The organism is Telluribacter humicola, from assembly GCF_017355935.1.
GTDB lineage: Bacteria > Bacteroidota > Bacteroidia > Cytophagales > Spirosomataceae > Telluribacter > Telluribacter humicola.
The window spans coordinates 288,358-346,028 of record NZ_JAFIQT010000005.1 but is presented as its reverse complement, the minus strand read 5'-3'; the positions used below and the strand labels follow the sequence as shown (position 1 = coordinate 346,028).

Here is a 57,671-nt window from a genome sequence, read left to right as displayed (position 1 = left end):
TCTCCCTGTCGTAGATCCACTTGGGTAAGGGGCTGTACCGAAAGATAGTCCGGTATTTGATCTCGGACACTTTGAGCGCGTTCTCAGTATTTTTCTGTTCAGTGATATCCTGTATGGTTCCTTCAAGCCGGTAGGCTTTCCCATTCTGATCATAATAGGCCATTCCACTTTCCTGCACTATACGGATCGAGCCATTTTTCAGCGTAATCCGGTGTTCGATATGAATAGGAACTTTATTATCGACGGCGTATATAATTTCCTGCTGGAATCTCTCCTTATCCTCCTGGTGGATCAAGGTATTAAACAGATCAGCTTTGTTTTCTGTTGAATCTTTATCTACACCCAGTATAGTGTGCACCTGATCAGACCAGTACAGATTTTGGGTAGCTATATCATAATCCCAATACCCTAGCTGCGCTATTTGCTGAGCATTTTCGAGACGCTGGTTGGCTTCTTTCAGTTTTTGCTCTGACCGCTTTTGTTCGGTATTGTCCCGTCCGATTGTATACATCCGTTTATCGTGCTCATCCCATATCGCCGACCACACCATGGGTACAATGGTTCCATCCTTTCGTAGTACCCGGTTTTCGATGTTAGCCATAGGTATGCCAGCCCGTATATCCAATCTGGCCTTTTCCGTCAGACCAAAGTCTTCTTCATATACGAATGAGATTGCCTGTCGACCTATCATTTCTTCAGGTTCGTAGCCCAGTATGGTTCTGGCCGCATTACTTACTTCCTGAAAAGCACCGGACTCATCAATGGTACAGATCAAATCCAGCGAAGAGTCCATGACCTTGCTAAGGTCGTTTAGGGCTTTTTCCAGCTGTTGCTTGCTTACCTCTCCTTCAAGCAGGAGCTGGCGGAGCTGTTCTTCCTGGGTTTTGATTTGCGAAATATCCAGTAGCATGGTACTATTGCGTTCCTGACCAAACTGATCCCTGAACATCACCGAGGAGAAAAGACAGGGAACTAGCGAGCCATCTTTGGCTCTTACCGTTAATTCACCGGAGACTTGACCATTTTCGGACCGTTCTTTGATCAAAGGTCGAAGTTGCTCATCATCCTCTACTACTATTCCCTGTCTTCCTAACTTTTTAATCTCCTCATTAGAGAATCCGAATAGTTCGCTGGCCCGCTTGTTGGCTTCCAGAATGGTACCATCCGGCTGGCCCAGAAAGAAAGCAAAAAGGGAGTTTTCGACGATGGACCGGTACTTGGCCTCGCTGGTTTTTGTAATCAGCTCTGCCGTTTTTTGCCAGGTTACATCCTGGAAGGTACCAAACAGCTTAATGGTCTTGTTATGAATACGGACAGGTTTGCAGGTAACCCGTATCCATTTGGAAGTACCCTTGACGGTAACACATTCGAGTTCAAGACTGAAAGCATCTCCTTTTTCGATGGAGTCCTGGATAGCCTGCTGAAGTAGGTTGGAGGCAGCCGGATTGAAATAGGTATGCAGACTCTCCTCCGTAATGAGAGTGTTGACAGGTACCTCGAAAATAGAGTACACCTCTTCGGTCCATATCACTTCGCGCGAGGTAACGGGCATTTCCCAACCACCTACTTTAGCGGCTTCCTGGGTTTCTACCAGCAGTTCTTTGTACCGGTTGTTTTCGGTTACATCCCTTACCGATGTCACCTTAAAGCGATTCCCGTTCGGCTGTACGAGTAGTTCAGCTGTTACGTACACATCTATGATACTTCCATCCTTTCGCTGCACTTTCCACTCGCCCGGGAGTTCGTATCCTTCCCGGATAAAACCATCGTGAGCCACCTGAGCCATTACCCTGTTTTCGGCAGGTACGACCAGGGTAAAACTCTGTCCTACCAGCTCCTCTCTGGTGTATCCGTACAGGCGGGCATACTGATTATTTACTGATACAAAGCGTCCGTCTCTATCTGTAATGCAGATTCCGATAGAAGTGGCATTAAATACAGAATTGAGCATTTGCTCCGACAAGTACAGATCCTGCTGGATCCTTTTCTGTTCGGTTATTTCCATCATACCTATAGAAATAACTTTTACTTCGCCTTCCTCATCTATGACCGGAGAGAGATTGAGAATGTACCAGCATTCATTCCCTTTGGCATCCATCAACTTTCGTTCGACGGCTACTACTTCACCCTTGCTGACAGTACCCAGGTCTTGGATGAATGATTCAAGCAACTGCGGGTCCAGCAGGTCAATGACCGATTCGCCGGCTCTGATCCTGCGGTTACGTAGTCGTCGGAATGTTTCTTCGGACGTGGGGTTAAAAGCGACAATTTTATAGGTAGTATCAATGAGGATAAAGGACTGCAGCGTATTCTTGAGCAGGGCGTCCAGATTAGCCTGGTTAATTTTCAGCTGCTGTTCCTTTCGTTCCAGTTCTTCGTTGGCTGCCTTCAGCTCGGCATAAGCTACCTGTATCTCTTCGTTGGTTGACTGGAGCTCTTCGTTCGTTGTCTCGAGCTCTTCATTGGACGACTGCAGTTCCTCATTGGTCGACTGGAGTTCTTCGTTGAGCGATTGCAGCTCTTCGTTGGTGGTTTCAATTTCCTCAATATAGGTCTGAAGGTGCTCTTTGGTAGCCAATAGCTCCTGTTCCAGCTCAACCAGACGGTTATTTTCTACATTCTGATCGTGAACCGTCACCCCCTGCACCATGAGTTCCTGTAGGTCCAGCCGTTCAAAAATGACTACGAACAGCTCCTGGGTAGCCTCGGTATAGATAAGCGGTTTTACCAGTACCCGTACGAAGTGCGTCTGACCAAAAAGCTCAAACTTGCGGATGTTGCTCCGCATGGGCTGGCGGTCACGGATGGCCTGGGTAATAACAGAACGGAGCTCAATCTGGAGCTCTTTATTGACCAGTTTCAGGATGTTGGCGTTCATGGTACCAGCCGACAGAGACAGGTACAGGCGCACGTCCCCGTTTACCTCCTGAATATCAAATGAATCGTTGATCACTACATAAGGATGCTCGAAGGAGTTGAAAAGCGTCTCCTTGACCAGATCCGAAATAGAACGCTCGTTGGAAGGCTTCTTGACCGTCGACTGGGGTACCTGGTGCAATTGGGCCTTGAGCACCGAAAACTTAACGGCGTTAAGGCTACCACCCCGCTTGCGCTGGAACAGTTTATACTTACCATCCAGCGTTGTGAACAGGTCGGAAAAGTGGCCGACGGTCTCGGACTTACCCAGAAACAGGTACCCATCCTGATTGAGTGAGTAATGAAACAGCGGTATAACCTGCTTCTGTAGATTAGGGCCGAAATAGATGAGCAAGTTACGGCAACTGATCAGATCCAGCTTCAGGAAAGGCGGGTTGTTGGTTACATCGTGCTTGGAAAAAAGGACCATCGAGCGTATGGACTTCAGTAGCTCGTAGGTATCGCCGTTTTTGATGAAGTAGTTGTTGAGCAGATCCTCCGGCACGTTCAAAACGGCACTTGCCGGATATACACCCTTACGGGCATAAGAGATAGCGCGTTCGTCGATATCAGTGGCAAATATCTGTACCGACAGCTTCTTTTTGGTTTCCTTGATTAGCGTACACAGCAGGAGGGCGATGGAGTAGGGTTCCTCGCCCGTGGCGCAACCCGGACACCAGATACGGATAATTTCGTTCTCTGGCTTGTCAGCAATGACTTTCCGGAGGTACTGGCTCAGTGCCTCATAGGCCTCCTTATCCCGAAAGAAAGTAGTTACCCCAATCAGGATAGAATTGAAAAGGTCATCCAGTTCTTTGGGATGCTGTTCAATATAATTCAGATAGTAATCAACCGTGGGTATGGATAGTATCGCCAACCTCTTCTCGAGTCGGCGACAGATTGTAGAAGGCTTGTAGTTGGAAAAATCAGTACCTGTACGCTTCGATAATAGTTTGAATATCTTGTCCAAACCTGGACTCTGGGATATCTCCTCATTCAGAGAAGACTTGGACACCTCTGGATTCAGGACATGCTCTTTGATTTCTTCCCCCATCTTATCGGGTGAAAGTACCACATCTACGACCCCGGTTTCGATGGCAGCCAAAGGCATCCCATTGTACTTAGCAGTTTGTGGCTCCTGAGCTATGATAAATCCTCCGTTTGCCCGGATAGCTTTTACCCCCGAAGCGCCGTCGGTACCGGTACCCGATAGGATCACTCCAATAGTCTTATCCTTATAGTGTTCCGCCATAGACCTGAACAGGATGTCTACAGAAGGCTTGGGACCGGTTGGTGAATGGGGTTTTGTAAGATTGAAGCGCCCCTTTACGATAGTGATTTCAGAATCGGGTGGAGTAATATAAATACAGCCTTTCTGAAGTGAAGCATTATGCTTTGCTTCGGTAACATCCCACTTAGTTTCCTTACTAAGTAGCTGTACCAGCATACTTTTGTGCGTAGGGCTCAGGTGCTGGGCTATGAGGATAGCTACATCAGACAGATCCGCCGGAAAGTGTGAAAGAAAGTCCTGGAGTGCTTCCAAACCTCCTGCGGAGGCTCCCACACCAATCAGATATAGTGGCGTATCTGTTTTGCGGGGTTTAGGATCGGCTTGTTTCTTTCTGGATTCTTTACTGGAAGAGGGCTGCTGGGCATTCATGATACTCACCAAGTTGTAAAAGGTATATAAGACTTAAAGGTAAGGAACATTTTGGATACATAAGAGAGACCTGCAACAGGAAAAGATTCAGAAACAGGAGTCAGAAGTGGTGTTGTCTAAAGCAAAACGCGGCCCTGAATTATCAGAGCCGCGCCTTCATGAATCACTAACTAAACTAAAAATCTCTATAAGCTTTATATACCTGTTCGAATTAACTCCGCAGTACTTACCAGGTGAGTAGATCTATATAACTGATCTATACTTAATGAGTTACTGCTTGCTGGTGCAGGAAGTCAACCAGCTGCCCTACCGTACGAATATCGTTCATCTGGGTGTCTGAGATAGTCATGTTGAACTCTCTTTCGAGGCTCATCATCAGATCTACGACTTCTAAGGAGTCGAGTCCTAAATCACGCATGAAATGAGCTTCCAGAGTGACAGCCGTGCGTTCTACACCCATTTCAAATAGGATGTCATTGATCTTGCTCAGAAGTGGATCTTGTATTGTATCCATGATTGTAATTGTTGCCCTTAATGGGCTTTTTGATAGAGGATAGATTGACTTATGGAATAGCAAAAAATGCGTTTTACTTTTTTCTGCGGCTCTGATGATTCAGAGCCGCAGTTATATTAGTGAGAGGTTGCCTTTAAGCGGGCAGCAATTCCTCTTCTCTTCTTCCTTTTGACTTCTTCTTTTTCTTGGAGAAACGCTCCTTGATCCGGTCAACTACCAAGTACATTGATGGTACGATGAATAGTGTTAGTACCAGCGAGCTGGTCAGTCCTCCGATGATTACCCACGCCATACCGTTCTTGGACTCGGCACCGGCACCACTGGCCAGGGCTATGGGAAGCATACCAAATATCATCGCCAGTGTCGTCATCAGGATCGGACGCAGACGCTCCTTACCCGCTTCGATCAGCGCGTGTACTACATCCAGTCCTTCGGCTTTGAGGTGGTTGGTAAAGTCAACGATCAGGATCGCGTTCTTAGCCACCAGACCCATCAGCATGATCATACCTACTATTGAGAATACGGTCAGACTCTCCATAGTCAGGGCCAGGGCCAGCAGGGCGCCGATCAGGGCTACGGGTATCGAGAAGAGTACCACGAAAGGATATACCACGCTCTCGTACAACGCCACCATGATGAAGTACACCAGCAGGATGGCCATCAGAAGCGCCAGTCCCAGGCTACCAAAGGCATCTGACTGCTGTTCCAGCTGTCCCAGGTAGGAGATACTGATCCCTTCCGGTAGCTGTACTTTCTCCATCTGGGCTTTGATATCAGCACCTACCGTACCTACCGGACGACCAACTACCTGTGCATTGATCGTAATCGATGACAGACGGTTGTTACGTTCCAGTACACTTTCGCCGACGCGCTCTTCAACTACAGCAAACTGCGACAGCTCGATGGTACGTCCCTGGCTGTTCACAAAGGTCAGACGCTTGATGTCGTCAGAATTGGTACGGTCAAACTGATCCAGGCTGATCTTAATATCATACTCCTTACCATTCTGCTTGAACTTGGAGCGGTCATTCCCCCGGAAGGAATTCTGCAGGGCCAGACCTACCTCAGAAGCATTTACTCCCAGTTGAGCCATTTTCTCCCGGTCCAGATTCACGGTGATCTCCGGCTTGGGATCTTTTACCGATAGCTTTACGTCCTGGGTACCTGCTACTGATTTGGTAGCCTGTAGTACCTGCTCGGCGGCTTTACGAATGGTTGGCATATCGGTACCTTTCACGGCGATCATAATGGGAGCCTGTGAATTACCTACAATACCTACCGGGCTTACCGTTACCTTCACCCCTGGTATCTGACCTACTTCCTTCTTGATCATCTGACCAAACTCCTCGGTCGATATAGAACGCTCTTTCTTATCAATAAGCTTGACGTTCAGGTCAGCGATGTTGCTGTTGGACGCCGTAGAGATACCTGAACTGGTATAACCCACGTTGGTAAATACATTGACTACCTCTGAGTGCTTCATGATGATCTGCTCAGCCCGCTGCGCGGTCGCGTTGGTCTGGTAGATGGAAGCCGTAGGGGCCAGTTCTATCTGCACGCTCATTTCGCCCTGATCACTTTGTGACATAAAGGCGGCACCGATAAATCCGGCGGGTACCAGCGCGATTGCACCAGCCATCAGCAGGAATATAGTGATAAACACCCAACGCTTGTGGCCCAAAGCCCAGGTAAGTGTCTGTCCGTAGAAGTTGCTCAGGCCAGTAAGCAGGTTCTCAAAACCTATGTTAAGTTTACCCCACAGTGATTTTGGGTTCAGTACTTCCATCTTACCGAAGTGCGAAGCCAGTAGCGGAGTAAGGGTAAATGATACCAGGAGACTCATCATGGTAGAGAATACCACCACCAGGGCAAACTCCCGGAGGATGTTACCGATCAGACCACCCGTCAGGGCCAGCGGTACGAATACCACGATATCTACTAGGGTAATGGCAAGGGCGGTAAAGCCAATCTCATTACGTCCTTCCAGAGCGGCATCCCGCTTTTTCTTACCCATCTCCAGGTGCCGGTTGATGTTTTCCAGTACCACAATGGAGTCATCCACCAGGATACCTACCACCAGCGACAGGGCCATTAGGGTCATCAGGTTCAGCGAGAATCCCATTACATTCATCAGGATGAACGTAGGAATAATAGACGATGGCAACGCTACCAGTACGAACAGGGACGAACGGAAGCTATGCAGGAACAGCAGCATCACGATTGAAACAATCCCTACTGCCAGGAACAGGTCAAATACTACGGCATCGGCTGAGGCCAGTGTGTACACCGACTGGTCGGCTGCAATGGTAAATTTAAGACCTTCGGAAGCATACTGCTTTTCCAATGTTGTGATACGCTCCTGTACCAGCTTGCTTACATCCACCGCATTGGCATCTGACTGCTTCTGGATCTGGATACCAATGGATGGCTTGGCATTGATATGGTTAATGGCGGTAGGCTTAGCCTGGGTATCTACTATTTCGGCTACATCTTTCAGCAGTACCTGGGTACCACCCGCACGCTGCGCTACGATCAGCTCGCTCAGGCGCTGGGTCGTCTCTACATTAGCATCAAACCGGATCGAGTACTGTGACTCCCGTGTTTCGATCTGACCAGCCGGGTAGCTGGTATTGGCTGCATTGATGGCCTGGGATACCTGAGCGATGGACATTCCGTAAGCGCGCAGTTTATTCTGGTCCACATTTACCTGGATTTCCCGCTCGGTGCCACCGATGACGTTTACCTGACCTACACCGGCTACGTTAGATAGCTGTGGCTTCAGTTTATCATCGATCAGGTCGTACAACTGAGTAGGCGATAGCTCGGCCGTAACCCCCATACGTAGTACGGGTATTTCATCCGTTGAAAATTTGTTGATGATGGGGCGGTCTGCCTCGTCAGGTAATACGTTCAGGATCTGCTCAATTTTGCGCTGAGCGTCCTGCTGGGTTTTGGTAACATCAATTCCGTTTTTCAGCTGAATGGTAACAATGGAGGCACCCTCCTGCGAGATAGCATTAAGCTTATCCAGACCTTCCAGCGACGACAGAGCGTCTTCGATCCGTTTGGTCACGTTGGTTTCTACCTCGTCGGCCGACGCACCCGGATAGGGCGTCACCACGCTGATCACATTTGCTTCAAACTTGGGAAGCAGGTTATAGGACAGCTGCTTATAACTGATCACCCCAAACAGCACCAGTACGGTGAAGATGGTGGTAATCAGCAAGGGCCGTTTAATTGATAATTCGGTTATCGACATTTTAGTAGTCTTTTATCTTGAATGATAGGTACGAATGGAGTACCCTATTCTGTTTGTTTATGAATGCCTTAGCGGGCAACCTGTACGGTAGCGCCGTCGCTGAGGTTGATCTGACCGGTAGTTACAACTTTGTCGCCTGCCGAAAGACCACCGGTTACCTCTACGTTTTCACCGAAAGTGCGTCCCACGGTTATCTTACGCTGACGTACTACATTTCCTTCCACTACGTATACATACGGATTCTTCACACTCTCCACCAGAGCCGTACGTGGAATCTGGAGCGCCATCTGCTTGGAGGGCTGTGAAAAGTCTACATTCACAAAAGTTCCGGCCTTCAATACGTTGCCATTGCTGATCGTGACCTCTACGGGATAGTTATGATCCTGATTTCCTTGGGGAGCTATGTAGGTAATGTGTCCTGAGAATACTTTATCCGAAAAGACATCGGCTGTTACCTTTACGGATTGTCCCTGGCGCAGCGAGTACACATCTTTCTCATTAACCAGTACTTCGGCTTTCAGACGTGACACATCCAGAATAGTACCCAGTACAGTACCCGTATTCACAAATTCACCGGGCTCCACATTTTTCTTAACTACCTGTCCGCTGATGGGAGCTTTCACCGCCGCATCCTGGATCTGCTTTTTTATCTGCTCAGCCTGGTTCAGCGCGTTTTCGTACTGGTACTTCGTATCACTTACCTGTACTTCGGTAGCGGCACTACCTTCCAACAGAGTGGTGTAGCGGTCTACATCTTTCTTAAGCTTGCTAATCTGAAGCTGAGTCGCTTCCAGAGCAAGTTCTTTCAGTTTGTTATCTACCTGCACCAGTGTAGCACCCTGTCTAACATTTGAACCCAGATTAAAGCCTACGCTTGTTACTTTTCCCGGAGTGGTGGCCATGATTTCGGCTTCCTTGTAAGGGATCAGGCTACCAGTCTTGACAAGTTGCTGGCTTACGGTACCTTCAGATACCTCAGCTACTGTAACCGGAATAGCTACATTGGTAGCAACAGGGGGGGTATTTTTCTCGTCTAACTTCTCTTTGTTGGCGGCCAGCTTGAAGCCAACCAGGGCTACAATGGCGACAATAGCAGTGATGACAAATAAGGATGTCTTTTTCATTTTATGGATGCTTTTCGTATGATCAGAGTTGGTTATAGAAAGTAAGTAGTGTGCCTTGTGATCTTTCCAGATCCAGTCGCGCCTGGTATGCATTTACTAACGAGCTGATGTAGTTGGTCTGTGCCTGACGGAACGAGGTTTCAGCGTTGATCAGATCCGTTATCGGACGAGTACCCTGCTTATACTGCAGCAGTGTTACATCGTACACCTTGCGGGCCAGCTCTACGTTCTGGTTGTCGTTGTCCAGGTTCAACTGGGCTCTTTGCAGCTGTATAGCCGCATTGTTAAACTGCAGCTGGTAGGCTTTTGAGCTTAGCTTCTGCTGTTCTTCCAGGACCTGGATGTTCAGTTTAGACTGCTGTACCTGAGCCGAGCGACGGAAGCCGTCAAATATGGGAACGGTCAGTTTAAGCCCGATGCTTCCAAAACCGGTAAAATTCTGAAACGACGGTAGTAGCTCGTTACCCAGCGCCAGTGAACCGTAGCGGGCGTTGGCACTCAGCTTAGGCAGGTAGCCTGCCTGGATGCGCTGCTGATCCAGTCGTTGAAGTTCAAGAGCCGTCTCTTGTAACTGGTACTCGGTCAGGTTTTTGGCTTCAAATCCTACGCTTGTGGCAGTAGGGCGTTTGGTCAGGATCAGGCTGTCCTGCAGGGCCAGGGGTGTTTCCATGGGCATGCCCATCTGAAACTTGAGCTGGTTCTGAGCCATGACCAGTGAGTTTTCTGCCTGGATCAGTTGCGACTGGATAGAGTTATAGCTTACCAGTGTACGATCATATTCAATGGGTTGAATGACGCCATTGTCCCTTTGCAGTTTGAGTACATTAAGTACCTGCTGGGTCCGCTCGAGGTTGTCTTTCAACAGGGCTATCTGCTCCTGAGCTACAAATACCTGATAGTAGCTATTCGAGATTTCATAGATGACATCTTCCCGGGTCTGCTTGGTATTTAACTCAGCCCGTACCTGATTAGGTTTGCTGGCCTTGATGCCGATCAGCAGTGATTTATCATAGATCACCTGCTCAGCCGCGGCCACACCAGTAGTCTGGTATTTAGAACCAAACGCTACACGGGTAGGCTCAGGTCCGAATACACCCGCTGGTAACAGGGTGGATTGCAGCTTGATGTTATTATCTACCGTAGCCGATCCATTCACCTGGGGCAAATACCCCGCAATGGCTTCCTTGGCTTGCTGATTGGCAATCTGAGACTGGTACTGAGCGATACGGATGTTATTATGATTCTTGAGGCCGTATTCGATACTCTCTTTCAGGGATAATGGATTCTGAGCCATTACCCCAACTGGTATCAGAAGTGAGAGGCTGAGCAACCATTTTGATTTACTATTCATATATATAATATAAAAATTATAAGGTAATGTAGACATATCAACTAATTAACCAAAAATTGGAATTTAGGATTCCAGTATAGAAGCTAATTTCTTCAGTACATTCAGCAATCCTTTTACTTCATCAGGATTGAGGTGGCTGGTCAGCTGCTTATCAAGCTCGAGGGTTTTTCCCATTACTTCCTGAGCGACCAGTTTTCCGGCAGGAGTCAGAGTGATCAGATTACGACGGCGGTCATTTAAGTCAGAGTTAATCCGCAGGTAACCATCCCGCTCCAGCGTTTTGACAGACCTCTGAATACCAGCCTTATCCTTTTGAAGGAGATTAGCGATATCCTGTTGTGACAGGGGAGTAGTGCAATGCAAATACGCAAGAACCAGAATCTGAACCTGCTCCAGCTGCAAAGAAAATCCCATTCGTGCCAGTTCACGGTTAGTAGCCCGCCCCACTAAGTGTGATACCCTGAAGATATTCAGAATAAGTGTCTCTGCCATGAGAGACATCTCGTTTGAGGCTATATGCTGTTCTTTTTGTTCGATCATGAGGCAAAGTTAAATAAAGTAGATATATCAACCAAATAACAAATCTAAAAATATTATAATTCATTTCAGTGACTATAATTTATAGGATAGCTCGCCGAAATTTTAATACAAAATTGTGGAGTATAAGTAGTTTTACGTATATTGCTGCCACCAAAGCTATATGCACCTACGTTTTAATACGCTAATGACTTGACTTACAGTCATCAGTAAAGCAGACACTGATAGTAGTATTAGACTATCAACTATATCTGATCTTCGTTATCAAGCTGTACTATCAGCAGATTCTCTTTAACACACTATACATTCTGGCCTGTTTATGTAAAATGTAATTTTTACTTACTTCCACTAATAGTAAGCTATTATGAGTGTTAAGCACTTCGTTCGAATGATCTTTATTACACTACTACCAGGGGTAGTTCTTGCTATGTTACTAATGACGTGCGCAACGTAGGGTGGTTAGAGTTAGAAGAGTAGTTTGGATACACGCAAGTTCAGAGTGCTTTTGCTTCGTAGTAGAAAGCTCAACTCCTGGCTATAAGTTATTTTGGCTTGGCGTATAACTGGAGATTAGATACTATTAAGCAACTGGGACTTCAACTTAAAATAAATGCCCCGGCATAAGAAAATGCCGGGGCATTTATACTTCTATTAATTGTAGTATGATCACTACATATTTTCCATTGGGTGCTCCTTGAGTAGCTGATCCGGCGAGTAAAAATCCTTTTTGCTATCAATGGAAGCTCTTATTTGCTTCACTTTTTCGGGATAAACAGGGGGGGCCTGGTTGCCAAATGAGTTCCTCACGTAGGTCAGCACAGCAGCAACGTCTTTATCATTCAGCATACCTCCGTAAGGGGTCATCGGTACCTGTCCCGGATATTTGATTCCGTTTACCTCCAGAGGCCCCAACAGGCCTTTCAGTACCACTTTGATCAGACGGTCCTCATTACCGGTTACCCATTTGGTACCTGCCAGCGGCGGGAAGCCCGAGGCGGTTAGCCCTTTTCCATCAGGTTGGTGACAGGTAATACAGAAACCTTCTCTGGCAAAGATCTCTCTACCATGCGTATACAGGTCGAGGTCAGCTCCCTTAAGGTGCGATGTGACAGCTATTTCCTTCTGCTTTTTAACCGGTCTGTCGTTCAGGTGCGCCACGGCTGTTTCGTGAGCGTGTACCATCCAGTCGTCCATGGGCTTCTTATCAGCTTCCGCCAGTATGGGCAGGCCTTTTTCTTTTCCAAGCCAGGAGGCCGCTACAATAGCTTCCAAGCGTACCCGGCTGTTATCATCACGGGCAGCCTGAGTTAGTAGTTGGGCCTGATCGGCTACCTGATGTCCGGTATAGCGAAGTACCCGCACCGCTGCTGCCCGGGCCCGGGGATCTTTGGCCTGAAGCGTCTGGCGAAGTAGTTTCTGATCTACCTTGTTGAGTCCCCAGGTTACCCAAAGGGCTTCCAGTACATTGTGCTCGTATTGGGGACTATTCTTATCCAGGCTGGCTACCCACTTAGTCACTTTAGGCAGTACCTCTGCGGCATTCCGGCCTCTCAGTTCACGGCGGGTCCGGTAGCGGGTACGGAATTCGGGTAGTTTCAGGTTATCCAGTAGTTGCTCTACACTGGCTCCGGCTACTTTGGCGGGTGTGACCAGCGGGCGTGATGGGTAGGTAATACGATACACCCGGCCATGTACATGGTCACGCAGGGGATCGCGGGCGTTATGCTGCATGTGACCCACCAGGATGTTGTGCCAGTCGATAAAGTACAGGGAACCATCCGGAGCAAACTCCATATCTACCGGGCGGAAGTTACGGTCCTCGCTGCTAACCAGATCCACGCGATGCTTGGTTTTGAATCCGGTACCATCCTCTTCTACATCATGTTGCTTCATGCCGAGGAAGCCAATGGTGTTATTGATCAGCATGTCGCCCTGTACCTCATCCGGGAAGTGACGGCTGGAAATAAATTCCAGTCCCGAAGTAGGGCGTACCATGTGGTCTTTTTCAATCAGCTGCTTCGACTTATGGGTCGACTCACCATAGCGGGGCAGTACCGAACCCGGCATCATCCAGCGCACGTCCGGGCTTGAAGTCTCGGCGAAAAAGTTTTGCCCCCACTCGTCAAAGGCAATACCCCATGGGTTCGGAATGGCCAGCTGCGCGGTGCGCTCCAGGTGGCGACGCTTTGGATTATACCGATAAAAACCACCATTCGTAGCTCTCACGGTTCCGTAAGGAGTCTCTACGTTGGTATGCAGAAAAACTCCTTCACCCATATAGATAGCTCCCGATGGATCGGCCGCAAAGGCACTGATGGTATGGTGGGTATCGTGGTCGTCAAAGCCACTTAGCAGTATCTCAATCTTATCGGCTTTATCGTCGCCGTTAGTATCGGTATAAAGCTTGAGGTTGGTTCCCTGTGATATGTATACACCCTCGGGAGCTATCTCAAAACCTACCGGTACGTGCAGGCCATCCGCAAATATGGTCTGTTTGTCTGCTTTACCGTCATTGTTGGTATCTTCCAGGATCAGGATCTTATCATTGGGCTTGGCATCGCCCGGCTTGTAGTGGGGGTAGGTAGGCATGGTAGCTACCCAAAGCCGGCCTTTGTTGTCAAAGCTCATCTGTACTGGATTGGCCAGATCAGGAAATTCAGCTTCGGAGGCAAACAGTTCCAGTTTATAACCGGGAGCTACTTTGATCTTATCCAGAGCCTCCTGACCGTAGAGGTATTTAAGGCTACCGTTTTTGTCAGGGTTAAAGTTAGTCTTTACAGGTGGTAGTTCAAGGGTCTTCTTATCTGCCGCCGCCAGATCCATCTTTTGACCTTTGGAAGCTGCCTGCCAGATAGCTGTATCCCTGATGGTGGTCATCTGCCGGATTTTCTCGATCTCGAAGGGGTAGTTGTCGGGGCCGAAGGGATTATAACGGCGGCCATACGCATGTACTCCGTTAGGGATCTTATAGTCGTTGTGCCACATCCAGTTTTTCTCCATCACGGCATCGTACACCAGCTTGCGGTTAGATTGAGACTTGGGGGCTACTTTGCCGAATACCTGATCCGCTAACAGCAACGATAGCTTTTTATAGCCTTCATCGTTGAGCTGGAAGCCATCAATGGTCAGGGGCTCTTTGCTGGCTTCGTACCATTTCTGCGAAGGAGCAAAAACATCCACAAACAGAACACCATTCTGATCAGCCACTTCTTTCATGGCTTTGGTGTAGATTAGCAGGTTTTCATTTTCCTTTTTTCCGTTTGGCAGGTCGTACTTGCCTGATAGGTCTTCAAAAGCGATGGGCGATACCACGGCTAACTGAGGAACGGCCTGTCCATTGTACTTCTGATTAAGGGTATGCTTGATGAAAGCATCTAGTTCTGCTTTGTAATTATCCAGTCCAGCTTTGCCCTGAAAGGACTCGCTGTATCCGAAGAAAGCGATAATGATATCCGCTTTGAGTCGGGTCAGCCACTGGTCAGGGGTTTCAAAGTGGCCTTCGCTGCCGGAGTTGTTGGCGTATTCACTTTGAAAACGATCGGCTCCGGGAAAAGCCCAGGGTGAGAAGCGGGCCGAATGGGGGCGGAAACCGGGAGTGTCGCCACCGTCAGCCATGTTGCGTACTACCAACTGGTTGTCGGGGTAACGTACCTGCAGTTCGGTCTCGAAATGATCGTAGTTGATCATCCTTGATGCCAGATTGTTGCCAATCAGGACAATACGGGAGCCTTCGCTGATTTTGAGTGGATTGGTTTGGATGAACTGGAACGCACTGAAGGCGATCAGTGCCAGTCCAACAGCCAGGAACAATCCTTTTAGTTTTGTAGTCATGGATTTAGGTATATTAATTTTCTATGCGAATCTGAAGCCGAATCAGGCATACTAGCTGGTTGTTCTACTTAACAATCCCCCGATAAGGTACATCTATGTCTATCTTGCCTTTCCACTTTTTAGGGACAGGCTTGTCGAGCAGCCAGTGGATAGCGTTCACCGTCAGGCGCTGCATGCTTTCTTCCTTAAAATCTTCGGGATGTCCCAATGTTGTGAAGAATACCTTGGCACCATGCTGGTTTTTCCAGGTCCAGGCTACCGGGTTTTCAATGGCCGCTTTGTCCGGGTTTACTGACGTACCCATCAGGAGCAGGGTAGCATCTTTGGGAGGATAGTCGGGTTTTACCCGGTACAGCCACGAGGGTACATGAAACGCAGGGGCTACCCCGGTAAGGATAGGGTGCTTAAGTGCCGATGGAATAACTGTAACATCGGTAGTACTCTCGTGTCCGTAGTGCGTATGTCCGGCCCGACCCCAACCCGGAGGCGATCCAAAGGCCCGCTCACCAAAGGCATTCCATACTTCGGACTCATGTCCCTTGGGGAAGTTGAAAGCGTGTGTAGAGGTACGGAAGCCCATCACCGGCTTACCCGAATTCAGATAGGCATCAATATATTTGAGTTGATCGGGAGGAAGCTGTCGCCACCGCAGAAAAAATACTGCCATATCAGCCTGGGCCAGAGCCTCCAACCCGGGTATATTCTGTTCGGCATTCTGATTGGGAGAGGCCTTAAGTACTTTAGTCCTCATCCCATAGTTTTTTTCTAGTTCGGCCGCTATTAGTGGTAGGGTTTGCTCACCGCTGTATTCATGATCACCGGTGACAAAAACGACCAGGGGCTGTTGTTTTTGGGATGGCTGCTCCTTAGCCATGAAGGCTGTAATACAGCCGGCAAGGGCCAGTATAAATAAACCAGTCAGCCATCTTGATTCAAAAAGCATTCTATTTACTTTCTTAAGCATACGAAGTAGTAGGGGTTAGGATGTAACGTTGGTTAGTAGGATGACGAAATTTACAGCACCAACCATGAGTTATAAAAGCAACAATCTATACCAGAAAGCAGAAATGGGGCTACCTATACCGTAAGTACCTACAATAGAATACGTACGATATAGGTTGCAGAGAGTGGGGAGGACTGATTAGTACCCTGGATTTTGTTTCAATTTGCTGTTATTACGAATCTCAGCCGTAGGAATCGGAAAGAGCAGTTCCCTTTCTTTCAGGACAGGTCCGTAGGAGAATTTATGACCTACAAAGTCTTCGAACTTACCGGTAGTTACGTTTAAAGCCTTGCGGAGACGGGTCATGTCGTACCAGGTGATGTTTTCAAAGCTCAATTCGTGCCAGCGCTCCTTCCAAATCGCCTCTCTTAACTGCTCTTTGGTTAAGCCGCTTAGTGCTGGCAGGTTAGCCCGCTTTCTTACCAGGTTGACAGCGTCATAAACTGCCGGTGAGGGGCCTCCCGCTTCATTAGCCGCTTCGGCATAGGTAAGCAGTACCTCGGCGTAGCGCATTACGGGCCAGTTGAGGCCACTGCTGGTAGTTGAAAGTTGCGCCTCCAGGTCAAAGTGCTTATACAGATAGTACCCGCCCAACGACCGCGTTTTGCTTCGGTCGCTTCTCAGCGAGAAGCTAGAGTAATAGAATTGCTTTTCCTCGGCCCGCTTATCACCTGCCTCATACGACTCTACAAACTCCTTGTTGGCGAATATAGCTCCCGTCTCGTCGGTATAGGCCGATATACCCTGGTTGTAAGGGATGATGGAAGTCTGCCAGTTGGAAGGGAGCACAAAAGCCGCGTACTGTACCATAAAGATGTTTTCGCCAGTATTCTTACGGGCCGGTATATGCAGGTCATCGTAAGAAGGAAAAAGGGTGTACTTGTTCGACTGGATCACTTCATTAGCCTTTTCGGCCGCTTTCTGGTAGTACTCAGCTCCTTTCTGCAGGGGATAGCCTGCCATGGTCAGGTACACGCTGGACAGCAGCGACTTGATGGCTCCCGTGGTCACTCTACCGGTAGCATCTGTATAGGGTAGTCCTGAATTTTCGGCTTCTACCAGATCCGATACGATCAGCTTGTATACCTCTTCGGGATTAGACTGGGTTGGGTATAGTGTCTCTGACTTTAAGTCAACCGGTTCGGTAATCAGGGGAATATTTCCAAAAATGCGGACCAGGTTGTAGTAGTACAGCGCCCGCAGGAACCGGGCCTCACCCATGTACCGCTTCTTAGCGGCCTCATCCATCGTGATTCCGGGTATCTTGGCAATGGCCAGATTAGCATTGGCGATGCCCCGGTAGCTACTGGTCCAGTAGGCCGCTCCGTATTCATTATCTGAGTTGTTGACCAGGTTACGGACAAAGATGCTGTTCTGGGCTTGACCGAGTTCAGTGTTAGCCAGACCCGTTGCAAATTCAAGCATCATCCAGGGGGCCCCGTTAAACCCGCCACCCAATACCGCTCTCAGGCTTTCGTAGATGGAGTTTACTGCACTCTGAGCGTGCTCAGGTTTAGTAAAGTAGTTCTCCATGGTGAAGTTGGAGCGATCGGGCTCTTCGAGGAAATCGGAGCAGCTGGTGCCGGTGAAAAAGATAGAGCCGGTAAGGGCAATCTGGATATATGATTTTATAGTACGTTTCATGAGTATCTGGTGTTAGAAGGTTAGCTACTAAAGACCTACGTTCAATCCTACTGTATATACCCGGGGCTTGGGATACGCGTACAGATCCACGCCCTGATCAAAGGCTGCTCCCGAAGTGGATACTTCCGGATCATAGCCGGGGTACTGGGTAGACAGGAAGAAGTTCTGTACCGAGGCAAACACCCGCAGGCGGTTCATGTGGAGCTTCTGGGTAATGTTGTTACCGAACCGGTACGACAGGAGCAAGTTACGGCCACGCAGGAACGAACCATTCTGTACCCGATCAGAGTCGTTGTTGGTATTATAGCCGGCTGATACGGGTCGGAGTTGAGCTATGTTGGTATTCTGGTTCTCTGGTGTCCAGGCATTGAGTACTGTTTTGAAGCTGTTGGCGATACCCTGACGGTCTTCGGCGGAATGTTTACTGCGGAATAGTACATCGTTGCCGTACATAAACTGCATATCCACTATCAGCTCAAAGTTCTTATAGCCGAAGGTGTTGATAAAGCTTCCAAAGCCATCGGGTATACCTTTGCCTATGATCACCCGGTCGTTGTCATTGATGCGACCGTCGTTGTTCACATCCTGGTACTTGATATCACCGGGCTTCTTCAGGTACTTCGCGGCCTCTGACTCCTCGGCAGTACTCCAGGTACCCTGATGCACAAAACCAAAGAAGGAACCTACTGGCTCACCTTCGCGGATAATGGTAGATCCGGTAAAGATGTCAGATCCTCCGGTAAGGGCGAGTACTTTGTTTTTATTGATAGAGATGTTGAAGGTCGTATTCCAGGTCAGGTCACGGCCGGATAGGTTGACGGTATTGATGCCTAGCTCTACGCCCCGGTTCATCATACTTCCTATATTCTGGCTAACGGTTGTAAAGCCACTGCTCGAAGGGACCGGAGCACTTAACAGCATATCAGTAGTAAGCTTGCGATACACATCGGCTTCCAGCATGATGCGGTTGCTGAATAGTCCCAGTTCCACGCCCGCGTCAAACTGCTGGGTTTTCTCCCAGCGCAGGTCCGGGTTAGCTAAACGGTTCACGCCAATACCTACCTCGCGGGAATTATTGAAAATGACGGAGTAGTTACCCAGTCCGGCCAGTGCCTGATAAGCCGTGATTTCGGAGTTACCGGTTACGCCGTAGCTGGTGCGGAGTTTCAGGTTTGAGATAGCGGTTATGCCCTGCATGAAGTCCTCTTCTGTCACGCGCCAGGCCAGTGCAGCCGAAGGGAATACTGCGTACCGGTTAGCTGAACCAAATTTTGATGAACCATCTATACGACCGGTGAAGGTAACCAGGTACTTGTTTTTGTAGCCGTAGTTGAAGCGACCGAAGTAGGAGTTCAGACCATAGGCGCTGGTTCCGGAAGTCGGTGCGAGCGCAACGGCTCCGGCTCCCAGGTTGTTGAACTGGAAGTAGTCATCCTGAAAACGTTGGGCTCTGGCGACATTGTTAAAGCGATCCACGTGCTGCCACGCAAGACCCAATAAGCCATTTAAAGAGTGGATATTAGAGAAGGTCTTATTATAGGTCAGGTAGTTTTCAAACTGCCACGAGTTGAGGCGGTCGTTCGTAATGGAAGCGTCCCCTCCCTGATTTCTGGAAATATAGTTTAGGGTACGTCCCCCGTAGTAGTCTATGCGCTGATTGATGATGTTGGTACCCAATGTGGTTCTGAGCTCCAGACCATGTCCAAAGTTGATATTGGAGTAGATGTTACCCAGCATAGTTTGGGTCTTGAGGTAGTAAAGGCGCTCAGTCGCTACGTGTAAGGGGTTACCTCCTCCCTCCATGCCCGGATAGTCCTCATTACCACCCCAACGGCCATCAGGGTACCGGACCGGTATAATGGGCAGAGCTTCCAGTACCTGACGCATCGCGATGATACCTCCGGCCCCCAGTGGATCTACCTGGCTTTCGTTCTGGTCATTGTAGCTGAGTGAACCTCCTACTTTCAGCCACTGTTTGATCTGGCTGTCAAATACAAACCGACCCGCGTACCGCTTCAGCCATGATTCGTGCATCAGACCTTCTTCATTTCTATACCCCAGGTAGGCACCATAGCTGTCTTTGCCGTTACCCCCCGCAAATGAAAGCTGGTGGTTCTGGATCAGAGCCTGCCGAAATGCTTCGTCCTGCCAGTCGGTATTGTACAGGGGCTTGCCGTTGGCATCGAATAAGAGTGGATTGGTACGCTTGGTTTTGGGATCGGTGTACTTTCCACCGGCCCAGCCTACAGGATCATACTTCTGTGCGTTTTGATAAGCGATCTCCTCCACCCGCAGAAATTCCTCTGAATTCAACAACGGTATTTTGCGAGGCAGTACGCCTATGCCATAGTCGGTGTCGTAGTTAACCCGACCGCCATCCTGGCTGCCCCGCTTGGTAGTCACGAGTATAACCCCATTGGCACCCCGGGCTCCGTAGATCGCGGTGGCGGAGGCATCTTTTAGTACTTCAATAGATGCGATATCATTGGGGTTGATGTAGTCGATGGGGGTGCTACCATTGGCCAGGTCCGTGGCATTCAGTATTACCCCGTCTATGACATACAGCGGGTTATTAGCTACACTTACAGAGGTATTACCCCGAATACGGATATTAGCGCGACCACCCGGTCTGCCGGAGTTGATAGATACGTTTACTCCTGTGATCCGTCCCGATAGGGCCTGATTCAGTGAGGCCACCGGGCGCTCCTGCAGGGTTTCGCCTTTCACGGTGCCGACGGCTCCGGTCAGGTCCGATTTGCGTTGGGTACCGTATCCTACTACTACCACTTCTTCCAGTGATTTCAGCTCGGGGCTCATCTGTATATTCAATACTGATTCACCGCCGATGGCTACTTCCTTGCTCTGATAGCCCACAAAACTAAAAACAAGAATAGCGGTATTGTCAGGTATATCCAGTTGAAATTTCCCCTCGGCGTTGGTCGTGGTACCCCGTTGAGTACCTTTTTGTACAACACTTACACCGGGCAGACCAGTGCCGCCTTCATCCGTTACAGTACCTGATACGGAGCGTGCTGCTACTTTGACGGCATCAATTTTTTCGTTGTTTAGTAGTGAGCTACTCTTCGACGATGAAGGGGGAATAGCCGAGAGTACTACTTTTCGCCCTACTACCTCGTACTTGACCTGGATCTGGTTGAATAGCTTGCGGAGTACTTCGTCCAGTGTTGAGTTGGTGGCGTTCAGGGTGACTTTCTGTGTCGGTGCTATCACCTGTGAACTATACACAAAACGTACGTCCGTAGCCTTCTCGATTTCAACGAGTACCTTCTTGACTTCTTTTTCATCCGCTTTGATCGACAGCCGGCGGTTGAGGTACTCCTGAGCGCTGGTTTCGTGAGCGTACGAAACCCCTATGAAGAGTACCATGACTAAACTTTGGGTTAGGGAAAACTTCATGAGTTTAATCCAGATTTGGCTTGTAAGATGTTTTTTCATAGGTTTGATTAAGGTTAAAGGTTCTATTATCAGGAACTTATGCGACGGGTGGTTACTTTGGCGAGTGGAACCCGTGGTTTACCTTTAGGCAGGGGTTGGCGCTCCTGCCTTTATTTTTTACTATTCGCACCCTTTACCGTTGATCAGGATTTGCCCGTCAACGATTTCATAGCTGGCTGATACTGTTTTGCACAGCATGTCCAGCTTTTCGTAGAGTGTTTCATTAGTTAGGGTGGCGGTGATTCGGCAGTTGTAAAAGCTTTGTTTGTCGTACTGGATCGGGATTCCATAGTGTACTTCGAGTTCATTGAGTATGGTCGGTAAGGCTACCTCATCATAGATAAAGTCAACCGGGGTGGGTGAAACCTTCACCTGAGTGGGATTGGCTACCAGCGTTTTGGTAAGTTGGCGGGCTTCTTTTTCGTAGATAGCAGCCTGATTGGCAGTCAGGATCAACCCTTTAACTTCACGGTCCTGGGGTGAATGAGCAGGCTTGGTAGTATATACCGACACTTTACCGGACAACACCTGCACCGAAAACTTCTTTTCCTTATTGAACGCCCGGACAACAAAGCGGGTACCTAGTACCTTTGTGACCATTTCACCCGTATAGACCATAAAAGGCTCCGGCAGTCGTTTTACACTGAATACGGCTTCGCCGGTCAGGTGTACGGTACGGTGATTGTTCGAATACCGGGGGGGATACTGCAACCGGCTTTGCGGACTAAGCAGGACTTCGGTACCGTCACTTAACTGGATATTGAGAGGCTTGGCGGAGTTATTGACTGTTTCCAGGAGCTCTTCACCGGCTTTTTTAGTTTCGGCCATTATCAGGGGGCTGGAGTTCGGAGTTGTATATACGTACCACCCCATACCCAGCGCCAGCAACACCATGGCCGCTGCTGCCCAGGCCCGCCAGCCAAAGGTCCCTCCGTATGAAACCATCGAACTGGTATCCTCAGCTGTCGCTGTTGTCATAGTGGCCTTTTCAATAAAGTCCTCAACTTCTTCGCGGATTTCTTTTTCACCTAATCGTTCGGCCGCTACGGTGGCAACCCGTACCAGTTGCTCGGCCATGTGGAGGTCCTGTTTTTTTTCGGGGTGCATTTTGGCAAAGGTCAGCCAGAAGGTTTCCTGCTGGCTCACGCCCTGTACCCAGTCCCTGAAATCATCGTCCAGGACAAAATCTTCCACAGTAAATTTTTCGTAGTTCTTCATGCTATTGTCAATGGTAGTAGTGGGATGATAAGCGGCCTTTTAGATAGGTTCCAGCCTGTTACAGACTGAGCAGAACCGGTAAAAGCAGGGACCCGAGGGCCCAGTTCTTGCGGAGGCTGTTCAGGGACTTCTGTAACAGGTTGTAAACCGACTGCCGCCCGAGCTGCATGACTTCTGAAATTTGCTCAAAGCTCAGGCTCTGGTAGAAACGGAGGTAAATCAGCTCTTTCTGTCGGGCGGGCAGGCCGTTGATCATTTGCTCCAGTTTACGAAGCTGGTATACTTCGTGTTCCTCTTCGATCAGCCGGAGGTCCGCCGAGAACTCAACCGAAAAGGCATACTCATCAGAAAGTGTTGTTTGGTGTGTGACATATTTGCCGGAAAGCTCCCGCAGGATTCGCGTCTTTAGCATCACCAAGAGGTACGAGCGAACATTCTCTACTTCATTAATAGTAGCATGAATCTTCCACAGATTAAGGAACGTCTCCTGGATGCAGTCCTTGACAAATTCTTTATCAGGACGGAGCCGCATACCCCAGTGGTACAGATCGGGGTAGTAGGCCTGCATGATTTTGGCCAAGGCATAAATATCGCCCGAGCGGTATTCCTGCCATAGCTCATGGGCATCCTGCGGAGTTAGACGTTTGCTCATAGTTCTGGTGTAGCGCTTTTTCTACTATGAGACGGTCGGATAAGAAACTTAACCTATCTTTTATTAATAAATTTCATGGCAAAGTTCAAAAAGAGGCTAGAAAGGCTTCAAACGAAGAAATACAAGTAGCCGATATTGAATAATTGGTTATTTAATGGTGCTGTAATTACTTTACCAATGATAAATTGTAGGCACTTCCCTGGTATTTATAAGAATAAGAGGTACCTGCAGTGATTAACTCTACATCAGACGCTGGTCATACATAAAGTCCTCCACCCGAAGGGTCTTTACTTCGTGGATGAGTGGGTGAAGGGGATCGAGCAGCAGGTTGCGTGACCACGGCATGATGACTGAGGGGACAGAATAGGCAAGGGAAGCCCGACTATTGAGACGGGGTACCAGGAAGTGCTGTACCGTGGGGGGAACCGGTTGCGACTGCCAGTCGTCCGGGAGTTCGTGTAGTTCTATGTCATCCAGGGAGTCTGGTATTTCCAGCTCCACCAGTACCAGCGGAGGCAAGTCTTCCCAGGGCGTACCTTCCAGATGTACCAATGATTCAAGGAGTGCCAACTCAGGAGTAGAGGAAGTATAGACAAGCGGCACCCCAACCGGATTCCAGCGCCCTCCGTACAGTTGAGCGCCAAAGCCGGTGAGTATACCTTCCAGATGCTGTCGTTTCTGAATACGGTAAACAGCAGGCATACTAGCTATGAATACCGTATTCGAGGCGGCCTAATAGGGTATCCACCATACCCATACCCGTAGAGGTATCCAGCAGGTCCAGCGGGGAGTTGCCACCCAGTATCTGCAGGGGACGCCGGAGCCAGCGATTAAATTTTCCTTCGTCTTCAAATACCTCCTTACCGTGCTCAGCCAGCCGATGGAGCAGCAGAATGCGTTCAGATGCTACCAGGCCCAGCTTTTCATCACTTTTACGGCGGTGGTAGGTACGGAGTGATATAGCCAGAATCTTCGCCATTTCCTGATCGGTGAGCCCCAAACGGGCTGCCAGGTCATCCGCATCCTTGCCCCAAACTCCCTCACGTGCCCGCTCTATCAGTTTATATGGACCCGACTTGCCCGTTTGGGGGGCGGTTGCTGTTCCGGGTATACGGGTTATTTTCGATCTCACTTCCATAGTCTATGCATTTGGCACTAATGTACATGCCATTTGCCAAAAATACAAATTTTTGTAGAATTACTTCGTTGACCTATGCATCCTACCAGGTAGTAGTACTAAAAATAGTACATATATTCGTAAACGTTCACTACCTCATACTCATCGTGTTTTATAGGAGTACGCATATAATTTGTAGTGAAGAGGTGTGATTATTATTTATTAGGAGCAATTTAGCGACTTAGGATTTATTTGGGAATGTAGGGCTAAGAGTCAGATTTAGGTACTCTACTGGCTCTATTTTTGCATGTAAATCATAGAAAAAGGGACTTTTCCCAGTGTGAGTTAATCTGTCAAAAATTCACTTATACCCACTACTTATCATGATAAATAATCTGGTACTCATAGACGATGATCCAATTACGCTGCGGATCATAGAGCTAACTATCAAAAGAAACCAGTTTGCTGACAATGTAATCAAACTGAAGAATGGGGAAGAGGGGATCAACTTTTTTGAGAGGCTTACGACCATTGAAACCAACATTGTACCCGAACTGGTATTTCTGGACCTGAATATGCCGGTTATGAATGGGTGGGATTTTCTGGATGAATATGCTGCCCGGTATCAGCTATTTTTTCCCAATACGCAGATCTGTATCCTTTCATCATCTGTAGATCCTGAAGACCAGCTCAGAGCGCAGAAGTATTCAAGTGTGATCCGGTTTATCAGTAAGCCTATATTTATCAGTGAGCTAACGGAGTTGAAGCACCACGAGTCACTTTATGATTATTTTGAATAGCTGGTAAGAAGTATCAATCTTTTATCGCTAACTATAAACAGTTTCTAAGTGAGCTCACTGTACCTGTGCCTATGCCGGTACTTAGTAGTATTAGTAGTAGTACTTGACTACTACTATTAAATGCCCTCACGACTACCAGTAGTCACACGTTCATTTCCATACTTTTACCTCACCCTTCCCTGAATTTTCTACTCTGAAATAGAGCTATACCCATACTCCTGAACTGGATAGACGTACAGAATGGAGTAGGACGCAGGGGACCCTATACTTTACCTGATAAATACCAGAAGCCAATAAACAAGTTGGAGCAGTATGTACTTGTATAAAAGCAGTACAGACGGCATGGCAACAATCAGACGCTTGTGCTTCCTTTTGGTATTGGGTTTAGAAGACAAAGCTTATAATCATGAAAAAAATTGCTCTGGGACTTCTCGTCCTTGCATCCGGCTTTATAGCCACCCATGAAGCACTCGGACAAAAAGGCGGTAAGTCTAAGCCTGCCGGCCAAATTACTTTTAAAAAGGCGGTACTTCACGATGAGTTTATTGCGGAAGGAGTGGCGGTGGGAGATGTTAATAAAGATGGCAAGATAGATGTACTGGCCGGAGCTTACTGGTTTGAAGCACCCGACTGGAAGAAACATGAGCTGACGCAGCCCCAGAAATTTGAGTATGATAAGGGGTATAGTGATGCCTTTGTCAGCCAGGGTATGGATGTAAACCTGGATGGCTGGGTGGATTTTGTTCGGGTTGGATTTCCGGGCAAAGAAGCGCAGTGGTTTGAGAACCCGAAGAATAAAGAAGGACACTGGAAAGTACATCAGATCCACGCCACAGTCGGGAATGAATCGGCCGGTTTTTTTGATGTGGATGGTGATGGGCGACTGGACTTATTGGGAGGCAACCCTACCAAAAAGCAGATGAATTGGTTTCGTGCTCCGGTTTCTAAAAATGAAACAGGATGGAAGCAGTATACCGTCAGTACAGAGAATAGCCCGGGGACCGATCCGTTTTCACATGGATTGGGACTGGGTGACATGAATAAGGACGGACGTCCGGACGTGCTCGTGAAAGAGGGCTGGTGGGAAGCCCCCCAAAATCGTTTACAATCTGACTGGACATTCCATCCGGCTAAGCTGGGTGAAGCCAGTGCTCAGATGTACCCCTATGATGTTGATGGCGATGGCGATCAGGATGTAATGTCCTCGTCGGCTCATGCCCTGGGTATATGGTGGCACGAGCAGGTACAGAACGAAACCGGAACGGCTCAGTGGAAAACACACCTGATTTCGGACCAGTTTACCCAGACTCACGGCCTGGCCCTGGTTGATATCAACTCCGACGGACACCCTGACCTGGTTACGGGCAAGCGCTACTTCGCGCACATGGGGAAAGACCCGGGCGAATACGAGCCGCCGGTACTCTACTGGTTTGAATTTAAACCGGGCAAAAATCCCACCTGGATTCCCCACCAGATTGATGATTCTTCAGGAGTAGGAGTACACGTAGTAGCGGAAGATATCACCAAAGACGGTTTGATAGATATTGTTATCGCCAATAAGAAAGGGGTATTTGTATTTAAGCAGGAGCGGAAGTAGGAGGCTCTGCGAGTATTGAGTAGCTACTTATTCGCCTTTTTTTCCTCCCGTTGATAGATAGTAATACCAATCCGGTGGATATGATCCAGCAGCTCTTTGTTTTTGATGGTGTTATAATTGACTACATCAATGTTATAGAGTAATTCTAATTCGTCCAGCGCTACTAAAAGACTCAAATAATGATCAAAGGTCAGACCTGCCCCTATGGCCGCTAAATCAATATCCGAACCAGGATGAAAGTTCCCTTTAGCTCTGGATCCAAAGAGAATTACTTCCTCAACTTCCGGAGCATTCCTGAATACATTTTTTATAGCTTCAAGTTCTTCGAATGGTAGACCGTAGTTCATTCGTTAAAAAGTGAAGATTGGTTTCCGTATCGTTCCTCTTCCAATCGTAGAGAAAGAGAGTTAAGTAGTTTGTAATAAATAGTTATAACCCCTTCGGCTATTTCATCAGCTGTTTCTGAGTCATAGGTATGTGAAGAAAGCTCTCTGGATTTTTTTATTTTTTTCCACCCTTCACCATCTGTAATATGTCCATCTTTGAAAGCCTGATCAAGCACAGGGTTAGGGCCGGCAATATTCGTATACCCTTTGTATCTAAGAAGATCCTGTAATGTTTTCCAGGCTAGTTCAAAAGTATATTCAAAACGCTGTATCAGGCCTTCTGTTTCAAGTTCTGAAAGGGCAGTTTATTCTCCTTCAACAACCTCCCTGAGCCGTGCCAGCGCTTTTTTAAAATTGGAGAAACGCTGTTCCCATCGTATATCTTTTTCTTCCATAGTAGCTGTTGCTAACAATCCTGTTTTATAATATACTCAGTACACAAAGGTTTTTAAAGGAATAAGTATTGAGTTGTAAATGTAAACACATTCAGATGTAATAGCGTTAAAATAAAGAATGATGTGAATGATTACGGGCTAGTTTATGATAGATGAAAAGCCGCCAATCAAACCTATAGTAAGGCTGGTGCCAGCATCAATCAAGTAGATTTTTAGATTGATGCTGGCACCAGCCTTATGTGGACTTTTACTTAGCAATCTTTTACGACACCAGCGACTGCTCCCCAGCCAGCCACTCTTGTACAAAGGCATCGTCCACCAGGTGGGGGTAAGCTTTGATGACCCGATCAATCTCTTCAAGTTGACCTTCCGAAAGCTTTTCCTCCGAATTAAGCGTCCAAAGGCCTTTTAGAATTCCCTGCCGCCGGAGTACTTCGTGAATACCGGGGATACAGCCATGAAACTTGTGGGAAGGATCGAAAGTAGCGGCATTCATGTCTGTTACCTCTATGTTTCGTTGCAGTAGCGAATCAATACCTTCGTAGTTATTTTCCACACAGGCTTTTATCTCTCCGAATAGCTCGACTGCTTTTTGAGTCCAGGTTGCCCAGTGTCCCAACAAGCCTCCCACAAATCGTTTCTCCACCGTTTGGCCGTTCACTTCAAATCGGTAGGGCGTAAGCAGATCAGCCACAATGTTATCATCATTGCCGGTATATAAGGCTACATCATGCGCCCTGCTAGAGAAGCAAAGGGCGCGTACCACATCCAGGGTCTGGTAGCGGTTAAAGGCAGCCACCTTTACGGCCTGTACATTGGGTATCTCCATAAACTCTTTCCAGAAGTCATAGCTGAATGCCCGGCCTCCGATGGTGGTCTGAAGGTAGAAGCCAAACACAGGGATGATGTTCGCAATGGTTCTGATGTGTTCGATCACTTCCTTTTCCGAAAGATCAGTTAACCCTGCCATGCTGACCAGACCCAGATCATACCCATACTTTACGGCCAGTTCAGCCTCACGCACAGCCTGTGAAGTAGGACCGACTACACCCGCTACCTTGATAAAAGGACGGTCGATTTGTGCCTTGCTGACTTCATCGGCGGCCAGTTCCAGTACCCTTTCCAGCATGTTGAACTCCGGCTTCCGAATCTCAAATTGGGTGGTATGTACGCCCACCGCCACGCCACCCACACCGCTGGCTATGTAGTAGCGGGTAAGCAGGCGCTGGCGGTTTTCATCAATAGTAAGTCCTTCTGTCAGTGCCAGGGGATGAGCTGGTATGACGGTTCCCGTCTGTAAGAGATCTTGGATATCAGGGTGTAGTTTATTTGTTTTCATAGGTTAAAACTGTCCTTTGCGTTCCTGGAAATGGGTGGGTTTGTTAATGGTTTCGCCACCGCTCAGCAGCCACTCAGCAGTTAGCTGGATCATATGCTTAAGGGTAACGCTCGGGTACCCGAAAAGCCGGAATGACTCAGCCGCATTACTTAACAGGGCCGTAGGTTGCTCTTCGTTGATAAATTCGGGAGTGGTACCAAACAACTTACCAAACTCATGAGCCAGCCACCGGATCGAGACTGTTTCCGGACCGGTAATATTCAGGATTTTGGCGGGAGCCTCGCAGTGCAGCAGCGAGCGGAGCGCCATTTCGTTGGCGTCACCCTGCCAGATCACATTGACATGACCCATGGTAATATCGATAGGACGCTGGGCCTGTACTGACTTGGCTACTTCCAGCAGGACACCGTAACGAAAATCAATCGCGTAGTTGAGGCGGTAGATGAGGAGGGGAGTGTTGTACAAAGACGAAAAATACTGAAACATACGCTCCCGGCCCAGACACGATTGTCCGTATTCGCCTACCGGTTCTGGTCGGGTTTCTTCGGTAGCTCCCCCCGACAGTACCGGCGTAAAAGGATAAACATTACCGGTGGAGTAGACGACAATGCGGGAGTCTCTGTACTTTTCGGCTACCCGACCGGGCAGGTATGTGTTCATCGCCCAGGTATAGGATTCACGGTTGGAAGTGCCGAATTTGGTACCGGCCAGGTATAGTACATTCTTTACCAGCGGGAGAGCCTGCAGCTCCTCATCGTTCAGGATATCCGCCGAGATGGTTTCTATGCCTTCCTCATTTAGTTGAGCTTTCAGGCCTTCTTCACTAAAACGGGATACGCCGATCACTCGTTTGGAAACACCGGCCTGATCAAAAGCTGCCCGGGCCAACCGGCATATGCTGGGGCCAATCTTTCCTCCGGCGCCCAGGATCAGCAGATCCCCCTGCAGGGTAGCCAGCTCGGCCACCAGCGTTTCAGATGGTTTGAGCAGACTATCAACATCAATATGCATACTAGTTAAGATATAAGGGTTAGAAAAATAAGGTTCGGGCGTTGGTGATCGCCAGACCCAGCAGTATGAGCAGGCCGACTGCACCAAGTATATTCTGTAAGGTTGTATTCTTAAGGGTGCCCATTTGTAAACCATCATTGGCCACCGCCAGTATAGCTATCCCTATAAAGGGTACTATAAGAATGGTGATACCCTGAGCAAATACGATAAGTTCAAGCGGTAGCTTACCAAACACAATGGCAACAGTAGCTCCCAGAATCATAATAAGGGCAATCAGCAGACGTACCCGCGTGGAGTGGAGCTGGCTCTTAAAACCCAACGCATCACCCAGTAGCGAACCACCAATGGTCGCATTTCCGATCAGGGAAGAGAAGGACGCGCCGAACATACCGTACATGAAGAGGGATTTGGCTTGTGAACCCAGGAGCGGCTCAAGAGCCTTGGCCATGTCGGTGGCACTTTTAACATCAATGGATTGGACATGAAGTACGGCGGCGGCACTGATTACTACCATGGTTCCGATCAGGCCCAGCAGTACTATGCCCACGGTACTATCGCGCGAAGCTTTTTGTAAATGATCCGATTTCCAGCCCCGTTCCTGAACGAGGTAGGACTGGTAAAAGGCACCGACTATTGAAAAGCTCGAGGCAACAAACGCAATAATAAGTATCTCTGACCCGTCGGGTACGGTTGGTACCAACCCAGATAGGATGCCCCCTAAGTCAGGTTTGACCATAATGAGGGTACCTACAAAGGCTACAAGCATGAGCCCCACCAGGATCATCATTACCTTTTCGAGTATTTTGTAGAAGGAGGTAAAGAACAGCAATCCGATACCAAGGGCTGTAATACCAATGATCCAGGGCGCAGGACTGGTATTATATAATTCAGCAAAGGCGATACCTACCCCAATGGAATTGCCGGCCTGGAATGAGGCCACTACCAGAAACACACCTATACCTATAAAGGCTGATATTAGCTTACCCCATTTGTCGCGGATTACGGTTAGTAGAGTTGCCTCGCCTGATAATCCTATTCTGGCTGCCATGCGAGTAAAGACAATCATGAAGAAGGCTGCTACAATTCCCACCCATAACAGTTGATAGGCGTACAGGGAGCCAATTTTGGAAGCCAGAGTAAGGCTACCCGGACCGAATACCAAAGCTGCCGTGATAATACCGGGCCCCAAGGATTGGACCCATTCAAGTAAAGTATTTTTTAGATTAGACAAGGTAAAGCAAGGTTATGAGTGGTTAGGGATAGGTATACTGCAAGCTACTTGTAGAATAAAGGCAACCAGGTGGAGTTATTCATCATTAAGAACCTGAAAATTTAGATTTGGCTTCACATCTCAATTGCATCTTGCATGTATTACCTCTTCCCTGGTAGGCTTCTACTACCTGAGATGGAGCAAAAGCTTTATTCATTCTCAAGCCTCTCTATAAACATCTTCTACTTCGGCTTGATATAGTACTTCATTGGCACAAGTGTAGCTATTAATTTAATAAGCGTAGCAAATCTGGACTATTATGAATATTTATTTGCATTAAAACTTGCTTACTTAATTTATAATTACTTGTTTTACGACATACTTAATAAATAATATTTTTAAGTAGTAGAATCTTATTATTAGACTGCATAGTAAGGTTCTGGTAAAATAGTTGGAAAAAGCCCTTAACCATGAATTATAAGTCTTTACTCCTAAGCCTCGTATTTTGCCTGGTGGCTCTTAGAACCTATTCGGCACCTCCCCGAAAGGAAATCTACTTTTGCGGGAGCCAGCAAAATGATCTGTATGAGGTACTGGCTAAGGAGGGGTTTATACTTCGACGCTTTGATACGCCCGCCACTGCTATTCAGAAGGCACCAAAGGGAGCGGCCGTTTTTATCGTGGCTGAGGGTTATCCTGAGAAGAAAAATCAGTTTAACGAAGAACTGCTGAAAAAGGCCCAGAGCAAGAGTCTGCGATTATATATTGAATATCCATCTGAATTTCCGGGTCTGGCTGTGCCGGCTCAGCCCCTTCATACACGGTTGGAAAGAGGGGTTGTCACTTCACCTGTTTTTGGAGCCGACCTGAAGCCCATGCGTATCCTTGGGATCAATGATTGCTACATCCTGCCGGTTAAAGCGGAGAATCCGCTGATCATACTGGCTAAGGTGGCTGGATTTGATAAAGCCGAATACGGTATTGATGACATAACTACCTATCCGTTACTTTTTGAACGGGGGGATGCTCTCATTTCTACCACAAAACTAAGCAACTTTGCCACCGGCAGATACGGCCCCAATGATGCCTGGAAGACTATCTGGTCCTACATCGTTACCTGGGCTACCGGAGTAAAGGATATCCAGTTCGAAGAGTGGCCTTCGCATGTAGCACCTATGTATTCTCGTAATGAGACGCTACCCAAAAATGCCAAAGCCAGAAGTGTGGAGAAGGGGGTGGAGTGGTTTGCCAATGGCCGGTTTTACGTCCAACCTTCCTGGGAAGATACCCTGTTGAAATACCAGGGAGATGGTGGTAAACCTTTCGGACCTCCGGTTAGTCAGAACCTACCCAATGGTGATGGCTCAATGGGGCTGCTGGAAGGACATGCATCCAACATCTATCATGATGGATCACAACAGTACCGGTTCTGGATGCGGGCCGATGTACAGGGTGAAGGTGCCTTCGCCCTGGCCGCTGCCGGTCATCTGTTAGACAAAAAAGAGTACTATAACAAAGCTACGAATCTGGTCAATTACATCTTCCAGAACTCAAATCTGAGAGCCGGAGAGCGTAATGATAAGAGTAGCCCCAGCTACGGGTTGATTGGTTGGTCGGTGACACACCCCCACGTATATTACGGTGACGACAACGCGCGCGCCATCTTAGGTATACTGGGGGCATCGGCTTTTATGGATATAAATCAGTGGGACAAGGAGATGGCCGAAGCCATTATGGCTAACTTCAGAACCACCGGAAGACATGGCTACCGCGGTGAGCGTCAGGAAGACAAAGACATACAGAAGCTAGGCTGGCAGCACTATTGGGAGCGGGACCTCAAAAACCCGGCTCCTCACTTCGAATCGTGGATGTGGGCCTGCTACCTGTGGCTCTACGAGAAGACAGGCTATGAACCCCTGCTGACCAAAACAAAGAATGCTATCAGACTGACCATGGAAGGTTACCCGCAGGAGTGGCGCTGGACCAATGGGATACAGCAGGAGCGGGCGCGTATGGTGCTACCGTTAGCGTGGCTGGTCCGGATTGAGGATACGCCGGAGCATCGCCAGTGGCTGGACCTGATCGTACAGAAACTCCTGGAAAATCAGGTAGAAAGTGGCGCCATCCGTGAGGAGTTGGGAGGAGAGGGCAAAGGTCGCTACGGACGTACCAAGTCCAATAAGGAGTACGGATTACACGAGGCACCGCTCATCTTCAAGAATGGTGACCCTATCGCTGATATGCTCTACACCAGCAACTTCGCCTTCTTTAGCCTCAACGAAGCGGCTCATGCTACCGGTAATAAGCAGTATAAAGAAGCCGTAAACAAACTCTCCGATTTTCTGACCCGCATTCAGGTAAAAAGCGAAAAGCACAAAGACCTGGACGGAGCGTGGTTCCGGGCCTTTGAATACGACAAGTGGGAGTACTGGGCTTCTAATGCGGATGTTGGCTGGGGGGCCTGGGGTACCCTTACCGGCTGGACCCAGAGCTGGATCGTAGCCACCCAAGTACTGACCGCCAAAGATCAGAGCTTTTGGGAGCTTACGAAGAATTCAACCATCAATAAGCAAATGCCTCAGACTCTGGAGGTCATGTTTCCAAAGAAGTAAAAAGTAATTAACCGCAAGAAATATTCATACCAAATTCGCAGGCACCCTATGAAGCTTAATGAGTACATACAGCAATACAAGACTAACCTCCTGGACGATGTAATCCCTTTCTGGATGGCTAATTCGAGGGATACTATACATGGAGGGTACTTCACCTGTCTTGACCGGGAGGGTAAAGTATTTGATACAGACAAATTTGTATGGCTGCAGTGCCGGCAGGTGTGGTGCTTTGCGATGCTCTACAACAAGGTAGAGAAAAAGCAGGAGTGGCTGGACTTCGCCATTCAGGGGGCTGAGTTCTTGAAGAAGCACGGCCGCGACGCCGAAGGCAATTGGTACTTTTCACTGAACAGGGAAGGAGCTCCTCTGACCCAACCTTATAATATATTCTCTGACTGCTTTGCTTCCATGGCGTATGGTCAGTTGTACCAGGCCACCCAGAACGAAGAATACGGAAAAATAGCCGTTGATACCTTCCATAACATCCTGAGAAGGTCAGAGAATCCAAAAGGGATATACAACAAAACATATCCTGACACCAGACCCTTAAAGAGTTTTGCACTGCCTATGATCCTGTGCAACCTGGTACTGGAGATTGAGCCTTTGCTGGATCCTGAATTGGTTGAAAACTGTATTGCTAACGGTATTCATGCTGTTACGGAAGAGTTTTATCGTCCTGAACTGGGGATCATTCTTGAAAATATAACCCCTGAAGGCGGGTTCTCCGATTCGTTTGAGGGACGTGTCGTCAATCCGGGGCACGGTCTGGAGGCCATGTGGTTTATCATGGACCTGGCTACCCGTAACTCTGACCAGGCGCTGATCCGGAAAGCAGTAGATATTTCTATCAATATACTGGAATACGGTTGGGACAGGGAGCACGGGGGTATCTTCTACTTCATGGATGTAAAAGGACAACCGCCGCTCCAACTCGAATGGGATCAGAAACTATGGTGGGTACACATGGAGACCCTGATCACCCTGCTCAAAGGGTACCTGCATACGGAGGACGAGCGATGCTGGGAGTGGTTTGAAAAAGTACACGACTATACCTGGAGCCAATTTGCCGATCAGGAGTTTGGAGAGTGGTTTGGGTACCTCAATCGTCAAGGTGAGCCCTTGCTGCCTCTGAAAGGAGGGAAATGGAAAGGCTGTTTCCACGTACCGCGTGGGTTGTACCAATGCTGGAAGACCTTAGAGGCTATTGCTGAGAAAAAATCAACGAAGATTCTGGATTTCTAACCCTATGGCTAATATAGTCTCACCTGACGTAGTAGTTTCGGATGCCTCTGATCAGCAGAATTATACGCCTGCTCTGGTCTCGCTGGCTATCCTGTACTTCATGATGGGTTTTATCACCTGTCTGAACGATACGCTGGTGCCCTTCTTCAAGGAAGGCTTTACCCTTACCTATACCGAGTCATCTCTGGTACAGTTTTACTTCTTCCTAACCTACGGTGTCATGTCTATTCCGGCGGGTAAGATTGTGGAGAGGGTAGGGTACAAGTACGGGATGGTTTTGGGGTTTGCGGTGGCCGCCCTGGGTGCGTTTCTTTTCTTCCCGGCGTCTATATTACATCAGTACTACCTGTTTCTGGCCGCTCTATTTGTGGTAGCCATTGGCATAGTACTCCTTCAGGTGGCGGCCAATCCCTACATTACAGTACTGGGACCGGCCAAAACAGCTTCGTCGCGTTTGACCCTGATCCAGGGGGTGGGTTCGTTGGGTACTACTGTTGCTCCTCTTTTTGGGGCCTACTTCATCCTGGCACCTCTCCAGAACACAAATGCCGGTAGCGAAGCAGTACGTTACCCTTATATTGGTATTGGGCTGGTCCTACTGCTGATCGCTGCGGTAGTTTACTTTCTATCTCTCCCCATGATCAGCACCAGTGAAGCAAAAGCTGAAAAAGCTTCTGAAGAAGGTGATCGTAAGAGTGTTTTTTCGTTCCGAAACCTAAACCTGGGAGCCATAGCAATATTCGTATATGTGGGTGCAGAGGTATCAGTGGGTACCTTCCTTACCAACTATATAGCTGATCTGTTACTGATATCAGAGAGCGAATCTAATGCCTACGTGGCCCTTTACTGGGGCAGTATGATGGTAGGCCGTATGCTGGGATTCTTTGGACTGAAAGTATACAAGCCCTCCTCGGTTTTGGCTGCCTGTGCAGCTATCGCCATAGCCCTGATTTGTATTTCTGTAAATTCAGAGGGGTACCTGGCCGTGTGGTCAATGATAGCAGTTGGCCTGTGCAATTCAGTCATGTTTGCCATTATCTTTTCCCTATCCGTAAGCGGATTAGGCACCTACACCACTCGTGCTTCTGGTATATTATCCACCGCTATTGCGGGTGGCGCTATCATATCCTTTTGTCAGGGTTTTCTGATTGATAACTTTTCGTGGACGGTAGCATTCATGGTACCGCTGGTCTGCTATGTATATATCCTGTTCTACGGCGTCAATGGCTATAAGTCAAGGTACAGCGAATTGAGCTAGTGAATTGAAGCAAATCCTAATAGTTCTATGGTAAAGTATTTCCTTTTTCTGGCTGTATTGCTTAGTCTGAATGTACAGATTAGGGCACAAGCCCAACCCGCATTTAGTACCAAGGTACTGCTGATTCCGCTGGACGATCGCCCTACCAGTACCCAGTTCACTACCCGAATGGGTCTGATCGGTAACGCGGAAGTAGTCACACCACCCCGTGAGCTACTGGGGAAGTTCGCTACGGCCGGCCAGTCGGACCGCATTATTGAATGGGTCAGGGCTCAGGACCTGCTGTCGTATGATGTAGTTATAGTAGCCCTGGACATGCTGGCGTACGGCGGGCTGGTAGGCTCACGGATGCACCGCGTCTCTTCGGCGGAGGCACTCAAGCGCGTTGAGTTTCTAAGGGAGTTAAAGGGAAAGATGCCTCAGGGTAAACTATATGTTCAGAGTGTAATCATGCGGCTGGCACCGACACCCGGTGATAAAAACGAAGCCTACCGGGTAAAGCTGGAACACTGGGCGGAAATATCAGTAGCCCCAGATGCCAGATCAAAGAAAGCAACTGCGGCGCTCGAGCGTGAAATACCGGAGGAGGTACTGAATGATTACAAAATGGCGCGTAAGCGTAACCTCCAGACCAATCTTAAAGCCATTGAGATGGTCAAAAAGGGAATTATTGATTACCTGATCCTGTCGCAGGATGATGCCAAACCACAGGGGATACACGTAGCGGATCGGGAGCAACTGATAGTAGAAGTTGAAAAGCAGGGACTCAACGATAAAGTAGCCGTTCAGCCCGGAGCCGATGAAGTAAGTATGTTGCTGCTGGCACGGGCCCTTACCCAATTCCATAGCTATCAGCCTAAGATCAAAGCTATATACTCCTCTGAAAAGCAGTCAAAAAGTACGATGCCATTTGAAGATCGACCCTTGCACCAGACGGTAAGTTATCACATTAAGGCTACCGGGTCAGTGGAAGTTGAGGACGAGCAAAAGGCGGATGTGTTATTCTACGTATATACATCAAGGTTAGAGAGAGGGCGGGCCGAAACCTTTGCTCGGGAAATCGAAGAAAAACTTAACCAGGGACAGAAAGTAATCATAGCTGATATAGATCCGGTGGGGGATGTACAGGGAGCTGATCCTCAATTTATAGCTGCATTAATGAAAAGAAAGGTATTCCCCCGGCTAAACGGTTATGCTGCCTGGAATACCGCCGGCAACACGATCGGAACGGCACTGCCCCATGGGGTGGTATTCACCCTGGCAGAGCAAAAGCTACTTTCAGACCCAAAAGTAGCCGATCGAATCAGGACAGCCCAGCATTGGTTCATCATCCACCGCGTCATGGATGACTACTACTTCCATACCCTAGTAAGGGGAAAGACCAACGAGTACCTGGATCAGGTACGTAGAAGTTCCGTAATCATGAGCGATGAAAAAAACGCAAAAGCCGAAGCATTCGCTGGTAAGCTGATGAAGGAATATTTTGAAGATTTCACCCGCCACTATTTCAAAACTGTCAATACTGATATGCCCCTGGTACAATGCCGGATGCCTTCCGCTTTTTCGTTCTCGCTGCCCTGGAACCGCCTGTTTGAGGCCCATGTAGATTTCAGTTTGACTTGTAATGCACTTTGATTAAATCTATTCCTAACCCTTACCTATAATTCTTTTTCCTAACCCTTTCCCAAAAACCTGACGCCAATGCCAAAAAGTAAAATTCCTAAACCCTTTTATGAACATCACTTTTCTAAACCTCTAAACCCGATTGCTATGCCTAACCTGTTTACGAAAAAATGGCAGATGAGCTGGCTGCTCATACTGTTATTATCGGTTTGCCAGCAGCACCTTGCTTCTGCGCAAACCCAGGCCCTGCGGGGAACAGTAACGGACTCAAAGGGGGAAGCCCTGCCGGGAGTTACTGTTGTAGTGAAAGGTACCACTACTGGTACTACTACCTCTAGTGATGGATCATATCTCCTTAATGTATCTCCGGGCCCCGGTACACTTGTATTTTCCTTCATGGGTATGGAGTCCAAAGAGATTCCTTATGATGGTCCGGGTGTGTTCAATGTAGCCTTATCCGAAGACCTCAAAACTCTTAATGAAGTCGTAGTAGTAGGATACGGCACCCAGAAGAAAGTAAACCTGACCGGCTCTGTTTCGGTGGTGGATGGTGAAATGCTTACCAACCGCCAGGTGGCTTCTACGTCACTGGCTCTGCAGGGAGCCGCTCCGGGTGTGACCATAACTCAGCAATCGGGAGCACCTGGTGGTGATGCTGGTACTATCCGTATTCGTGGTATTGGCTCAGTCAACGCCGGACAGAACCCCCTGATCCTGGTGGACAACGTGGAGATGAGCCTGGATGCCATTGACCCTAATAACATCGCCAGTATCTCAATCCTTAAAGATGCAGCGGCAGCGGCCGTGTACGGTTCGCGGGCAGCCAACGGGGTCGTGTTGATTACGACCAAGCGTGGAGCCAGCGGTGTCAACGTAAGCTATAATACTTACGTAACCAAGCAGGAGGCTACCGACCTGCCCCAGAAGGTCAACGCGCTGGATCACATGAAACTATGGGATGTAGCCCAGGTGAACAGCGGTCTTCCTCCGGCATTCACCCAGCAGATTGCTGACTACGAGAAACTCGGTCCCGATAACATATCCCGCTTCAATACCGACTGGAAGGCTTTGGTACTAACCAACACGGGTCTGATGCACAACCACAACCTCAACGTTTCGGCTGGTACTGACCGCATCAAAGTATACGCTTCCGGTAGTTTCCTGAATCAGAATGGTCTTACGGCAAATACCAACTACAAGCGTACTGACCTGCGCTTTAACACCGACCTTACCCTGACCAAAAAGCTGTCAGCATCAATGGATCTGGTTCTGAACCGTACTGACCGTAACTGGCCCGGTCAGGGTTCACCCGAAACCATCATTAACCGGATGCTGGGCTATCCGGCCGTAGCGCCCGGTCGTTACAATACCGGTGAGTGGGGCGAGGGCTGGTCCAACATCAATCCCGCGGCTCAGGCCGAGGATGGCGGATTCAGCCGAAACATCGTTGACTCCCGTATCCTGAAAGGAACCCTGACCTATACTCCTATTGAAGGTCTGGAGCTGTTGGCTACATACAGCTCTAACTACTACACTGGCAACGCCCGTACCTTTACCGATCAGTATCGAATCTTTGAAGCAGATCCGGCCAACAATACGTTACTGTTTGCTCGTCCCTGGCCGGCTTTGAATTCATTGGCGGAGAGCCGTTCTGAAAACGTTCAGAACCTGTTCCGTACGCAGGCTACCTATAATAAGTCTGCTGGTGATCATAACCTCACCCTGTTGGGAGGTTTTAGTACCGAAGATTTCCGCTCGGTCTTTATCAATGCCTCCCGCCAAAACCTGCTTTCGCCTGATCGCCCCTACCTGGATAGCGGGGACCCGCTGGGACAGACATTGGGGGGTGGAGAAAACCGCTTTTCGATGGTGTCCGTGTACAGCCGTGTCAACTACAACTACAAGGAGAAGTACCTGCTGGAAGTGAACGGTCGCTGGGATGCTTCATCACGTTTCAGACAGAACAACTGGTGGAAGCTATTCCCATCGGTATCGGCCGGATGGCGAATTTCGCAGGAAGGTTTCTGGTCAGGCATCAGCAATATCATCGGCGATGCCAAGATCCGGGCTTCGTACGGTGCGTTGGGTAACCAGGCCCTTTCAAGCTACTACCCCACCTACTCCCTTTTTGAAGCAGGTGCTGGCTATAACTACTACTTCAATGACGTAGTGAATGCGGGCTATGCCCTGACTACCGCCGCTAACCCTAACATCCGTTGGGAGACATCAAAGATCCTGGATATTGGTGCTGACTTCGGACTGCTCAACAACCGCCTGACTATTACCGCGGATTTCTTCCAGCGTGATATTGAGGATATGCTCCAGCGGGTACCCGTACCTACGTATGTGGGTCTGGGTTCACCATTTGTCAACGTAGGTTCAATGCGTAATGCCGGATGGGAATTTGGAGCCGGATGGAGAGACAAGATTGACGACTTCAGCTATCAGGTGCAGTTCAATATGTCAGATGTAAAGAACAAATTGCTGAACAACGGAGGTACGCCTATCATCTCGGGTGCTCGTATCCAGCAGGAAGGCTTTGCGCTTGATTCATACTATGGATATATGGCCGAAGGCTTGTTTCAGAGTCAGGAGGAGATCGACAATGCTCCTTTCCACTTTGGTAATACCAAGCCCGGAGATATCCGCTACCGCGATATCAGCGGGCCCGAGGGTAAGCCTGATAACAAGATCGATAACTACGACCGGACTATCCTGGGCAACTACTTTCCCCGTTATGAATACAGCCTCAATCTGGGCTCACAGTACAAAGGCTTTGATCTGACTGTGTTCTTCCAGGGAGTAGGCAAGCGCGATAACTACTTGTCAGGTACGGGTTCGCAGCCCTTCTATTCAGCAGCTTACCAGGGGTCTATGTTTGAGCATCAGAAGGATTACTGGTCTCCTGAAAATACCGACGCAGCCTACCCTCGTCTGACCAACAACAGTATTGGTAACAACTATGTGGCATCGTCCTATTGGGTCCGGTCAAGTGCTTACCTGCGACTGAAGAACCTCGTGATTGGCTACACCGTACCGGGTGCTATAAGCAAGAAAATCGGAATCGGATCGGCGCGTATCTACGCCAGCGGTCAGAACCTGGTTACCTGGGACAATTTCTTCCCCGGCTTTGATCCTGAGCAACGCGATACGGGTGGTACCTTCTACCCTATCATGAGAACGTATACAGTGGGTCTTAACCTTAAATTCTAAGAAACATGAAAAAGAAAATATTATACGCCGCAGGCCTATGCCTCACGATGTTCCTTTCACAAGGGTGTCAGGACTACCTGGAGCAGGTTCCACTGGATGCTCCCGCTACCGGGCAGTTTTTCAATAACGAAACCGAAATGAACGCGGCCCTTAATGCCATCTACAGATCCGCATATTGGAATGTAGGAAATACGGCCTACCAGTCCATGATGGATGGCTGGACGGATATAGCGCTCCTGCGGGCGGTTGAGCTGGGAGAAGGAAACTTTGATGTGTTCAACGGACATTCAGCCTCCATTTGGCGATTGGCTTACACGACCATCCAGCGGACAAATACTATGCTGGAGGGAATGGAAAAAGGAAAAGATCAGGTAGCACCTGCCACTTACAATCGGCTTCAGGCTGAGGCCCGGGTCATTCGTGCGTGGTCGTACCTCTACCTGACCTTTATGTTTGGTGAAGCCCCTCTGATCACCAAGCCCCTGACTCCGGATGAGTTCTACACTCAAAAGCGTACCCCCCGCGCCGAATTGATTAAGTTTATTTACGATGAGCTTGACGTGGCCGCACAGGTACTGGATTGGGCACCAACGCAGCGCGGCCGTGTCAGCAAAGCCGTAGCCCTGGGTATCAAGGCAAGAGCTGCGTTGTATAATAAGGACTATGCTTTGGCGGCAAGTACAGCCAAGCAGGTAATAGATGGAGCCGGACTGGGCCTAAACCCTAACTTTGGTGATCTCTTTACCCGGGCAGGGCAGGCTCCCAACGCCGGGAAAGAGATTATGTGGGAAGTCCTGTATTCAGACTCTGATCCTTCCAACACCAATTGGTTACCCCTGGGCAGTATATCCCGGGCCGCCGGTGGGCAGTCGGGGCGTTTCCCGCAGCAGCGTCTGGTGGATATATTTGAAGCAAAGGATGGAAAGCGTATTGATGAGTCGGCGGTATATGATCCCCAAAACCCGCGTCTCAATCGTGATCTGCGCCTCAAGTATACTGTTGCCATGCCGGGTGATACCATTAGTATGAACCTGGCTACGGTTGTGTACGATATTTATAATCCTACAACCTCATTCAAAAATGCCGATGGTACCTGGACAACCAGAGCAAACGCCGACTTTAGCAACGCGTTTGGCCCGGCCAAAAGTGGGGTAGGCCTCCTGTGGGCTAAGTACACCCAGACCAACGAAAATGCTTTCCAGGCCCGCGTTAATTTTATTCTTATGCGCTATGCCGAGATTCTATTGACCTATGCAGAGGCCAAGATCGAACTGGGTGAAATCGATGCTTCGGTCATTGAGGCTATTAATAAAGTAAGAAGAAGAGCCAGGCAGCCTGAAGTACCTGTTGCTATTCAGAATGATCAGAATGAGTTGCGTGAGCTGATCCGACGTGAACGTGTGGCCGAACTCGCCATGGAGGGTTTCCGCTGGTTTGATATCCGCCGCTGGGAAATTGCTGATATCGTCATGCCTCAGCAGGTGATGGGTATTGCCAAAGATCCGGCTAAAATGCCTCTGGTACCGAATTTCAAAAAGTCAGCCAAGCACGACCTGAACAGTATACCCACTTACGAGGGACAGGAAAGCCTCCGTATGGTACGCGAAAATCGTTTCTGGTACCCTAAGCTTATGTTGCTGCCGGTACCCCAGGCCGAGCGGGATATCAATCCGGGACTTACTCAAAATAAGGATTGGTAATAGTGAAGTATAAGTAGATATAAATACCTTCACCTTCGCTTGTAAGGTGAAGGTATGTTTTTATAACCAGTGACACGATCAATGAAACGCAGAAATTTTATAGAATTAGTCTCATCCAGTGGGTGTATACTGGCCGCTGGCTCGTTACTACCCTCTTCTGCACTGGCAGAAAGTATAGAGAAAGCAGGTGGCCCCAATGTTGCCCGGGCCCGGGAACTCAAAGCCGATGTAGTGGTAGCCGGTGGAGGTCTGGGTGGATTCGCGGCAGCGCTGGCTTCCCTGCGCAATGGCCTGACTGTAATACTGACCGAGGAGACTGACTGGATTGGCGGCCAGATTTCCCAGCAGGGAGTCCCCCCCGATGAGCACCAGTGGATCGAAACCCACGGGGCGCCGCAGTCGTACCGTGACTTCCGTAACGGAGTCCGTGACTACTACCGGAAGTACTATCCCCTAACTGACGAGGCCCGCGCCCGCAAGAACCTTAATCCCGGTGATGGATCTGTATCCCGTATCTGTCATGAGCCACGGGTAGCACTGGCAGTAATGATGGATACGCTGGCGCCCTACATGAGTAGTGGTAAGCTTACTCTGCTGTTGGAACATAAGGTAACAGGAGCTGATGTAACGGGTGATAAAGTAAGAGCACTGAAAGCCCTGAATAGACGTAGCGGTAACGAAGTAGTGCTGACGGCACCGTACTTCGTGGATGCTACTGAGCTGGGTGATCTGCTACCCCTGACTAAGACAGAGTTCGTGACCGGCACCGAATCAAAAAAAGAAACCGGAGAACTTCACGCGCCTGAGGTAGGCAATCCGCTGAATAACCAGGCCTTCACCATGTGCTACGCCATTGACTATGTGAAGGGGGAGAACCATGTTATCGATAAGCCCAAAGAGTATGCATTCTGGCAGAGCTTTGTGCCTAAAATGACTCCTTCCTGGTCTGGCAAGATGCTGTCCCTATCTTATTCTAACCCCCGTACCCTTGAGCCCAAAGCACTGGGTTTTCACCCGGAAGGAATAAAGACCGAGGCGGATCTGAATCTGTGGAACTACCGGAAGCTCATCAACAAGAATAACTTCCAGCCCGGTACTTACCCCGGCGACATTACCATTGTTAACTGGCCTCAGAACGACTACGTACTGGGCAATATCGTAGGTGTAAGCGAGAAGGAATTTGACAAGCACGTTGAGCGGGCTAAGCAGCAGAGCCTGTCGCTCCTGTACTGGCTGCAGACGGAGGCCCCGCGCCCGGACGGTGGTCAGGGCTGGGCCGGATTGCGCCTGCGTAACGATATCATGGGTACCGAAGATGGCCTGGCCAAGTACCCCTATGTACGGGAGGCCCGCCGGATCAAGGCTCTTTTTACGGTTTTGGAGGAACATGTAGGAGCTGAAAACAGAGCACTAGTAACGGGTAAAAAGACGGGTAACTCCTCGGCTGACTTTTATGATAGCGTGGGGGTAGGGTACTACCATATTGATCTGCACCCCAGCTCGATGGGGGTCAACTACGTAGACTTCGGGTCATTACCTTTCCAGATACCATTAGGGTCTCTGATTCCCAAAAGAGTTGAAAACCTGCTGCCTGCCAACAAGAATATCGGTACCACCCATATCACTAACGGCTGTTACCGACTGCACCCGGTAGAGTGGAGTATCGGTGAAGCTGTGGGTATGCTGGTGGCTCATTCGTTGAAAACTAATGCAATTCCTCGTGCCGTAAGGGAGGATAAGCAGCGATTAGGGGAGTTCCAACGCGTGGTACGGTCACAGGGAGTAGAAACCCAATGGCCAAAGTCTTGATATAAATAAGTAAAGTACCTGAAGATACCAGGCGGAGCTGGTTGTAGCCCCAGCTCCGCCTATACCTGTCGTAGGTAGACCTTGCCTTTACATAAAGTTAATTATCAGCTCCACCTGTTTAGGATATTCTTATAGTAAGTTCATCCTGGATACTTTTTTGTAGGACTTCATTAGACGAACTTTGTATAAAAAATACTACTATAGCTCCTATTTATTGTTAAAATAATTGGAATTAGTCAGTATGTTTGGATAAAATGTAAAGGCCCCTTTATGAATAAAAATAATAGCGTAGCTGTTGTTTCTCAAAGACAGAATAATCTAAAAAAATCCGTTTTAGGATACTTCGCAACCAACGGAAATGCTACCATACCTGATCTCTCTAAAGAGCTAAGTTTCAGTGTGCCAAAGATAACTTCCTTAGTGAATGAGTTAATTAAGGATAGTCTGATCCAGGACTATGGTAAGGTAGAGTCAACGGGGGGGCGTAAACCAAATCTATACGGACTTATTCCTGATTCTGCTTTTTTTATTGGGGTTGAGGTCAAGCAAAGTCAGATCAACATTGGCTTATCAAACCTGCAGTGCGAGCTGGTAAAGGTTTCGGAAGAAATCCCGTATAAGCTGGACAATACACAGGAATCGCTGGACAGCCTTTGCAATGCTATCAAACAGTTCATTAACGGATTGACCATCAATACTGCTACTATACTGGGCATAGGTATCAACTTGTCCGGCCGGATTAACTACAAAACCGGACATAGCTACAGCTTTTTTCACTTTGACGAGCGCCCGCTCAGCCAGATCATCGAAAGCAAAGTAGGTATTCCTGTGTTCCTTGAGAACGACTCCCGGGCTATGGCCTACGGTGAGTTTTGCATGGGGGTAGTGAAGGATGAAAAGAACGTACTGTTCCTGAACCTTGGTTATGGTATCGCGGTAGGCATTATGCTCAATGGGCAGTTGTACTACGGCAAGTCCGGCTACGCGGGTGAATTTGGGCACATGCCCCTTTTCGACAATGAGCTGATTTGTCACTGCGGGAAAAAAGGCTGTCTGGAAACCGAAGCATCAGGCTGGGCACTGACCCGAATGTTCCGGGAGAAGCTTTTGGAAGGCTCTTCATCGGTACTTTCTCTAAAAAATATGGCTCCTGAAGACGTTCAAATGGAAGATATTATCGGGGCCGCCAAGAATGATGATGTATTAGCCATTGAACTCATTGCTAAAATAGGTGAAAATCTTGGGAGGGGCATTGCGTTGTTGATTAACCTGTTCAACCCCGAGCTGGTCGTATTGGGAGGTAGCCTGGCTACAACCGAAGACTATCTGAGCTTACCGATCAAGACTGCCATAAATAAGTACTCGCTTAGTCTGGTGAATAACGATACTGAGCTCAAAATGTCAAAGCTGGGAGAACGGGCCGGTATTGTGGGTGCCTGCTTACTGGTACGCAACCGTCTTTGGGCTTTGGTATAGATATAAGCTACAAATACTACCTCACACTGATGCTATTCTTTGAAAGTGAATGGTGCCGGTGTACCAAACATTATAAGTACTCATGTCTACTAAACTCTTAAATCTACTGGTAGGAGGGGGGCTACTACTTGCCTCTTTTACAACCCCTCAGGATCGATTATCCTCCTTACCTTTTTCGATTGAAGCCATCCCCGACAGCAGTCGCTTTACTCATATGACGCTGGCACAGGGACTGGATGAGCCGATGGAAATGGCCATCCTGCCCAACCTCAACGTCGTGATCGTGGAGCGGAAGGGAGGCGTACGGATGTACGATGCGCAGGAAAAGCAACTTAAGACCCTGGCTCACCTCAACGTTTTCAGCGGTATTGAAGACGGACTACTCGGGGTTGCTATTGACCCGGATTACAAGAACAATAACTGGATCTACTTCTTTTACGGTGTGGGTGGAGAGAAGGCCGTGACCCGCCTTTCCCGAATGGAACTTCGGGGCGATCAACTTGTCCAGTCGACGGAGAAAGTCCTGCTTGAATTCCCGACCCAGCGCAAGTACTGCTGCCACTCCGCAGGGTACCTGCGGTTTGATACCAACGGTAATCTGTTCATCTCGACGGGTGATAATACCAACGCCGAAGAGACCGAAGGCTATACACCGGTAGACGAGCGCCCCGGCCGTGAACTATCCGATGATCAGGCTACTGCTGCCAACTCCAATGACCTGCGTGGTAAGATACTCCGGATCAAGCCCCAGCCAGATGGGACTTACAAGATACCTGAAGGTAACCTGTTTCCGAAGGATGGTAGCAAGGGACGACCCGAGATCTACATCATGGGCAGCCGTAACCCTTTCAGGGTGTCCATCGACCCCAAGAACGGGTATGTATACTGGGGCGATGTAGGCCCCGATACCAAAGTACCTTCAGTCGATGGTGGTGTCATGAGCTTTGATGAGATCAACCAGGCGCGTAAGCCCGGTTTCTTCGGCTGGCCGTACTTCCTGGGCAACAACGAAGCTTTTCCCAAGTATGATTTCGCTACCAAGAAGGAGGGAGCCAGGAAAGATCCTCTAAGTCCGATTAATGATTCACCCAATAACACAGGCATCCGGGAGCTTCCACCTGCGCAGGCACCCATGATCTGGTACGCCAAGGGCGAGTCGAAGCGTTTCCCGTTGGTAGGAAAGGGCGGTGCCAGTGCCATGGCCGGTCCGGTTTATTACAGCGACCAGTACCCCAAAGCTCCCTATAAACTACCCGACTACTACAACGGCAAGTTATTTATCTACGACTGGATCAGGAAGTGGATCATGGCCGTCACGCTGGATGAAAATGGCAACTACGTAAGCATGGAACCCTTCCTGCCCCACCTGAAGGTAGTAGCTCCGATGGATATGCAGATTGCGCACGATGGGGCGGTGTACCTGCTGGCCTATGGTACCAACTGGTTTGCCAAGAGCGCCGATGCCGGCCTCATCCGGGTTGAATATACCGAAGGAAACCGTAATCCGCTGGCTTCCATCAAGGCCTCGGCACTGTACGGAGCGGCGCCTCTGACCGTAACTCTTTCCGCGGCAGATTCCAAAGACTATGATCCAAATGACAAGCTCTCCTTCGAATGGAAAGTAGGTGCCAAGAAGGTGCCGGGGAAGGAGGTGAAGCATACCTTCACCAAGCCGGGCGTATACGATGTGGCACTTACCGCGGCTGATCAGCACGGGGGCAAGGGAGTGGCTACGGTTCAGATCAAAGTGGGAAATACGCCACCTAACGCCAGTATCACTACCAGCTCCAACCAGACCTTCTACTGGGATAATACGGTACTTGATTACAAAGTGGCCATTAAAGATCCGGAGGACCGTCAGATTGATCCGGCCCGGGCGTCGGTTTCATTCACCTACCTGCCTTTTGGTAAAGACATAGCCAGTGCTCTAACCGGTGCCACCCACGGCAACATTCAGCACGCCGAAGCCGAAAAGTTGTATGCCTCTCTGGACTGTCGCGCCTGCCATACCATGGACTCTAAGTCCATTGGTCCAAGCCTGAAAGACATAGCCAAGCGGTACCAGGGGAAAGCCGGTGCCGTAGAGGCGCTGGCCAATAAAGTCATTAAAGGGGGAAGTGGTAATTGGGGTGCCTATGCCATGTCAGCGCACCCTGATCTTGCGGTAGAAGATTCCAAAGCCATTGTAAACTACATACTTTCGTTAGAAGCCAAATCGTCCAGCCTGCCGCTAAATGGCAAATTGAAACTCACCGACCATGTTGGAAAAGGTACCGAAGGGGCTTACGTGCTGATGGCCAATTATGAGGATAAAGGCGCCAATGGTATAGAGCCATTAACCGCCCGGACCCATATGGTACTTCGTAACTCGAAAGTTGAGTTTGAAGACTATGAAGGAGGCAATGTGGGAGTGGTGATTGCTACCGAGATGACAGGTTTCATATCATACATTCGCCGGGTCACTCCGGGTCGGTACGTTAGTTTCAACAAGATTGATCTTACGCATATCAAGTCCATCACCTATAGACTCCTGGAAGAGGGTACGGGTGGTACCCTCGAAGTACGCCTGGGTAAGGTGGATGGTCCATTGGTAAGTACTTTAACGGTACCGGCTGGTAAGGCTCCTGACTACACCAAAGGGTGGAAGGACATAGTAGCTCCGGTGAAGCCGACTCAGGGGGTACATGATCTGTACTACGTGTTCAGGAATGAAAGCGGAGGTGAGAAAGAGATGTTTTTCCTGGACTGGATGCAGTTCAACCGGGAGTAGTACTTAAAGAGAAACTAATACACCAACATACGTGTATCAAACAAAAGGAGCCCTACCTTATTCGTCTGTGCTTTACAGATCATGAGTGTAGGGCTCTTTCTATCTTCTTAATCCAAAATAATTGCTCATATTATTTGTAGGAGTAAAGTCTATTTGTCCAACAACTCATCAATCAGTCCATAGATTTCTTTATTAGATGGTCGCGGAGCATGATTAACTTTGATATTACCCTGCTGATCAATCAGATTGTAGTGGGGGATTCCAGCCATCCGGTAAAGACTGTAGAGGGATGTTTGCTCATCCTGCGAAAATTGATTGACATGAAACCCCTGAGGAGCTTTGTCAGATTTTAGAAAGGTTTTCCACTTCTGAGTCTCTTTATCAGTTGAAACAAATAAGAAAACTATATCCTCATTGCCCTGATAATGCTCTATCATCTTTTTGGAGTGCGGGAATTCAGCAATGCAGGGGACACACCAGGTAGCCCAGGTATCGATGTACACAATCTTTCCTTTGAAATCTGACAGACGTACTTCATTCCCATGTTTATCAGTAGCTACAAAATCCTTAGCGGGTTTGCCTTCTGCCAGATCATTGTATTGTTCAACGATAGGTTCAAGACTGGAAAGGTAAGTTGAGCTAGGGTACTCTACTTTAAAATTACTATAAAGCTGAGCTACTGAAGCCGTTAAACCGTAATCCCTCAGGAGTTTTACAAAATTATAGGCCAGTACGAATTCTCTGATTGGAGCAATGCGTTGGTTTGTCTTGATGACTTCTTCTGTGAGAGATATCAATCGGTCGGTGTCTTTTTCCTTCCCATCTTTTTTTAATGCAAAGTATATCGATCCATGAAGATGAGCGATCATTTCGTAGTCAATGACACTCCGATATAAGGCCATATTAGCCTTTAGATAAGATGCCTTTATGGGAATATTCTGAAGAAAAGTGGGTGCGTCATAGCTGCTCGCTTTTTCGATCGCTTCATGATTCAATCCTCCCAACCAGTTCTTTCTCAATTGCACCAGAAAGTTATTATTATTTATGATGAAATCTTTGAGTGAGACTAGAATACGTTTATCCTCTTTGATGGCCTTGTGTAATGTTGTAAACTCAGTACCAAAGTTGGCTTTGAATTTATTTTGCTCCTCTTTTGGCATACTGCTGAATTGACTTACAATAGCGCTGGCCTTATCCAATACTTTGCCGGCAATCTTATGTGATCGATAAAGATACTGATTCACTACACTCAGCTTTCCTTCAAAATGGAGTCCAGATTCAGTTATGGTAAGTTTCAGGGGCTGATCAGGTACCAGGAAGAGGTTATATACCGAGTCCTTACCCATTTCACCAGGACCTATTTGAGCGATAGTCAGTAGAGTGTCATTAAGGGGGATATCCAGTGTAGCTAGGCCTGATGCATCAATATTTGCTTCGGCCAGTATGGAGGTACCTCCTGTAAAAAGATCTTCAAGTGAAACAGAGGCTTTCTGACCCACACAGGTTTTACAATCAATTATTACCTGAGTCGTAGACTTTTGGGCATTACACGCAGAGGATAAATTAATAAGCAGTATGAGTAAAATCAGGTGTGGTTTCATCAGTAGAGTGGTTAGGTTTTGAATCCATTCTATAAAAGAATGACTCGACTTATAGGTAAGGTAGGTGGGGAAAAGAGAAGTCCAAAAAGTGGAGGGAGAATTTTATCCAACGGTAATCTCCGGTACTTTCTGGACTTCACAATGAATAGCAACTATATAATCTTACTCTAAGCGGGGAGCGGGTTTATGGATCTGAGAGTGTAGGTACTTCAACCAGTTCTGTATGGGTTATATAAGTAGTTCCCACCTAGTTTAGTAGCCAAGTAATTTCTTGAGGTAGGCGGGGTAACTCCTGTCGTCCAGGCTGCCGTCTCCCTTGGTGATACTATCGCCAAAGCACACCAGGCGGTCGTGCGGTTGTGGGTTGTTGATCAGGAACTGGTAAATAGCCACGGCCATGGTTCGATACCCTTCGGGGGTAGGATGTATGCCGTCTGTCTTTTTACTATTTGCTTCGTTCTGGATCAGGCTGTCGGGGGCTTCTCCCACATTGCCTACGGCCTCAAATATGTGGTGCATATCCAGCAGGGGCAGTTGGTATTCTTTGGCCAATTTTTTTATCACCTCATTGACTTTTTCTTTTCTACCACTATGCCCCTCAGGCTCATAAAATTCTTTAGGATGCCGTGTCATCAAGTAGGGCTCGTGTACAGGGAGCAGGGTCATCAGCAGGACGTTACTGTTTATGCCTTTGATGCGGCTGATCATTTCTCTGAGGTTTTTCTCGTACTGCGGTAGGGGGATGTGCTTTTGACTGTTCATGTCGTTGGTACCAGCCTTCAGGATGACCAGATTGGGCTTGTAGGCCAGGCAGTCCTTGTCGATTCGAGCCAGAAGGTCGGCTGTGTTATTCCCTCCTACACCCGCGTTAACAATAAAGGGCTTTTCAGCAGACTTTTGATTCGCAGGTTGGGCAGAGGTACATAGCAGAGGGGAGGCCAGGGTGGCCTTCAGAAAGTTTCTTCGTTGCATTAGTTATTTTTAAAAGTTAATAAGGGATGGCCTGATTGGATGGTTAGGAATAGCAAACAACTGCGTACACTTCATGTGATAATGTAAGTAAACGCAGGTTGCTTTGTAGTCAGTAAAGATAGATACCCTACTCCCATGAGCCAAGTGGAATAGTTAAAATCTATTTACTAATCAGGAGGAAAAAGGGAGATGATCAAGGAGAGTAGTAATAGCTTACGTAGTAGCACCTTACAGATTTGGTGTGTATTGTTAAGTAAGTTCAGGCAAGACAACGACAAAGGTGCTGCCTTCGCCAGGAGTACTGGTAACTGTAATACCTCCGCCATGCTGTTCCGCCACTTTCTTACAAATAGCCAGCCCCAGACCGCTACCTGGGTACTGGCTGCGGCCGTGGAGTCGGGCAAACAGTTCGAAAACCTTAGTACGATGTTCTTCATCAAAGCCAATCCCGTTGTCCCTGACCCTAATGGCGCACCAGTTTTTATTCGATGGTAACTGCACCGCCTCCTGTACCTCCTCCTGACTGGCTGGTCCTGATTCTACTATCACCTGCGGAGTAGTAGAATCATCCGTAAATTTAAGGGCATTACTGATCAGATTTTGAAACAACTGCCTTAGCTGCACGGCATTTCCTCTGATCCGGGGTAGAGTACCTACCTGGATAGTTGCTTTTTTCTCTTCAATGGTGGTTTCAAGGTCCAGCAGGATGTTGTTAAGTATGGTATTCCGCGGGACTATTTCCTGGGCTTCATTCTGGGTTGAGAATCGTGAGTACATCAGGAGCCCATCGATCAGATCCTGCATCCTAACGCTTGAAGACTGCATCCTCCTTATCAGATCCAGTCCGGCGGGGGGTAGTACTTGAGCATACTGTTTTACCAGCATATCCCCGAAAGCGTTGATCTTTCGGGTAGGCTCATACAGATCATGAGAGGCTATATAGGCAAACTGCTCCAGACTGCGGTTGGATTGCCGGAGTTCTTCCAGTAGGGCCTCCTGTTTCTGACTCAGTACAACCCGGTCCGAAATATCCATAAAGGTCAGAATAATCAAACCATTTTTCATCTGGATGAGGGAGAGATCATACCAGAATTCTTTCTTTCCATTGGGGGATGGAAACCTTACCTCAGCCCGGTACGGCTCTTTTTTATCAATTGCTTCAACAAAGCGATTAAAGACTCCTGTCTGTTCGACGATCGGGAAGAGCGAGAGATAGGTATTCCCAACTATATTATTGTGGGGGTTATCTGAAAACCTGACACCGGCCTGGTTGGTCATGACTATCCTGAAGTCAACCAGTGCTCCCTGGTCGTCCTGAATAGGCTCCATCGCAAATATGCCATTGATAGAGCTATCCAGTACACCTTCAACCAGTTCTTTCTGCTCCTGGGCTTCCAGCAGGGCTTTCTGAATATCCGAAATATCAACATAGGTGGTTACGATACCATTGTTGAGCTTTTGCATGGATACCTTCATCCACTTGTGGGAGATAGGGTCGTACCAGTTATCCATCTTCAGAGGTACTCCCGATTCCATGACTGACAGAGCGTCTTTGAGCAGTTCCGGATTATTACCAACCAGTTGCTTAATGGTAAGTCCTACGGCATTGATCGAAAACATTTGTTCAAAAGCGGTTATAGTGGCCCGGTTAGCCTTGGTGATCCTGAAGTCGTCAATCTGACCGGAACCATCGCGGAGGGCTTCTGTGACCAGAATGAAGTTGTCAGAACTATCCAGAATACCATCCAGAAGTTGATTATAAGCCTCCAGTTCCTGCGTGTTCTTCTTGTGGATCGTGATGTCCTTTAATATGGTTAGCATCTGGTCGCCCAGCTTTGACGCCGAAATGTCCATCCACAGCTCCAGACCATCCCGACGATTGTTCCTCTCTATCCTGACAGGTTCACCCGTTTCCAGTACCTGAGCATATTGAGATATATATTCGCACGCACCGGGGGAAAGCTGGGTCAGCGTGAGCTGCTGATAATCCTCATCCGTAAACATACCGGAGTATAACGTAGCCTTATTATATTGAGCAGCCTTGAAATCAATAATCTTACCGTCAGGATCATAGAGAGGATCCCACAGGGCAATTGCATCCTGACTGCTATCTATGATTTGTTGTAAGATAGAAGCCTGTTGCTTCGCCTTCCGTTCGGCAACCTGTTTATCTGTAAGGTTGTAGTAGCTGATAATAACTCCATCGTTATACTTTGACACGGCCACATGGAACGTCTGGTCCTTGTCTGGATAGTGTTTCTCTGATACAAAAGGCTGACCCGTCTCAATCACCTCCACATATCGGGCAAACTGACCCATTTGTTTGGTAGAAGGGTACCATTCGGTGATAAATGTACCTAAGCGGGGCTGTATGCCCAGAAAGGGATTAGCTTCGGCCGCTGCATTCTGAAACACCAATCGTAAGTCTTCAATCTGGCCCGCTTCATTCCTGACTGCTTCAAAAGCCACCACACAGGTCAGGCTGGTGTTTAGCAGATGTTCGCCCAGCGCCTGGGTGAATGGCTTCGCAGGCTCCTTTTTCCTGAGCTGGACGAGTACCGTATTATCAAGCTTATTTACCTCGTAAGAAAATGAGGCATCCCGACCGGCTAGCGGAGATGGTTCGATAATACCCAACTGTTTAACTCCTGACGTATAGGCCCGGTCGATAGAATTGAGCAGAACCATGGAGGGGATCACCTTTTGGATGGGTACCGGAGCAGATATGGGACTAGTCCAGGACAGGATGGACTTGGCCTGTTTGTTGATGGCCTGAACTTCAAATTCTCTTCCATCATCATCTTTGGGAAACTGGCAAATAAGTAACGCATCTGATGCGTTATCAAAGTATTCCAGTACTATATTATGCATAGTGGTAGCCTAGAAAATATATAGCCATAACCTACGGCCGGAAGATAAGTTTTGAATGTCCCTAATGTTGTGAGGCTATAGCCTGTTATAAATGTTCAAAGAAGTTTTCAGACTAAAGAAATACGGATGACTAATCTCGAGTCAGAGGCTTTCGCAGTAGATAATCCAATTCCCGGCAGTAGAGTCCAATTCTAGAATTTTTCAGCCTATTTATGCCTATTCTGCTTACAGATAAATGTTTCTTATTCTTTGGGTACCGGGGAGTGGTTTTTGGTAATGTCTTGGGTTTCTAGTTATTTAGATGTATTAAGTAACTTTTGTCGTGTATGTTGAGTGCAGATCAGTGGGGGGCAGTCTTTAATCAATCATCAGTATCTTTTCTTGTTTTAGAAGCTAATTCTCCTTCTTTCACCATTGAGGAGGCTAATTATTCTTTTATCAAAGCGACCGGAAGTTCAAAGGGTGATATACTTCATAAATCTTTTTTTGACGTTTTTCCGGCTAATCCAGAGCAGCCAAACGGACTTTGGGTTAATAATCTACGCGCTTCTCTGGAGGAAGTACTATCCACTGGAACTTCAAGACAGTTTATAAACCAAAAATACGATATACCTATACGTGGTACCGGTTTTTTTGAAACCAGGTTCTGGAACGTAGATATACATCCTATTCGAAACCCGGAAGGACACATAGAGTACATAAGCCTTCTGGTACTTGATGTTACTGATCAGGCCCGAATTGAGAATAGAACCCGGCAGCAACTGAATATGGTGGAGGAAAAGACCAACCTTATCATGAATGCGGCACTGGATGCTATTATCTGTATCGATAAACAAGGGTCAATCATCTACTGGAATCCACGGGCCGAAAAAATATTTGACTGGAAAGCCAAGGAAGTAATGGGCTTCAATATATCCGAGGTCATTGTCCCGCCGCTATACCGGAAGAGGCATGACAAGGGTATGGACAGGTACAACCAGACTGGTCATGGACCGGCTCTGAACGTGTTGCTAGAACTAACCGCCGTTAAAAAAGGAGGAAAGGAGTTTCCGGTTGAATTGACTGTACTGCCTATTAAGCAGGAGGAGGATGAGGAGTTTTTCTGTGCTTTCATCCGCGACATTTCAGAACGAAAAAAGCAGGAAAGCGAAGTACTCAAGCTTTCTGAGCGGCTGTCATTAGCGACTGAGGCCAGTTCGGACGCCATCTGGGACTGGGACATCAAAGCGGGGAGTATGTACCGAAGTGAGGGGTACCGAACGCTCTACGGCTATGACTTCTATGGACAGAAATGGCCGCAATACTTCTGGGAGAGCAGGGTACACCCGGATGATCTGGATACTACTCAGACTTCCATACAGGAAGCCATCGATAATCAGCACATCCGCAACTGGACCGGTGAGTACCGGTTTCAGAAAGCAGATGGGAGCTATGCCTTTGTCAAAGAAAACATCATCATCCTTCGTGATCCGGCAGGAGTACCTACCCGGATAGTTGGAGCACTGAAAGATATTACAAAAGACAAAGAGCAGGAGCAGGTGTCACAGAAGGAGTGTGAAGTACTCAGAGCTCTGATCGATAGCCTTCCGGATATGATCTATGCCAAAGATCTGGAGCTACGTCATGTTGTGAACAATGCTGCCAACCTGAAACTACTTGACGTGCAGTCAGAAGCAGAAACGCTTGGTAAACATTCATCTCGCTTTTTCCCGGGTAAGATAGGAGAAGCTATTCTGAAGGATGACCAGAAAATACTTCAAACGGGAGAAGGAATCTATAACAAGGAGGAAGTAATCCTGACACCGCATGGTGAGCAGATTTGTGTGGTGACAACCAAAGTACCCCTGCGGGATAAAAATCAAAATATTATCGGTATTGCCGGAGTAAGTAAGGACCTGACTCAGATGTACCGGAAGCAGCAGGAGCACCTACTTATTTATAAAATTATTTCGGCCCTCGGCAAGCTCGAGACCCTGGATGAAGCACTGGCCGAAACCCTGCGCCTGATCGCTACTTTTATGAATTTTAAAGTAGGGGAAGCCTGGATGGTAAGCCTGGACAAGAAAGAGTTAATCCGGAAAAGTGCATGGGCTGATGATAAAGTCGCGGCTATATTTAGCTATAACCATAGTCCGCGTATCAAGTACGGAGTAGGGGTACCAGGTATTACCTGGCAGAAAGGGCAGCTCGAAATCCTAAATAATATACAGGACGATAATAAAATCCGCCGTACGGAACAGGTACGACAAGCCGGGTTGAATTCGGCAATTGGCCTCCCCATTCAGCATAAAGGGGAAGTCATAGCCGTACTAACATTTTTGGCTGAGCGGGAGATTGAATATAGCGAGGAGTTTCAGGAGCTGATGCAATTCATTGCCGGACAGACGGCATTGAATATCCAGCGCAAGAAAGCCGAAGATGAACTGAATAGCTTTTTCAACTATTCACCGGATATATTGTGTGTATTTGGGACGGATGGGTACTTCAAAAAAATAAATGCTGCCGCCACTACGATCCTTGACTATTCCCGAGAAGAACTACTGTCCCGACCCTATACTTCATTTGTTCATCCTGATGACAGGGGTCCTGCTCAGGCTGCCATCGAAAAGTTGAGAAAGTTGGCGTCTGTTGGTTATTACGAAACCCGATATATTACGAGTAAGGGAGAAGTGAAGTGTATAGCCTGGACTGGTACTACAATGGGTGATGAAGGTATCATTATTGCCATAGGCAGGGATATTACAGATAAAAAGAAGCTGGAAGAACAAGTCGGCCGATATAACCAGCGTATAGTTAATATTCTGGAAAGTATTACTGAAGGCTTTATTATGGTAGATAATCAGTGGGTGATAACTTACTGGAATCGTGAAGCGGAGCGGATTGTTGGATTGGACCGTAACCAGGCGCTGGGTGAATGGCTCTGGACTATTTTCCCGGAAGCGAAGGCCCTGCAATTCTATACTGAGTTTCAAAAGGCTTTTGCTGATCAGGTCACTGTACATTTCGAAGAATATTCCCCATTTACAAATAAATGGGTTGATTTTAGTGGATATCCTACCGAGGATGGGTTGTCTATATTCTTCAGGGATATATCTGAACAGAAAGAGTCGCAGAAGTCCCTGATGCTGAGTGAGCAGCGGTTCCGGGCGCTGGTACAGGATGGTAGTGATATGATTTGCATCCTGGATGGAGAGGGTAAATATATTTATGCCAGCCCCACCACCGATCAGGTACTGGGAATAACCGCCGAAGCATTTATCGGCCGAAGTGCATTTGAATATATTCATGAAGAAGACCATGCACGGATTATGGAGGCTTTATCAAATTTAAAGACTAGCAAAAGGATCAAGCTGGCGCCTTTTCGTTTTAAAGATGTAAAAGACAACTATCACTGGATCGAAACCATTGCCACTAATTTATGTGATGATCCTGCGGTGGGAGGGATTGTTGCCAACTCCAGAGATGTGACGGAGCGAGTGGTACAAATGCAGGAACGTGAAAAGC

33 protein-coding genes and 1 pseudogene (2 of these 34 only partly in view) are annotated in these 57,671 nt (G+C 48.2%); 12 read left to right on the top strand and 22 right to left on the bottom strand.

Features of this window, described 5'->3' with window-relative positions; translation table 11 throughout:
- The 14 genes from JUB14_RS20900 to JUB14_RS20835 form a co-directional block, all read right to left on the bottom strand.
- Positions 1–4,576: the 5' portion of a PAS domain S-box protein gene (locus tag JUB14_RS20900; protein WP_207508767.1), read on the bottom strand. It extends 1,406 nt beyond the left edge of the window; only the first 4,576 of its 5,982 coding nucleotides appear in the window; the start codon lies at positions 4,574–4,576; its stop codon lies off the left edge, out of view.
- A gap of 262 nt (positions 4,577–4,838) precedes the next feature.
- Positions 4,839–5,090, bottom strand: coding sequence for an acyl carrier protein (locus JUB14_RS20895; RefSeq protein ID WP_207508766.1), 252 nt, complete (start codon positions 5,088–5,090; stop codon positions 4,839–4,841).
- Positions 5,091–5,223: 133 nt separating this feature from the next.
- Positions 5,224–8,349 carry an efflux RND transporter permease subunit gene (locus JUB14_RS20890; protein WP_207508765.1) on the bottom strand — a complete coding sequence of 1,042 codons (3,126 nt, stop codon included), beginning with the start codon at positions 8,347–8,349 and terminating at the stop codon, positions 5,224–5,226.
- A 68-nt stretch (positions 8,350–8,417) separates the two neighbouring features.
- Positions 8,418–9,473 (bottom strand): efflux RND transporter periplasmic adaptor subunit, encoded by a 1,056-nt coding sequence (locus tag JUB14_RS20885; protein WP_207508764.1) that lies wholly within the window; start codon positions 9,471–9,473, stop codon positions 8,418–8,420.
- A gap of 22 nt (positions 9,474–9,495) precedes the next feature.
- Positions 9,496–10,767 carry a TolC family protein gene (locus tag JUB14_RS20880; protein ID WP_229368082.1) on the bottom strand — a complete coding sequence of 424 codons (1,272 nt, stop codon included), beginning with the start codon at positions 10,765–10,767 and terminating at the stop codon, positions 9,496–9,498.
- A 120-nt stretch (positions 10,768–10,887) separates the two neighbouring features.
- Positions 10,888–11,364 carry a MarR family winged helix-turn-helix transcriptional regulator gene (locus JUB14_RS20875; RefSeq protein WP_229368081.1) on the bottom strand — a complete coding sequence of 159 codons (477 nt, stop codon included), beginning with the start codon at positions 11,362–11,364 and terminating at the stop codon, positions 10,888–10,890.
- 666 nt (positions 11,365–12,030) lie between these two features.
- Positions 12,031–15,192 carry a PVC-type heme-binding CxxCH protein gene (locus JUB14_RS20870; protein WP_207508762.1) on the bottom strand — a complete coding sequence of 1,054 codons (3,162 nt, stop codon included), beginning with the start codon at positions 15,190–15,192 and terminating at the stop codon, positions 12,031–12,033.
- A 64-nt stretch (positions 15,193–15,256) separates the two neighbouring features.
- Complete coding sequence (locus JUB14_RS20865; RefSeq protein WP_229368088.1) at positions 15,257–16,066, bottom strand: ThuA domain-containing protein; 810 nt, start codon at positions 16,064–16,066, stop codon at positions 15,257–15,259.
- 267 nt (positions 16,067–16,333) lie between these two features.
- Positions 16,334–17,839 carry a RagB/SusD family nutrient uptake outer membrane protein gene (locus tag JUB14_RS20860; protein WP_207508761.1) on the bottom strand — a complete coding sequence of 502 codons (1,506 nt, stop codon included), beginning with the start codon at positions 17,837–17,839 and terminating at the stop codon, positions 16,334–16,336.
- Positions 17,840–17,866: 27 nt separating this feature from the next.
- The gene (locus tag JUB14_RS20855; protein WP_207508760.1) at positions 17,867–21,256 is read right to left on the bottom strand and encodes a TonB-dependent receptor; all 3,390 of its coding nucleotides are present in this window, start codon (positions 21,254–21,256) and stop codon (positions 17,867–17,869) included.
- 159 nt (positions 21,257–21,415) lie between these two features.
- Positions 21,416–22,513 (bottom strand): FecR family protein, encoded by a 1,098-nt coding sequence (locus JUB14_RS20850; protein WP_207508759.1) that lies wholly within the window; start codon positions 22,511–22,513, stop codon positions 21,416–21,418.
- 58 nt (positions 22,514–22,571) lie between these two features.
- Positions 22,572–23,165 carry an RNA polymerase sigma factor gene (locus JUB14_RS20845; protein ID WP_207508758.1) on the bottom strand — a complete coding sequence of 198 codons (594 nt, stop codon included), beginning with the start codon at positions 23,163–23,165 and terminating at the stop codon, positions 22,572–22,574.
- Positions 23,166–23,405: 240 nt separating this feature from the next.
- Complete coding sequence (locus JUB14_RS20840; RefSeq protein WP_207508757.1) at positions 23,406–23,867, bottom strand: RES family NAD+ phosphorylase; 462 nt, start codon at positions 23,865–23,867, stop codon at positions 23,406–23,408.
- A 1-nt stretch (position 23,868) separates the two neighbouring features.
- On the bottom strand, positions 23,869–24,303 hold the full coding sequence (locus JUB14_RS20835; RefSeq protein WP_207508756.1) for an Xre family toxin-antitoxin system antitoxin: 435 nt from the start codon (positions 24,301–24,303) through the stop codon (positions 23,869–23,871).
- Between the two features lie 362 nt (positions 24,304–24,665).
- Between JUB14_RS20835 and JUB14_RS20830 the strand changes: the two genes are divergently transcribed.
- Both JUB14_RS20830 and JUB14_RS20825 read left to right on the top strand, forming a co-directional pair.
- A complete protein-coding gene (locus tag JUB14_RS20830) occupies positions 24,666–25,082 on the top strand; it encodes a response regulator (RefSeq protein ID WP_207508755.1) in 417 nt (138 codons plus the stop codon).
- A 406-nt stretch (positions 25,083–25,488) separates the two neighbouring features.
- Positions 25,489–26,679 (top strand): FG-GAP repeat domain-containing protein, encoded by a 1,191-nt coding sequence (locus JUB14_RS20825; protein ID WP_207508754.1) that lies wholly within the window; start codon positions 25,489–25,491, stop codon positions 26,677–26,679.
- Positions 26,680–26,702: 23 nt separating this feature from the next.
- Here the strand turns inward: JUB14_RS20825 and JUB14_RS20820 are convergent, their stop codons facing one another.
- The 5 genes and pseudogenes from JUB14_RS20820 to JUB14_RS20800 all read right to left on the bottom strand — a co-directional run bounded on the left by JUB14_RS20820 (position 26,703) and on the right by JUB14_RS20800 (position 31,041).
- Entirely contained in the window at positions 26,703–27,026 is a 324-nt protein-coding gene (locus JUB14_RS20820) for a nucleotidyltransferase domain-containing protein (RefSeq protein WP_207508753.1), read from the bottom strand.
- Positions 27,023–27,352, bottom strand: a pseudogene (locus JUB14_RS20815) (HI0074 family nucleotidyltransferase substrate-binding subunit); the annotation flags it as partial. The pseudogene JUB14_RS20815 and the gene JUB14_RS20820, both read right to left, overlap by 4 nt.
- Before the next feature lie 370 nt (positions 27,353–27,722).
- Entirely contained in the window at positions 27,723–28,799 is a 1,077-nt protein-coding gene (locus JUB14_RS20810) for a dihydrodipicolinate synthase family protein (RefSeq protein ID WP_207508752.1), read from the bottom strand.
- A gap of 3 nt (positions 28,800–28,802) precedes the next feature.
- A complete protein-coding gene (locus tag JUB14_RS20805; protein WP_207508751.1) occupies positions 28,803–29,810 on the bottom strand; it encodes an NAD-dependent epimerase/dehydratase family protein in 1,008 nt (335 codons plus the stop codon).
- Positions 29,811–29,829: 19 nt separating this feature from the next.
- Positions 29,830–31,041, bottom strand: coding sequence for an Nramp family divalent metal transporter (locus JUB14_RS20800; protein ID WP_207508750.1), 1,212 nt, complete (start codon positions 31,039–31,041; stop codon positions 29,830–29,832).
- A gap of 449 nt (positions 31,042–31,490) precedes the next feature.
- Between JUB14_RS20800 and JUB14_RS20795 the strand changes: the two genes are divergently transcribed.
- The 9 genes from JUB14_RS20795 to JUB14_RS20755 all read left to right on the top strand — a co-directional run bounded on the left by JUB14_RS20795 (position 31,491) and on the right by JUB14_RS20755 (position 48,723).
- Positions 31,491–33,632 (top strand): hypothetical protein, encoded by a 2,142-nt coding sequence (locus JUB14_RS20795; protein WP_207508749.1) that lies wholly within the window; start codon positions 31,491–31,493, stop codon positions 33,630–33,632.
- A 48-nt stretch (positions 33,633–33,680) separates the two neighbouring features.
- A complete protein-coding gene (locus JUB14_RS20790) occupies positions 33,681–34,874 on the top strand; it encodes a n-acyl-d-glucosamine 2-epimerase (RefSeq protein WP_207508748.1) in 1,194 nt (397 codons plus the stop codon).
- 4 nt (positions 34,875–34,878) lie between these two features.
- Positions 34,879–36,132, top strand: a complete 1,254-nt coding sequence (locus JUB14_RS20785; RefSeq protein WP_207508747.1) for a sugar MFS transporter — start codon at positions 34,879–34,881, stop codon at positions 36,130–36,132.
- Between the two features lie 27 nt (positions 36,133–36,159).
- The gene (locus JUB14_RS20780; protein ID WP_207508746.1) at positions 36,160–37,767 is read left to right on the top strand and encodes a DUF4127 family protein; all 1,608 of its coding nucleotides are present in this window, start codon (positions 36,160–36,162) and stop codon (positions 37,765–37,767) included.
- A gap of 135 nt (positions 37,768–37,902) precedes the next feature.
- Positions 37,903–40,968 carry a SusC/RagA family TonB-linked outer membrane protein gene (locus JUB14_RS20775; RefSeq protein ID WP_207508745.1) on the top strand — a complete coding sequence of 1,022 codons (3,066 nt, stop codon included), beginning with the start codon at positions 37,903–37,905 and terminating at the stop codon, positions 40,966–40,968.
- A gap of 5 nt (positions 40,969–40,973) precedes the next feature.
- Positions 40,974–42,668 (top strand): RagB/SusD family nutrient uptake outer membrane protein, encoded by a 1,695-nt coding sequence (locus JUB14_RS20770; protein ID WP_207508744.1) that lies wholly within the window; start codon positions 40,974–40,976, stop codon positions 42,666–42,668.
- Between the two features lie 81 nt (positions 42,669–42,749).
- On the top strand, positions 42,750–44,477 hold the full coding sequence (locus JUB14_RS20765; RefSeq protein ID WP_207508743.1) for an FAD-dependent oxidoreductase: 1,728 nt from the start codon (positions 42,750–42,752) through the stop codon (positions 44,475–44,477).
- A gap of 420 nt (positions 44,478–44,897) precedes the next feature.
- Positions 44,898–45,953 (top strand): ROK family protein, encoded by a 1,056-nt coding sequence (locus JUB14_RS20760; protein WP_310586176.1) that lies wholly within the window; start codon positions 44,898–44,900, stop codon positions 45,951–45,953.
- 82 nt (positions 45,954–46,035) lie between these two features.
- Entirely contained in the window at positions 46,036–48,723 is a 2,688-nt protein-coding gene (locus JUB14_RS20755; protein ID WP_207508741.1) for a PQQ-dependent sugar dehydrogenase, read from the top strand.
- 149 nt (positions 48,724–48,872) lie between these two features.
- Here the strand turns inward: JUB14_RS20755 and JUB14_RS20750 are convergent, their stop codons facing one another.
- The 3 genes from JUB14_RS20750 to JUB14_RS20740 all read right to left on the bottom strand — a co-directional run bounded on the left by JUB14_RS20750 (position 48,873) and on the right by JUB14_RS20740 (position 54,167).
- A complete protein-coding gene (locus JUB14_RS20750) occupies positions 48,873–50,324 on the bottom strand; it encodes a TlpA family protein disulfide reductase (RefSeq protein WP_207508740.1) in 1,452 nt (483 codons plus the stop codon).
- 252 nt (positions 50,325–50,576) lie between these two features.
- Positions 50,577–51,296 carry an SGNH/GDSL hydrolase family protein gene (locus JUB14_RS20745; protein WP_207508739.1) on the bottom strand — a complete coding sequence of 240 codons (720 nt, stop codon included), beginning with the start codon at positions 51,294–51,296 and terminating at the stop codon, positions 50,577–50,579.
- A gap of 249 nt (positions 51,297–51,545) precedes the next feature.
- The gene (locus JUB14_RS20740) at positions 51,546–54,167 is read right to left on the bottom strand and encodes a PAS domain-containing sensor histidine kinase (protein WP_207508738.1); all 2,622 of its coding nucleotides are present in this window, start codon (positions 54,165–54,167) and stop codon (positions 51,546–51,548) included.
- Between the two features lie 326 nt (positions 54,168–54,493).
- Here JUB14_RS20740 and JUB14_RS20735 point away from each other — a divergent pair, with 326 nt between their 5' ends.
- Positions 54,494–57,671: the 5' portion of a PAS domain S-box protein gene (locus tag JUB14_RS20735; protein ID WP_207508737.1), read on the top strand. Its footprint extends 701 nt past the window's final position; the window shows 3,178 of its 3,879 coding nt (coding positions 1–3,178); its start codon is at positions 54,494–54,496; its stop codon lies off the right edge, out of view.

What these genes read in the sequence shown, in the direction of transcription:
- JUB14_RS20895 (WP_207508766.1), bottom strand. Translation starts at nt 5,090, where the DNA reads ATGGATACAATACAAGATCCACTTCTGAGCAAGATCAATGACATCCTA.
- JUB14_RS20890 (WP_207508765.1), bottom strand. Translation starts at nt 8,349, where the DNA reads ATGTCGATAACCGAATTATCAATTAAACGGCCCTTGCTGATTACCACC.
- JUB14_RS20885 (WP_207508764.1), bottom strand. Translation starts at nt 9,473, where the DNA reads ATGAAAAAGACATCCTTATTTGTCATCACTGCTATTGTCGCCATTGTA.
- JUB14_RS20880 (WP_229368082.1), bottom strand. Translation starts at nt 10,767, where the DNA reads ATGGCTCAGAATCCATTATCCCTGAAAGAGAGTATCGAATACGGCCTC.
- JUB14_RS20875 (WP_229368081.1), bottom strand. Translation starts at nt 11,364, where the DNA reads ATGATCGAACAAAAAGAACAGCATATAGCCTCAAACGAGATGTCTCTC.
- JUB14_RS20870 (WP_207508762.1), bottom strand. Translation starts at nt 15,192, where the DNA reads ATGACTACAAAACTAAAAGGATTGTTCCTGGCTGTTGGACTGGCACTG.
- JUB14_RS20865 (WP_229368088.1), bottom strand. Translation starts at nt 16,066, where the DNA reads ATGGCTAAGGAGCAGCCATCCCAAAAACAACAGCCCCTGGTCGTTTTT.
- JUB14_RS20860 (WP_207508761.1), bottom strand. Translation starts at nt 17,839, where the DNA reads ATGAAACGTACTATAAAATCATATATCCAGATTGCCCTTACCGGCTCT.
- JUB14_RS20855 (WP_207508760.1), bottom strand. Translation starts at nt 21,256, where the DNA reads ATGAAGTTTTCCCTAACCCAAAGTTTAGTCATGGTACTCTTCATAGGG.
- JUB14_RS20850 (WP_207508759.1), bottom strand. Translation starts at nt 22,513, where the DNA reads ATGAAGAACTACGAAAAATTTACTGTGGAAGATTTTGTCCTGGACGAT.
- JUB14_RS20845 (WP_207508758.1), bottom strand. Translation starts at nt 23,165, where the DNA reads ATGAGCAAACGTCTAACTCCGCAGGATGCCCATGAGCTATGGCAGGAA.
- JUB14_RS20840 (WP_207508757.1), bottom strand. Translation starts at nt 23,867, where the DNA reads ATGCCTGCTGTTTACCGTATTCAGAAACGACAGCATCTGGAAGGTATA.
- JUB14_RS20835 (WP_207508756.1), bottom strand. Translation starts at nt 24,303, where the DNA reads ATGGAAGTGAGATCGAAAATAACCCGTATACCCGGAACAGCAACCGCC.
- JUB14_RS20830 (WP_207508755.1), top strand. Translation starts at nt 24,666, where the DNA reads ATGATAAATAATCTGGTACTCATAGACGATGATCCAATTACGCTGCGG.
- JUB14_RS20825 (WP_207508754.1), top strand. Translation starts at nt 25,489, where the DNA reads ATGAAAAAAATTGCTCTGGGACTTCTCGTCCTTGCATCCGGCTTTATA.
- JUB14_RS20820 (WP_207508753.1), bottom strand. Translation starts at nt 27,026, where the DNA reads ATGAACTACGGTCTACCATTCGAAGAACTTGAAGCTATAAAAAATGTA.
- JUB14_RS20810 (WP_207508752.1), bottom strand. Translation starts at nt 28,799, where the DNA reads ATGAAAACAAATAAACTACACCCTGATATCCAAGATCTCTTACAGACG.
- JUB14_RS20805 (WP_207508751.1), bottom strand. Translation starts at nt 29,810, where the DNA reads ATGCATATTGATGTTGATAGTCTGCTCAAACCATCTGAAACGCTGGTG.
- JUB14_RS20795 (WP_207508749.1), top strand. Translation starts at nt 31,491, where the DNA reads ATGAATTATAAGTCTTTACTCCTAAGCCTCGTATTTTGCCTGGTGGCT.
- JUB14_RS20790 (WP_207508748.1), top strand. Translation starts at nt 33,681, where the DNA reads ATGAAGCTTAATGAGTACATACAGCAATACAAGACTAACCTCCTGGAC.
- JUB14_RS20785 (WP_207508747.1), top strand. Translation starts at nt 34,879, where the DNA reads ATGGCTAATATAGTCTCACCTGACGTAGTAGTTTCGGATGCCTCTGAT.
- JUB14_RS20780 (WP_207508746.1), top strand. Translation starts at nt 36,160, where the DNA reads ATGGTAAAGTATTTCCTTTTTCTGGCTGTATTGCTTAGTCTGAATGTA.
- JUB14_RS20775 (WP_207508745.1), top strand. Translation starts at nt 37,903, where the DNA reads ATGCCTAACCTGTTTACGAAAAAATGGCAGATGAGCTGGCTGCTCATA.
- JUB14_RS20770 (WP_207508744.1), top strand. Translation starts at nt 40,974, where the DNA reads ATGAAAAAGAAAATATTATACGCCGCAGGCCTATGCCTCACGATGTTC.
- JUB14_RS20765 (WP_207508743.1), top strand. Translation starts at nt 42,750, where the DNA reads ATGAAACGCAGAAATTTTATAGAATTAGTCTCATCCAGTGGGTGTATA.
- JUB14_RS20755 (WP_207508741.1), top strand. Translation starts at nt 46,036, where the DNA reads ATGTCTACTAAACTCTTAAATCTACTGGTAGGAGGGGGGCTACTACTT.
- JUB14_RS20750 (WP_207508740.1), bottom strand. Translation starts at nt 50,324, where the DNA reads ATGAAACCACACCTGATTTTACTCATACTGCTTATTAATTTATCCTCT.
- JUB14_RS20745 (WP_207508739.1), bottom strand. Translation starts at nt 51,296, where the DNA reads ATGCAACGAAGAAACTTTCTGAAGGCCACCCTGGCCTCCCCTCTGCTA.
- JUB14_RS20740 (WP_207508738.1), bottom strand. Translation starts at nt 54,167, where the DNA reads ATGCATAATATAGTACTGGAATACTTTGATAACGCATCAGATGCGTTA.